Annotated in this window: 57 protein-coding genes, 3 pseudogenes and 1 riboswitch (1 of these 61 running past the window's edge); of the genes and pseudogenes, 22 read left to right on the top strand and 38 right to left on the bottom strand. The window is 35.8% G+C overall.

What is annotated here, in order from left to right:
- Positions 1 to 60 precede the first annotated feature (60 nt).
- The gene (locus COO03_RS00720; RefSeq protein ID WP_097894568.1) at positions 61 to 1,206 is read right to left on the bottom strand and encodes a DUF445 domain-containing protein; all 1,146 of its coding nucleotides are present in this window, start codon (positions 1,204 to 1,206) and stop codon (positions 61 to 63) included.
- Positions 1,207 to 1,602: 396 nt separating this feature from the next.
- Here COO03_RS00720 and COO03_RS00725 point away from each other — a divergent pair, with 396 nt between their 5' ends.
- Both COO03_RS00725 and COO03_RS00730 read left to right on the top strand, forming a co-directional pair.
- A complete protein-coding gene (locus tag COO03_RS00725; RefSeq protein WP_097894569.1) occupies positions 1,603 to 2,655 on the top strand; it encodes a YheC/YheD family protein in 1,053 nt (350 codons plus the stop codon).
- Positions 2,655 to 4,115: a YheC/YheD family endospore coat-associated protein gene (locus COO03_RS00730; RefSeq protein ID WP_141523233.1), complete on the top strand. Its 1,461-nt coding sequence runs from the start codon at positions 2,655 to 2,657 to the stop codon at positions 4,113 to 4,115. The genes COO03_RS00725 and COO03_RS00730 overlap by 1 nt, the downstream gene beginning before the upstream one ends.
- A 34-nt stretch (positions 4,116 to 4,149) precedes the next feature.
- Here COO03_RS00730 and COO03_RS00735 read toward each other — a convergent pair whose 3' ends face one another.
- Complete coding sequence (locus COO03_RS00735; protein ID WP_097894571.1) at positions 4,150 to 4,395, bottom strand: hypothetical protein; 246 nt, start codon at positions 4,393 to 4,395, stop codon at positions 4,150 to 4,152.
- A gap of 502 nt (positions 4,396 to 4,897) precedes the next feature.
- Between COO03_RS00735 and sasP the strand changes: the two genes are divergently transcribed.
- On the top strand, positions 4,898 to 5,101 hold the full coding sequence (gene sasP, locus COO03_RS00740) for a small acid-soluble spore protein, SasP family (protein WP_000013349.1): 204 nt from the start codon (positions 4,898 to 4,900) through the stop codon (positions 5,099 to 5,101).
- A 50-nt stretch (positions 5,102 to 5,151) separates the two neighbouring features.
- Here the strand turns inward: sasP and COO03_RS00745 are convergent, their stop codons facing one another.
- The 5 genes from COO03_RS00745 to COO03_RS00765 all read right to left on the bottom strand — a co-directional run bounded on the left by COO03_RS00745 (position 5,152) and on the right by COO03_RS00765 (position 11,582).
- Positions 5,152 to 5,886, bottom strand: coding sequence for an amino acid ABC transporter ATP-binding protein (locus COO03_RS00745; protein WP_097894572.1), 735 nt, complete (start codon positions 5,884 to 5,886; stop codon positions 5,152 to 5,154).
- 31 nt (positions 5,887 to 5,917) lie between these two features.
- Entirely contained in the window at positions 5,918 to 6,616 is a 699-nt protein-coding gene (locus COO03_RS00750; RefSeq protein WP_097894573.1) for an amino acid ABC transporter permease, read from the bottom strand.
- Positions 6,603 to 7,400, bottom strand: coding sequence for an amino acid ABC transporter substrate-binding protein (locus COO03_RS00755; RefSeq protein ID WP_097894639.1), 798 nt, complete (start codon positions 7,398 to 7,400; stop codon positions 6,603 to 6,605). The genes COO03_RS00750 and COO03_RS00755 overlap by 14 nt, the downstream gene beginning before the upstream one ends.
- Before the next feature lie 430 nt (positions 7,401 to 7,830).
- Positions 7,831 to 9,831 (bottom strand): ABC transporter ATP-binding protein, encoded by a 2,001-nt coding sequence (locus COO03_RS00760; protein ID WP_097894574.1) that lies wholly within the window; start codon positions 9,829 to 9,831, stop codon positions 7,831 to 7,833.
- Complete coding sequence (locus COO03_RS00765) at positions 9,828 to 11,582, bottom strand: ABC transporter ATP-binding protein (RefSeq protein ID WP_097894575.1); 1,755 nt, start codon at positions 11,580 to 11,582, stop codon at positions 9,828 to 9,830. The genes COO03_RS00760 and COO03_RS00765 overlap by 4 nt, the downstream gene beginning before the upstream one ends.
- A gap of 698 nt (positions 11,583 to 12,280) precedes the next feature.
- Between COO03_RS00765 and COO03_RS00775 the strand changes: the two genes are divergently transcribed.
- The 3 genes from COO03_RS00775 to COO03_RS00785 all read left to right on the top strand — a co-directional run bounded on the left by COO03_RS00775 (position 12,281) and on the right by COO03_RS00785 (position 17,604).
- Complete coding sequence (locus COO03_RS00775; RefSeq protein ID WP_097894576.1) at positions 12,281 to 13,720, top strand: NADP-dependent glyceraldehyde-3-phosphate dehydrogenase; 1,440 nt, start codon at positions 12,281 to 12,283, stop codon at positions 13,718 to 13,720.
- 586 nt (positions 13,721 to 14,306) lie between these two features.
- A riboswitch (Lysine riboswitch) is annotated at positions 14,307 to 14,488 on the top strand.
- 151 nt (positions 14,489 to 14,639) lie between these two features.
- Complete coding sequence (locus COO03_RS00780) at positions 14,640 to 16,064, top strand: amino acid permease (RefSeq protein WP_097894577.1); 1,425 nt, start codon at positions 14,640 to 14,642, stop codon at positions 16,062 to 16,064.
- 340 nt (positions 16,065 to 16,404) lie between these two features.
- On the top strand, positions 16,405 to 17,604 hold the full coding sequence (locus COO03_RS00785) for an ABC transporter permease (protein WP_097894578.1): 1,200 nt from the start codon (positions 16,405 to 16,407) through the stop codon (positions 17,602 to 17,604).
- Between the two features lie 615 nt (positions 17,605 to 18,219).
- Here the strand turns inward: COO03_RS00785 and COO03_RS00790 are convergent.
- Positions 18,220 to 18,420, bottom strand: a complete 201-nt coding sequence (locus COO03_RS00790; RefSeq protein WP_097894579.1) for a DUF3955 domain-containing protein — start codon at positions 18,418 to 18,420, stop codon at positions 18,220 to 18,222.
- A 537-nt stretch (positions 18,421 to 18,957) separates the two neighbouring features.
- On the opposite strand from COO03_RS00790, the gene COO03_RS00795 reads away from it, so the two are divergent.
- A complete protein-coding gene (locus COO03_RS00795) occupies positions 18,958 to 19,347 on the top strand; it encodes a hypothetical protein (RefSeq protein WP_097894580.1) in 390 nt (129 codons plus the stop codon).
- A 187-nt stretch (positions 19,348 to 19,534) separates the two neighbouring features.
- On the opposite strand, the gene COO03_RS00800 is transcribed toward COO03_RS00795, so the two are convergent.
- The gene (locus COO03_RS00800) at positions 19,535 to 19,825 is read right to left on the bottom strand and encodes a hypothetical protein (protein WP_230322442.1); all 291 of its coding nucleotides are present in this window, start codon (positions 19,823 to 19,825) and stop codon (positions 19,535 to 19,537) included.
- On the opposite strand from COO03_RS00800, the pseudogene COO03_RS00805 reads away from it, so the two are divergent.
- Positions 19,812 to 20,228 (top strand): annotated as a pseudogene (locus tag COO03_RS00805) (RDD family protein); the annotation flags it as partial. The gene COO03_RS00800 and the pseudogene COO03_RS00805 overlap by 14 nt on opposite strands.
- A gap of 108 nt (positions 20,229 to 20,336) precedes the next feature.
- Here COO03_RS00805 and COO03_RS00810 read toward each other — a convergent pair.
- Together COO03_RS00810 and COO03_RS00815 are read right to left on the bottom strand one after the other, a co-directional pair.
- Positions 20,337 to 20,933, bottom strand: coding sequence for a GNAT family N-acetyltransferase (locus COO03_RS00810; protein WP_097894583.1), 597 nt, complete (start codon positions 20,931 to 20,933; stop codon positions 20,337 to 20,339).
- Between the two features lie 324 nt (positions 20,934 to 21,257).
- Positions 21,258 to 21,617 (bottom strand): MerR family transcriptional regulator, encoded by a 360-nt coding sequence (locus COO03_RS00815; protein ID WP_097894584.1) that lies wholly within the window; start codon positions 21,615 to 21,617, stop codon positions 21,258 to 21,260.
- A gap of 138 nt (positions 21,618 to 21,755) precedes the next feature.
- Here COO03_RS00815 and COO03_RS00820 point away from each other — a divergent pair, with 138 nt between their 5' ends.
- Complete coding sequence (locus COO03_RS00820) at positions 21,756 to 22,526, top strand: SDR family NAD(P)-dependent oxidoreductase (protein ID WP_097894585.1); 771 nt, start codon at positions 21,756 to 21,758, stop codon at positions 22,524 to 22,526.
- A gap of 195 nt (positions 22,527 to 22,721) precedes the next feature.
- Here COO03_RS00820 and COO03_RS00825 read toward each other — a convergent pair whose 3' ends face one another.
- The 8 genes from COO03_RS00825 to COO03_RS00865 form a co-directional block, all read right to left on the bottom strand.
- Positions 22,722 to 23,924, bottom strand: a complete 1,203-nt coding sequence (locus COO03_RS00825) for an MFS transporter (protein ID WP_097894586.1) — start codon at positions 23,922 to 23,924, stop codon at positions 22,722 to 22,724.
- A 230-nt stretch (positions 23,925 to 24,154) separates the two neighbouring features.
- The gene (locus COO03_RS00830) at positions 24,155 to 24,733 is read right to left on the bottom strand and encodes a TetR family transcriptional regulator (protein WP_097894640.1); all 579 of its coding nucleotides are present in this window, start codon (positions 24,731 to 24,733) and stop codon (positions 24,155 to 24,157) included.
- A gap of 402 nt (positions 24,734 to 25,135) precedes the next feature.
- Positions 25,136 to 25,450 (bottom strand): DMT family transporter, encoded by a 315-nt coding sequence (locus COO03_RS00835; protein ID WP_097894587.1) that lies wholly within the window; start codon positions 25,448 to 25,450, stop codon positions 25,136 to 25,138.
- Positions 25,451 to 25,452: 2 nt separating this feature from the next.
- On the bottom strand, positions 25,453 to 25,809 hold the full coding sequence (locus COO03_RS00840; RefSeq protein WP_097894588.1) for a DMT family transporter: 357 nt from the start codon (positions 25,807 to 25,809) through the stop codon (positions 25,453 to 25,455).
- An 80-nt stretch (positions 25,810 to 25,889) separates the two neighbouring features.
- Entirely contained in the window at positions 25,890 to 26,468 is a 579-nt protein-coding gene (locus tag COO03_RS00845) for a TetR family transcriptional regulator (RefSeq protein WP_141523235.1), read from the bottom strand.
- 389 nt (positions 26,469 to 26,857) lie between these two features.
- On the bottom strand, positions 26,858 to 27,337 hold the full coding sequence (locus COO03_RS00850) for a GNAT family N-acetyltransferase (protein WP_097894590.1): 480 nt from the start codon (positions 27,335 to 27,337) through the stop codon (positions 26,858 to 26,860).
- Between the two features lie 176 nt (positions 27,338 to 27,513).
- On the bottom strand, positions 27,514 to 27,969 hold the full coding sequence (locus tag COO03_RS00860) for an N-acetyltransferase (protein WP_097894592.1): 456 nt from the start codon (positions 27,967 to 27,969) through the stop codon (positions 27,514 to 27,516).
- A 311-nt stretch (positions 27,970 to 28,280) separates the two neighbouring features.
- A complete protein-coding gene (locus COO03_RS00865; RefSeq protein WP_097894593.1) occupies positions 28,281 to 28,775 on the bottom strand; it encodes an Lrp/AsnC family transcriptional regulator in 495 nt (164 codons plus the stop codon).
- Positions 28,776 to 29,170: 395 nt separating this feature from the next.
- On the opposite strand from COO03_RS00865, the gene COO03_RS00870 reads away from it, so the two are divergent.
- Entirely contained in the window at positions 29,171 to 30,079 is a 909-nt protein-coding gene (locus COO03_RS00870) for a DMT family transporter (RefSeq protein ID WP_097894594.1), read from the top strand.
- A gap of 30 nt (positions 30,080 to 30,109) precedes the next feature.
- Here the strand turns inward: COO03_RS00870 and COO03_RS00875 are convergent, their stop codons facing one another.
- From COO03_RS00875 to COO03_RS00900, 6 genes are all read right to left on the bottom strand, one after another.
- Positions 30,110 to 31,171 (bottom strand): DUF871 domain-containing protein, encoded by a 1,062-nt coding sequence (locus COO03_RS00875; RefSeq protein WP_097894595.1) that lies wholly within the window; start codon positions 31,169 to 31,171, stop codon positions 30,110 to 30,112.
- A 53-nt stretch (positions 31,172 to 31,224) separates the two neighbouring features.
- The gene (locus COO03_RS00880) at positions 31,225 to 32,589 is read right to left on the bottom strand and encodes a PTS transporter subunit EIIC (RefSeq protein ID WP_097894596.1); all 1,365 of its coding nucleotides are present in this window, start codon (positions 32,587 to 32,589) and stop codon (positions 31,225 to 31,227) included.
- Between the two features lie 23 nt (positions 32,590 to 32,612).
- On the bottom strand, positions 32,613 to 33,497 hold the full coding sequence (gene murQ, locus COO03_RS00885) for an N-acetylmuramic acid 6-phosphate etherase (RefSeq protein ID WP_097894597.1): 885 nt from the start codon (positions 33,495 to 33,497) through the stop codon (positions 32,613 to 32,615).
- Positions 33,498 to 33,654: 157 nt separating this feature from the next.
- On the bottom strand, positions 33,655 to 34,518 hold the full coding sequence (locus tag COO03_RS00890) for a MurR/RpiR family transcriptional regulator (RefSeq protein WP_097894641.1): 864 nt from the start codon (positions 34,516 to 34,518) through the stop codon (positions 33,655 to 33,657).
- Between the two features lie 29 nt (positions 34,519 to 34,547).
- Complete coding sequence (locus COO03_RS00895; RefSeq protein ID WP_097894642.1) at positions 34,548 to 34,877, bottom strand: outer surface protein; 330 nt, start codon at positions 34,875 to 34,877, stop codon at positions 34,548 to 34,550.
- Positions 34,878 to 35,011: 134 nt separating this feature from the next.
- Complete coding sequence (locus tag COO03_RS00900) at positions 35,012 to 36,139, bottom strand: cation:proton antiporter (RefSeq protein ID WP_097894598.1); 1,128 nt, start codon at positions 36,137 to 36,139, stop codon at positions 35,012 to 35,014.
- 382 nt (positions 36,140 to 36,521) lie between these two features.
- Between COO03_RS00900 and COO03_RS00905 the strand changes: the two are divergent.
- Positions 36,522 to 37,926, top strand: a pseudogene (locus tag COO03_RS00905) (amino acid permease).
- A 211-nt stretch (positions 37,927 to 38,137) separates the two neighbouring features.
- On the opposite strand, the gene COO03_RS00915 reads toward COO03_RS00905, so the two are convergent.
- From COO03_RS00915 to COO03_RS00940, 6 genes are all read right to left on the bottom strand, one after another.
- Positions 38,138 to 38,341 carry a hypothetical protein gene (locus tag COO03_RS00915; protein ID WP_097894599.1) on the bottom strand — a complete coding sequence of 68 codons (204 nt, stop codon included), beginning with the start codon at positions 38,339 to 38,341 and terminating at the stop codon, positions 38,138 to 38,140.
- 522 nt (positions 38,342 to 38,863) lie between these two features.
- Complete coding sequence (locus tag COO03_RS00920; protein ID WP_097894600.1) at positions 38,864 to 39,469, bottom strand: DedA family protein; 606 nt, start codon at positions 39,467 to 39,469, stop codon at positions 38,864 to 38,866.
- Positions 39,470 to 39,480: 11 nt separating this feature from the next.
- A complete protein-coding gene (locus tag COO03_RS00925) occupies positions 39,481 to 39,762 on the bottom strand; it encodes a YkvA family protein (RefSeq protein WP_097894601.1) in 282 nt (93 codons plus the stop codon).
- 239 nt (positions 39,763 to 40,001) lie between these two features.
- Positions 40,002 to 40,556 carry a spore coat protein gene (locus COO03_RS00930; RefSeq protein ID WP_097894602.1) on the bottom strand — a complete coding sequence of 185 codons (555 nt, stop codon included), beginning with the start codon at positions 40,554 to 40,556 and terminating at the stop codon, positions 40,002 to 40,004.
- Between the two features lie 152 nt (positions 40,557 to 40,708).
- The gene (locus COO03_RS00935; protein WP_255287494.1) at positions 40,709 to 40,990 is read right to left on the bottom strand and encodes a DUF2935 domain-containing protein; all 282 of its coding nucleotides are present in this window, start codon (positions 40,988 to 40,990) and stop codon (positions 40,709 to 40,711) included.
- A gap of 218 nt (positions 40,991 to 41,208) precedes the next feature.
- The gene (locus COO03_RS00940) at positions 41,209 to 41,571 is read right to left on the bottom strand and encodes a VOC family protein (RefSeq protein WP_097894603.1); all 363 of its coding nucleotides are present in this window, start codon (positions 41,569 to 41,571) and stop codon (positions 41,209 to 41,211) included.
- A 113-nt stretch (positions 41,572 to 41,684) separates the two neighbouring features.
- On the opposite strand from COO03_RS00940, the gene COO03_RS00945 reads away from it, so the two are divergent.
- From COO03_RS00945 to brnQ2, 4 genes are all read left to right on the top strand, one after another.
- Complete coding sequence (locus tag COO03_RS00945; RefSeq protein ID WP_097894604.1) at positions 41,685 to 41,900, top strand: spore coat associated protein CotJA; 216 nt, start codon at positions 41,685 to 41,687, stop codon at positions 41,898 to 41,900.
- Between the two features lie 8 nt (positions 41,901 to 41,908).
- Positions 41,909 to 42,172, top strand: a complete 264-nt coding sequence (locus tag COO03_RS00950) for a spore coat protein CotJB (protein ID WP_141523289.1) — start codon at positions 41,909 to 41,911, stop codon at positions 42,170 to 42,172.
- Between the two features lie 12 nt (positions 42,173 to 42,184).
- Positions 42,185 to 42,754: a spore coat protein CotJC gene (gene cotJC, locus COO03_RS00955; protein WP_097894605.1), complete on the top strand. Its 570-nt coding sequence runs from the start codon at positions 42,185 to 42,187 to the stop codon at positions 42,752 to 42,754.
- A gap of 245 nt (positions 42,755 to 42,999) precedes the next feature.
- Positions 43,000 to 44,319, top strand: a complete 1,320-nt coding sequence (gene brnQ2 / locus COO03_RS00960; RefSeq protein WP_097894606.1) for a branched-chain amino acid transport system II carrier protein BrnQ2 — start codon at positions 43,000 to 43,002, stop codon at positions 44,317 to 44,319.
- Between the two features lie 86 nt (positions 44,320 to 44,405).
- Here the strand turns inward: brnQ2 and COO03_RS00965 are convergent.
- The 4 genes and pseudogenes from COO03_RS00965 to COO03_RS00985 all read right to left on the bottom strand — a co-directional run.
- Positions 44,406 to 44,555: pseudogene (locus COO03_RS00965) on the bottom strand (formylglycine-generating enzyme family protein); the annotation flags it as partial.
- Between the two features lie 392 nt (positions 44,556 to 44,947).
- Positions 44,948 to 45,952: an ABC transporter permease gene (locus COO03_RS00975; protein WP_097894609.1), complete on the bottom strand. Its 1,005-nt coding sequence runs from the start codon at positions 45,950 to 45,952 to the stop codon at positions 44,948 to 44,950.
- 1 nt (position 45,953) lies between these two features.
- Positions 45,954 to 46,814, bottom strand: coding sequence for an ABC transporter permease subunit (locus tag COO03_RS00980; RefSeq protein WP_097894610.1), 861 nt, complete (start codon positions 46,812 to 46,814; stop codon positions 45,954 to 45,956).
- A 110-nt stretch (positions 46,815 to 46,924) separates the two neighbouring features.
- Positions 46,925 to 47,659, bottom strand: a complete 735-nt coding sequence (locus tag COO03_RS00985) for a YwaF family protein (RefSeq protein WP_097894611.1) — start codon at positions 47,657 to 47,659, stop codon at positions 46,925 to 46,927.
- A gap of 214 nt (positions 47,660 to 47,873) precedes the next feature.
- On the opposite strand from COO03_RS00985, the gene COO03_RS00990 reads away from it, so the two are divergent.
- The 7 genes from COO03_RS00990 (at position 47,874) to COO03_RS01020 (ending at position 56,574) form a co-directional block, all read left to right on the top strand.
- Positions 47,874 to 48,977, top strand: a complete 1,104-nt coding sequence (locus COO03_RS00990; protein WP_097894612.1) for an efflux RND transporter periplasmic adaptor subunit — start codon at positions 47,874 to 47,876, stop codon at positions 48,975 to 48,977.
- Positions 48,974 to 49,648, top strand: coding sequence for an ABC transporter ATP-binding protein (locus COO03_RS00995; RefSeq protein ID WP_097894613.1), 675 nt, complete (start codon positions 48,974 to 48,976; stop codon positions 49,646 to 49,648). Before COO03_RS00990 ends, COO03_RS00995 begins: the two co-directional genes overlap by 4 nt.
- A gap of 2 nt (positions 49,649 to 49,650) precedes the next feature.
- A complete protein-coding gene (locus COO03_RS01000) occupies positions 49,651 to 50,832 on the top strand; it encodes an ABC transporter permease (RefSeq protein WP_097894614.1) in 1,182 nt (393 codons plus the stop codon).
- Between the two features lie 153 nt (positions 50,833 to 50,985).
- Positions 50,986 to 52,188, top strand: a complete 1,203-nt coding sequence (locus COO03_RS01005) for an MFS transporter (protein WP_097894615.1) — start codon at positions 50,986 to 50,988, stop codon at positions 52,186 to 52,188.
- Between the two features lie 269 nt (positions 52,189 to 52,457).
- Positions 52,458 to 54,113: a Na/Pi cotransporter family protein gene (locus tag COO03_RS01010; protein ID WP_097894616.1), complete on the top strand. Its 1,656-nt coding sequence runs from the start codon at positions 52,458 to 52,460 to the stop codon at positions 54,111 to 54,113.
- A gap of 419 nt (positions 54,114 to 54,532) precedes the next feature.
- Positions 54,533 to 55,798, top strand: a complete 1,266-nt coding sequence (locus COO03_RS01015; protein ID WP_097894617.1) for an LCP family protein — start codon at positions 54,533 to 54,535, stop codon at positions 55,796 to 55,798.
- 335 nt (positions 55,799 to 56,133) lie between these two features.
- On the top strand, positions 56,134 to 56,574 hold the full coding sequence (locus COO03_RS01020; protein ID WP_097894618.1) for a hypothetical protein: 441 nt from the start codon (positions 56,134 to 56,136) through the stop codon (positions 56,572 to 56,574).
- A 165-nt stretch (positions 56,575 to 56,739) separates the two neighbouring features.
- Here COO03_RS01020 and COO03_RS01025 read toward each other — a convergent pair whose 3' ends face one another.
- The 3 genes from COO03_RS01025 to COO03_RS01035 form a co-directional block, all read right to left on the bottom strand.
- Entirely contained in the window at positions 56,740 to 57,219 is a 480-nt protein-coding gene (locus tag COO03_RS01025) for a DsrE/DsrF/DrsH-like family protein (protein WP_097894619.1), read from the bottom strand.
- A 90-nt stretch (positions 57,220 to 57,309) separates the two neighbouring features.
- Positions 57,310 to 57,606: a rhodanese-like domain-containing protein gene (locus tag COO03_RS01030; RefSeq protein ID WP_097894620.1), complete on the bottom strand. Its 297-nt coding sequence runs from the start codon at positions 57,604 to 57,606 to the stop codon at positions 57,310 to 57,312.
- 14 nt (positions 57,607 to 57,620) lie between these two features.
- Positions 57,621 to 57,671: the end of a rhodanese-like domain-containing protein gene (locus tag COO03_RS01035; RefSeq protein ID WP_097894621.1), read on the bottom strand. It continues 318 nt past the right edge of the window; 51 of the gene's 369 nt are visible here — the last part of the coding sequence; its start codon lies off the right edge, out of view — the gene reads right to left on this strand; it ends in the stop codon at positions 57,621 to 57,623.

The following is a 57,671-nucleotide window of genomic DNA, read 5'->3' on the forward strand; positions in this document are numbered from 1 at the left end:
TGTTTTCATAGCCATAACTGAGATGGGGAAAAAGCAACATGAATCTATATAAATCATTCCTTACATAAGAAAAAGCAATATTACACCTTGAATAAGTCCAATTGTTCCTCCTAATAAAGCTCCTAAATATGTAATCATCTTTAATTCGTTCTTTGTAATGGATAGTACAAGATCTTCTAATCGTTCCGTTGAAAATGTCGCTACTTCTTGTTGTACAATTTCCGCCAAGTGTAAATTTTTTAGAATATGTTCGACATTGTTTACACCCCACGCTAAACCTTTTTGTACGAAATTCGGAATGATTGTTTGTACAATATTTTCCCGGACTGGTTCACACACCTTTTGAATGGACTGATTTAGAAATCCTCCGACCATTTCCTCTATTTTAACTGTTGATAATATTGACTTTACAACCGTTTCTTTCGCTATAAAGGACTCCAGCTCCTTTACTTCTCTTTCCTTTAATTTCTGCCACTCTTTTTGCAGAACATCACTTAAAAGCTGCTTCGTCCCTTCTTGTCCTAGAAACTTAATCACTTCCGGCTGCAGGCGATCCACTACACTTACATTTCCTAAAAACATGCCTACTAAATTTAATAATGCACCTCGAGAAGCAAAAAAGTCATCAATCATTTTTGCAAGACGCTCTTTTCCCTCTTCGCTTTCAAAAAAGACTTTCCCTCGTTCTAAAATAAATGATGCTACATTTGGAATCATTTGTTCCACTTTCTCATGAACCGAGCTAGGCAAAGCTTGTTCCCATGTATATGTATAGTATTGCGTTAAAAACATATCAACCTTTTCTGCAATGATACCTTCAATTTTTTTTGTTGCCTGCTCCTCCGCATGCTCCAATCCCCATTTTGCTAACACATCCCGTAATGACTGTTCATTCATCAACATTTTCTCTACTTCAACTTGTACCCACTTCATAAGCTCCTGCTGGAACTCTTTATTCGTTAATTTCTTCCCTATTCCTTCTGGGGTTAACAAGTGATCCACAACCATTTTTCCTAGTTGAACGGCAAGTTCATCACGGCGCTTTGGAATCAGACCTGGTGTAAATGGTACTCGAAACTTCCCAATATACACAGGTCGATGAGGGCGAAATAACATTTTTATCGCTAAATGGTTCGTATACCCGCCAATCACAGCACCTAATCCTGTTGTCGTTAACATATTCAACCAGACATTCATCACAATCAACCTTCCGTTTCTCCAAGTATATACATATCTTACTACATATGAGGACACTATCTCATCCTATCGCATTGCACATGAAAAAATAGCATATCATCATACGGACAACAGTATAATAATATAAAAACATATTTGCAATGTATATCTATCCATTTTGACTTTCCAACATATAAGTCACGGCTATGAAGAACAAAAGGTGACCGCTACTTATTTTCTCTCTTTGTTTTCACTTGGCATGGGGCAGGAAAAGGATCTGACCGCTTCTATGCATGGCCGGACTCTCTCCCCCACCTAAAAAGAAAGGTTTTATGTCGATTTTTCAATTTGTACTTATATATATCTTATAACCAGTGCTACAAAAGCTTCAACGCTTTACGTATATTACACAAAGGAGTGTTTTCGTTGGTTCTTGGACTCTTAACACCTCACTTACACCATGAGCGAACTTATTACACCGAAATCGCTAAACGAGCTCGTTTATATCACAACATCGTTGCTCAATTTACTCCGTCTTGCATCGATGCTAAAACCGAACTTGTTACAGGTCTTCTCTATGACACAGATACAGGGAATTGGGCCCAACAAACCTTCCCCATTCCTTCCTATATATATGACCGTTGTCAATTCCCAGAAGGCACGGAATTTCAACAAGCCAAGTCCATCATCCATTCACTGCACAAACGCTCTTCCACTATATTTTTAAATTGCCCACTTATTGATTCCAATGAAATCCGTGAGCATCTACTTACGAATAAAAGGCTGGCTCCTTACATGGCACACATAAAAAAAGGAAGTTCAAAAACAATTCTAAAACTGCTTCAAGAAGAAAAAGATGTGATTATAAAACCAGTAGATATACATTCTAATAGAACAACGTATCGAATTACCTATAAAGATAAAGCTTTTCATATAGAAGCATTACATGATCAAACCCGCTCACCGCTCATGTTCAAACACAAAAACGAGTTTTTATCATGGTGCAATCCATTCGTTCAATCAGATCATTACATCATTCATCCTATGTTATATCCCCCAGATCAATTAAAATACCCAGTTCACATTCGCTGTCTCTTGCAAAAAAACAAAGAAAAGACCTGGAAAGTAATCGAACAATGTATCCAAACAAGTAAACTTCCCTTACAATTCTTACTTCCTGCTATAAAGAACGCTACACTACATCCATTTGCCAAAACACACCATTTACTGTCACCTATTGGGGTTCAATTATTACAAGAAGCCTTACATGATATTACAACAGAAGTACCTAAAACACTTGATCCATTCTATCCTTCTCTTTTTGAATTAGAATTGTCTATCGTAATGGACAAAACAGGAGCTATTTGGCTTATGCATGTTGATACAAAACCGTCTTATACACCTTTTACTAAGCAGAATCAAACACTAGCCGAAGAAATTTTTCACGGTCCGCTTCGGTTTAGTCGCTTTACACCATAATGAAGAGAGGAGGAACGATATTGGAAGATCATATGTACACATTACAAATTTCAACGGATCATCCAAACGCTATAACATTACCTTATATATTTTCTAACACGCCGTCCCTTCAATCGCTATCCTTTGGAACGCGCTCTATCGCATGTAAAGATATTACAATTCATTATACGTATACTCATGAAATTACAATTGGGGAGCAACTCGCAAAAAAACTTTTGCTTCCTCCCTCAGCTACTATTCATGCCTTCATTCAAAATCAAACACTTATATTCGGTCCATTAATTGGGATTTTCACAACTTGTTTTAGTGAATCAGCTTCTGAACCTCTCGGCGATCGTTCAATTGCTTTCAGCGATTTACTCACTCCGCCATTCTCATTACGGCCATTCGTATTTTTATTTGGTGCCCAGCATATAAATTGGGAGGAAGAAACAATTGAAGGATATTTCTTTAAAGAGGGAAAGTGGCTGCAATATAACATCCCTTTTCCAAACGTTATTTATGATCGATTACCAAATCGACAAGCTGAAACTTATAAACCGATTGCAAGAGCAAAAAAGCGATTACAAGTAGAATACGCCATCCCATGGTTTAACCCAGGATTTTTTAATAAATGGGATATCCATCAACTTCTTATAAATGAAAAATCCATATCTTCCTTGTTACCTAAAACAGAAGCGTTCCAGCATTTCGAACAAGTAGAAAGGTTTTTATCATCATACAAACACGTTTATATGAAACCAACGCATGGTAGCCTTGGACGAAACATTTATCAAATTTTTTATTCGCCTACAGACAACAAATACTATTGTCGTTATCGTGAGAACGAACAAAATAAATTTCGAAAGTACGATTCCTTAGAAACGCTTATCAACCACGTTTTAAAAGGACATGATTTGAAGAAATTTATTGTTCAGCAAGGCATTTCCTTGTTACATTTCGATGGGCAACCTGTAGATTTTCGCGTTCATACAAACAAAAATCATTTTGGCACTTGGAGAGTCAGTGCCATCGCTGCAAAAATCGCTGGAAAAGGCAGCATGACAACTCATATGAATAGCGGCGGAGACGTAAAACTTCTGCAAGAAATTTTTTCCGATGCAACGGAAAGAATCCGAATTCTAAATACATTAACACATGTCGCTTTAAAACTGAGTTCCATTTTAGATCAACATATAACAGGAAATGTTGGAGAAATCGGCTTTGATATCGGTTTAGACAAATCCGAAAATCCATGGCTATTTGAAGCCAACTCAAAACCAGGTAGAAGTATATTTCAACACGAAAAATTGAAAGAACAAGACGAACAAACAAGGCAATTATTTTATGAATATGCCATCTATTTAACAGGACACTCTTTCCACCATCCTCAAAAATCAGCACAAGAAAAGAAAACAAAACTTCCATCAGTGAATTCTCTTTCCACTCCGCTGCTCGTTAACCCGCACGTAGCGGAATAAAACTTCCACCCTGCTGTAGGTGGAAGTTTTTCGCTTATACAAGTTTCACTGTTATGTCAGTTTCTGTATTACACGCTGCGCAATAGAAAACGTGGACACAATGTTGCTGAGAGTTATTCTGTGTTAAACCATCTACTTGAAGTAATAAATCTTGATCCAAATATGCGCTGTAAGTATCTAGGTAATCCACAATTTTCCCATAATCTTGGAGTAGACTCGCGCAAGTTGGACAAGAATATGTTTGAGCATCCAATGCATTACAAAGTGGACATATCGCCATCATCATTCCTCCATACATCATTTGCTTCTCGCTTTATAAACCCAAAAAGAAGTCAAATGATGTGTCACTTTCTATATATAAATCAATTAAAAAATCGACATAAAACCTCTCTTTTTAGATGGGAGAGAGCATCTATTCATGCATAGAAGTAGTCAGCGCTTTTTTCTTCCACATGCGAAGTAAAAACAGAATGAGCAAACGAGTGTAGGTTACTTTGTATTCTGCATAACAAGGATTTAGGTGTCGAAAAATGAAAATGGATTTATATAGTTACAATTAGTGTGACCTTCTTTCACAAAAATACAACGTTTACTCGTTTTTCATACCTTTCTATTTTTTACAAAATTTACAAATTATTAATCCGCATATCTTTCTAGGTAACATCCATACTATGAATACACTCCTCATAAACGATGGATTAGCGCCAAAAGGGCGATCATCTGGTTCAAATCCAGCTAATCCAACCAAAAAATTTTCTATACTCTAAGGAGGATATATTCCTATGGCAAACCAAAGTTCTTACAATCAATTAGTAGTACCAGGAGCAACAGCTGCAATCGATCAAATGAAATACGAAATCGCTCAAGAATTTGGTGTACAATTAGGAGCAGATTCTACAGCTCGTGCAAACGGTTCTGTTGGCGGAGAAATTACAAAGCGTTTAGTAGCAATGGCTGAGCAAAGCCTTGGCGGATTCCAAAAATAAATATATATGGCAAAAAAGGTCTCAGGGCATTCGCCCTGAGACCTTTCTTTCTATCCTAACATTTGTAAAAATTTCTTTGTTCGTTCTTCTTTCGGATTTGTAAATACCTCTTCTGGTGTACCTTGTTCTACAATGACACCGCCATCCATAAAGATAACACGATTCGCGATTTGATGAGCAAAGCGCATCTCATGCGTTACAATTACCATCGTCATCCCTTCTTGTGCAAGTTCCTTCATTACCTTTAAGACCTCTTGTACAAGTTCAGGATCTAATGCTGACGTTGGTTCATCAAATAATAAAACTTGTGGTTCCATCGCAAGCGCACGAGCAATTCCTACACGTTGCTGTTGACCACCTGACAGTTGAAATGGGTATAAATCCAGCTTATCACCAAGTCCAACTTTCTCAAGGAAATATGTCGCCTTTTTCTTCGCTTCTTCTTTCCCCATCTTTTTCACTGTAACAAGCCCTTCCATCACATTTTGAAGTGCTGTTAAATGAGGGAACAAGTTATGATGTTGGAACACCATTCCTGTTTGAATACGAAGATTCACAATATCAGTTTTCGTTACTTTTTTCGAGAAATCTAATTCTTTCTCTCCAATGCGAATGTTACCAGCGTTCGGTGTTTCTAATACATTTAAGCAACGTAGAAATGTCGTTTTACCAGATCCAGACGGTCCAATAATAACAACAACTTCGCCTTTCTCAACCGATAAATCTATATGTTTTAGTACGGTATTATCTCCGAAACTCTTTTGTAAATGTTGAATTGAAATCATAAAAACAAAAACTCCTTTTATGAAAGGATTATTATTTTAGAGTATAACGTTCTGAACGTTTTTCTAATATTTGCTGCACAATAGATAATAAGAAACAAATCACCCAGTAAATAAGGCCTGCTTCAAAATAAACAATTAAGAATTCATAGTTCATTGCTGCGATTTCCTGCGCTTTTCGGAACATCTCCGTTACTAAAATTAACGATGCTAATGAAGTATCCTTCACTAAACTAATAAATGTATTTGAAAGCGGCGGAATTGATACGCGTGTTGCTTGTGGTAAAATGATGCGTTTTAACGCTTGCGGATATGTCATTCCAATTGTATACGCTGCTTCCCATTGCCCTTTCGGAATCGATAAAATGGATGCGCGAATAATTTCAGATGCATATGCACCAACATTTAATGAAAATCCAATAATAGCTGCTGTATATGGGTCAATCTCAATTTTTAGAGTTGGAAGCCCATAGAAAATAATAAACAATTGTACAAGAAGTGGTGTTCCGCGAATAATAGATACATAGATACGAGCGATCCATTGTAAAACGCGACTACTTGAAATACGCGCTAGCGCCGTCAATGTCGCTAATATAAGGCCGATTGCAAATGTGATAAGCGTTAATGGAATCGTTGCGAACAGAGCACCCTCCAAGAGAGGCTTGAAGGATGTCTGCATAATATCTCCCCATGTAGATAATCGATCTGCAATAAGTGCACTACTTAGATACATCTTCACCGAACCATTTTTTCGCTATTTTGTCATACGTACCATCTTTTTTCATATCTTCTAACGCTTTATCTACTTCTTGTACTAACTTATCGCTTCCTTTACGGAATAAGAACCCACTTTGTGATGCCTCTTTTTCTGTAGCTGCAATTTTAATGTTTGCATCTTTTTTCGTTTGTAAATAGTTTAATACTGATAATTTGTCATTAATTGTGAAATCAACGCGTCCTGTACTAATTAATTCCACTGCTTGACTAAAGCCTTCTACTCCTTTAATCTCCGCACCATTTTTCTTTGCAAGGTCAGCATAGTTACTTGTTAAAGACTGCGCTGCTGTTAAACCTTTTACATCAGTAAAGGTAGCTGGCTTATCTTTATCCTTTGCAACGACAAGAGCTGCCGAAGAAGAAATATACGGTTTAGAGAAATCATATTTCTTTTGACGATCTTCACGAATTCCAACTTCATTTGCAACCATATCAAAACGGTTTGCATCTAGTCCAGCAAGTAAGCTGTCCCATTGCGTTTCTTTAAATACTGGTTTCACGCCTAGACGTTTTGCAACTTCTTCTGTTAACTCAACGTCAAATCCAGTTAATTTTCCACTTCCATCGTGGAATGTAAACGGCGGGTATGTACCTTCTGTACCAACAACGATTTCACCGCTTTGTTTTATTTTTTGTAATGCATCTTGACTAGCTGTATCTTTTTTTTCTGCTTTACCACAGCCTGCTACAATACCAACTGTTAATGTAGCTACTGCAAGCACTGAAAATAATTTCTTCATCATGTTACTCCTCCAAGTATTCTGATAGGAATTTAAGAACTATATTGATTGTATGCAATCTCGGACAATTTTTCAATGAAAATGTTCGTCATTAGTGTATCCTTTTTCTTCATAATCAAACAGGATGATACAAAATCATTACGTACAAAAAATAAGTAGCATTTTTTAATATAGCACTTATGAAGGAAAAGGTAAAACAATACTTCTTGTCTGTAGCAAAAAAGAACTTGCTGCCTTAGCAAGTTCTTTCAAGTATCTAATACACAATACCCAATCATCGTACACAATAATAAAAAGAAAGTAATATTAAACGTCACTGATAATTCTTCCATCCCTATTCCCCCTTTCCTCCAACATATCATATGGACAAGGAAAGGGATGGGAGCATTTGTAAACATTACTTTAAAATTTTCTGAACATTCTATGAATGTTAAGCACTTTGGCTTCCTTCCATCTGCGTTTTATACATGTCATAATAGCGTCCCTTTTTCCTCATTAATTCATCATGAGACCCTTTTTCAAGAATCGTACCTCGGTCGAGTACAATAATTTGATCTGCACTCTTAATCGTTGAAAGACGATGGGCAATAATAAACGTTGTTCTTCCTTTCTTCACAACTTCTAATGCTCCCTGAATCATCGCTTCTGTCTCGGTATCAATACTTGAAGTCGCTTCATCTAAAATTAAAATGGCCGGATCAAACGCTAACGCACGTGCAAATGATATGAGCTGACGCTCTCCTGTTGAAAGTGTGCTTCCCTTTTCTGTAATTTCTTCATTTATATTGTTCGCAAAGCGCTCAGCCCCTACATCATGCAGCGCTTTTATAATTTTAGCTTTTGAAATGTTTGGATTTTCTAAACTTACATTTGAGGCAACTGTCCCGCTAAATAAAAATGGATCCTGCAAGACAATTCCCATATGCTCACGAATTGCCTGCTTTGGAATATGCTTTACATCATGCCCGTCAATCGTAAGTCTTCCTTTTTGAAACTCGTAAAACTGAAAAAGCACATTCATAATCGAACTTTTTCCAGATCCAGTATGACCAACGAGTGCAACTGTCTCCCCTGTTTTCGCCTCAAAAGAAATATTTTTTAATACTTCGTCTTTTCCGTTATAAGAGAATGAAACATTATCAAACCGAACATTCCCACTAAGACGTGGTATACGCTCTTCTTGCAATGCCTCTCCCTTTTCATCTAGCAATTCAAATACACGCTCTGATGCAACTCGCGCTTGTTCTAAATTTGCTAGTTGGTTCACCATGTTCGTAATAGGCGAAAAGAGCCTTGTTAAATAATCGACAAAAGCATACAGTACCCCTAAAGAAATAAAGCCTGCGCCGCTTAATGAAGCACCGCCAAAATACCAAATCACTCCTGTAAAAGCAATGTTTCGTAAGACCCCTACTAAATTATGCGATGTTGCCGAATTTAAATTTAAAATCTTATTTTGATATTTAAAGTAATCTCCGTTTAATTCCTCAAATTCTCGCTTTGTTTCACGTTCTTGACGAAACGCCTGAATAATTGGCATCCCTTGAATGGATTCATTTACTGTTCCATTAATATCTGATAAACGAGAACGCATTTTATGATTGTATCCGGAAGCATATTTCCTATATAAAATAGCCCAAACGATTAAAATTGGTATAATAAGCAAACAAAACAATGCTAATTTCACATCGAGTAAAAATAAAGCAACAAAAATCCCAATAATATAAATGAAACTAGAGGCAAATGTTGCAAGCACCGTGACGTATAAATCACGAATTGCCTCTGTATCATTCGTTACTCGCGATACAATTTTCCCCGCTGGCAAATGGTCAAAGTAACGAATCGGCAATGTTTGAATATGAGAGAAAACATCTTCACGCATAATTTGAATAATTTTATTCGATGCTTTCTGTAAGAAAAACTGCTTTCCATATGCAAATAAAGATACGACTACTAATAACGCAAAATAACCTCCACCAAGCAGTAGTAATCGTTTTATTTCTGGCTTATAAAATGCATATATTTCTTGCGTTGTTAACCGCTTCGCTTTATACACTTGCGCAGCTTTCCCGCCTTGAATTGTAATCATATCTCCCTTTACAGAACGCGTTCCTTCAAGATTGATCTTATGAGGCACAAAGTAATATTGGAAGCCAGCTTGAATAACCCGAACTTCTTTCCCCTTTGTCTCTCCTTTTTCAAAGCGATCGCTTCGCTTATACCAAGTGCCGTTATACTTAACAGCATCTTCTCCTTCCGCCGTTTCATACCAAGGTTTCTCTATTCCAACAATATGATCATCTATCATCGTTTTCGCTACAAACGGACCTGCCAGTTCTGCAATAACGAAAATAAATAGCATAGCAAGTGCTGTAAAGATCGGCCCTTTTACCTTCATTGCATATTGAAATAATCTTTTTGGGGTGCTCATACGTTCACCTCACCTTCTACATTTTCACCTTGCTGTCTTTCAAACTGCTCTCTATACCAGCCTGCATTTTGAACAAGTTCTTCATGTGTTCCTTCTTCGATAACCTCACCGTTATCCATAACAAGAATCCAGTCCGCATGTTGTACGGCTGATAAGCGGTGCGTTGTTATAATTGTTGTTTTTCCGCTTCTTTCCGTGCGGATATTTTCAATAATTGCTGCTTCAGTACGAGCATCAACAGCCGATAAAGAGTCATCTAAAATTAAAATTTCTGGATTTTGAATGACAGCTCTTGCGATTGAAATACGTTGTTTTTGTCCACCAGATAAGGAAACACCCTTTTCTCCAACAAGCGTCTCTAGTCCATCTGGCAAAAACTCTAGATCCTTTTTGAACGCCGCAATTTCAATTGCCTTTTGAAGCTCTTCTTCACTTGCTTCTCTATTCCCAAATAGAATATTTTCCTTTGCTGTTTTTGAAAATAAAATATGTTCTTGTGGTACATATCCAATCCAGCTTAGTACGTTTTCAGCCGGAATTTTATCAAGCGCAACATCTGAAACTGTAATTTCTCCTTCTCCAAGTGGATACTGACGAAGAAGTTGACGAACAAGGGTTGTTTTCCCGCTTCCTGTTTTCCCGACAATCCCAAGCGTCTCTCCTTGCTTTAATGAAAAAGAAACATTTTTTAAATTTGACTCAGCGGATCCAGGATACGCAAAAGAAACATCATCAAAATCAATATATTCCGGTTTCTGTACAGGCTTTGGCTGTTTCGCATTTTTCACATCTGGTTCATAAGCCAACGTTTCATTTACACGATCTAGTGAAGCATTCCCGCGCTGCATTACATTGATTAATTCACCAATTGCAAACATCGGCCAAATCATCATTCCTAAATATACGTTAAAGGAAACAAGCTCTCCTAGCGTAATTTTTGATTGGAATACAAGAAAGGCTCCATACACTAAGCCAATTAAATAACTAAGGCCAACAAGCATTTTAACTGTCGGTTGAAATAATGCATCGATTCTTGCTACTTTCATATTTTTCTCGTATACATCATCTCCTAAATGATGAAACCTTTCTTCATCGGCGTTCTCTTGTACATACGCCCGAATTACACGTACGCCAGCAATCGATTCAAGTACTTTATCGTTCATATCTCCGAAAGCATCTTGCGCAACCGTAAATCGTTCATGTAACTTCTTCCCATATATATTCATCGCATACGCCATAATCGGCAGCGGGATAAGCGCAGCAAATGTAAGTTGCCAACTAATTGAAAAACCCATCATACAAACAATGGTGAGCATGTATAAACTGGAATCAACTAATGTCAAAATTCCAAAACCAGCAGTCATAGCAATCGCTTTTAAATCATTTGTCGCTCTTGCCATTAAATCGCCCGTACGATTTTTATGATAAAAGGTCGGTGTCATCTTAAGTAAGTGCCCCATAAACTTTGAACGCATTGTTTTTTCAAGTACAAACGCACCGCCAAATAATTGACGCTGCCATATAAAGGTGAGCACATATCCGCCTATTGTTGCCCCAAATAAAATCCAAATATATTGCATAATTACTCCGCTTGTTAAAGATCCCGTTTTAATACGATCAATTGTTAAGCCTAGTACTTTCGGAGGGACTATTTCAATTATATTTACAATTAAAAGTGCTCCAATTGCGATACTATACCTTTTCCAATGTTCTTTAAAAAACCATGTTAACTTTTGTAATACTGAAAACAATATAACCTCTCCCTTCTCGTTCTCGTTTGACTCCCATTTCTTTATCCGCTATCTAAAGTCATCTCGTTTACATTTCGAAAACCATACAATTTCATCACATTTTTTCACCTTCCAAAGTTTTTTATTGAAACCATACAAAGTATGGAAACAAGCAAAGATAGAGACAAAAAAACGCATACCGCCGCTTGACGATATGCGAAAAACGCATAAAAGCGTACGTTACGATATACGCAACGTACGCTTTTTGTAAGACAAAAAGAGTCTACCTCTCCGTACGGGTTGCGTAATGATATGAATGTTTTTCACCGTATAACACAGCTGAATCCATCATATTTACGATTACAATCATCACGCGCACCCCCTTCATTTATTTTCCATTTTTAATTTTATAACTTTATAGACTTTTCTGTCAATTATTTTTTTCATTATTGTATGAAATAAACTTTTATCACAAAAAATGAAAGAGATACAATCAAGTTGCAATACACTAATCTAACCTAAAAAATTGTCTATTGATACGATGCGAATTACCCTATATTTCACTTGTAAATACGGTTAACCATCGTAAGAAAGGGCATACAAAATAAAAATCATATGAGAAATCATTGTCATAAAAATTTCATTTGAAAAATATTTTCGAACGCCCTACAATCACCATATACTCACTCTTACAAGTTGCTATTTTGGGAGGACAAATCATGACAACTAGCAATACGTACAAATTTTATTTAAACGGAGAATGGAGAGAAAGCTCTTCTGGACAAACAATCGATATTCCATCCCCGTATTTACATGAAGTAATTGGTAAAGTCCAAGCAATTACTCGCGAAGAAGTAGATGAGGCAATTGCATCCGCAAAAGAAGCTCAAAAATCATGGGCTGAATTGTCTCTTCAAGATCGCGCAAAATATTTATATACATGGGCTGATGAGCTTGTAAATATGCAAGATGAAATTGCCGATATTATTATGAAAGAAGTCGGTAAAGGTTATAAAGATGCGAAAAAAGAAGTTGTTCGTACAGCAGACTTAATCCGTTACACAGTAGACGAAGCACTTCATATGCACGGTGAAAGCATGATGGGTGATAGCTTCCCTGGCGGATCTAAATCTAAACTTGCGATTATTCAACGCGCACCACTTGGTGTCATTTTAGCAATTGCACCATTTAACTACCCTGTAAACTTATCTGCTGCAAAACTTGCACCAGCTCTTATTATGGGTAACGCTGTTATCTTCAAACCAGCAACACAAGGCGCAATTAGTGGTATTAAAATGGTGGAAGCACTTCATAAAGCAGGACTTCCGAAAGGACTTGTAAACGTAGCAACAGGACGCGGTTCTGTAATTGGTGACTACTTAGTAGAGCATTCTGGCATCAATATGGTATCGTTCACAGGTGGTACACATACAGGTACTCACTTAGCGAAAAAAGCAGCTATGATCCCGCTTGTATTAGAACTTGGCGGTAAAGACCCTGGTATCGTACGTGAAGATGCCGATTTACAAGAAGCGGCAAAACATATCGTGAGCGGTGCATTCTCATACTCTGGTCAACGTTGTACAGCAATTAAGCGCGTGCTTGTACATGAAAATGTAGCGGACGAGCTTGTTAGCTTACTAAAAGATCAAGTGGCTGCACTATCTGTTGGTTCTCCAGAACAAGATAGTACAATCGTCCCATTAATCGATGATAAATCCGCTGATTTCGTTCAAGGATTAATTGATGATGCTGCTGAAAAAGGTGCAACAATCGTTATCGGTAACAAACGTGAGCGTAACTTAATTTACCCAACATTAATCGACCACGTAACAAAAGAAATGAAAGTTGCTTGGGAAGAGCCATTCGGTCCAATCCTTCCAATCATCCGTGTTTCTTCTGACGAAGAGGCGATTGAAATTGCGAATAAGTCAGAGTTCGGTCTGCAAGCGAGTGTCTTCACAAAAGATATTAATAAAGCATTTGCAATTGCTAACAAAATTGACACTGGTTCCGTTCAAATTAACGGACGCACAGAGCGCGGCCCTGACCACTTCCCATTCATCGGTGTAAAAGGTTCTGGTCTGGGAGCACAAGGTATTCGTAAGAGCCTTGAATCTATGACACGTGAAAAGGTAACTGTATTAAACTTAATGTAACATTTTAGAAGCTAATCTACGGCTGTAGATTAGCTTCTATACAAATTGAAAAAACGGGCAAAAACCATTCTTTTTAGGTGGGAAGAGAGCGTTAGGCCATGCATAGAAGCGGTCAGTGCCTTTTTTGGGCCCATGCCAAGTGAGAACGAAAAGAGAAAGCAAGTGGAGATTTTCTTTTATTTTCATAGCCACGATTTAGGTGCTTGAAAATAAAGTTGGATATATATTCTTGCATTCACCTATTCACTTATCTCATATGCTTCAGGACTACTATTCATTAACCAATCCATTACATGATCAAAACGTTATCGTTTTACCAATGCCACTTTCACCTTCCAAACAAATTAACGTCATATCGCACCTCCGTATACTTAACAATACTTCACTTTTTTATTAAGTACGATTTCACTATTCCGTCTCATTAGTTTCACACACAGATGAACAGACCCTATTTCTAAAAAACCATCCTTCTTTTAATGACAAATTGTTCACCATAATCTGATTATTACTATATCCATTGACGTATAAAAACACATTTGTTACCCTTAGGTATGTTAATTTAATATATAAATCCTCATTCGTATCTCGGTGAGGTAGAGGTTGCAATCATTAAGAGTATCATTTCAGGAGATGTAGTGGCATCGATGAATGAATGAGAAAGGAATGGTTGCCGAAGTAAGAACTGTCCACTGTACATTCTTGCTGGGTCTGTATTGAATAAGTGCAGAACTGTCACAAACAACTTGTTTGTGGAGAGCTATCGAGAGGTATGTCGTGGGTTTCCTATAAGATAGAAAGCACGTAGCGACAATTACACGTGCTTTTTTTGTTTTGTATGGAGTTTCCCATTCTTCCCTTGTTGGAAGACATACATATCTCCTCGCTTGACTTGGTTATACTAACTTTGGAGGTATTTTCTATGCAACAAAAAAAATGGGGCTTTTGGGTACTAACAGCATTTGTTGTCGGCAATATGGTTGGCGCTGGTATTTTCATGGTGCCAAGTACATTAGCACAAACAGCTAGCCCTCTTGGTGTTACTTTAGCTTGGTTAACAACAGGGTTCGGTGTTTTAATGCTAGCTCTTGTTTTCGGTAATTTAGCAATTCGTCGTCCTGATTTAACGACAGGACCACAAAGTCATGCATATGCTTTATTTTCATCACCAAAAAAGAAAAAAATGGCTGGATTCAGTATGGTTTGGGGCTACTGGGTCGCAAACTGGGCCAGTAATGTTGCCATTATTACATCTTTTGCAGGTTACTTATCACTCTTCTTCCCAATTATGAAAGATACACGTCTCTTATTTTCAATCGGCTCTTTCAATGTAGAAGTGGGAAAACTGATTACATTCTCTATCTGTTCTTGCTTACTATGGGGAACACATATGATTTTAACAAATGGTGTAAACGGAGCTGGAAAATTAAACTTCCTAGCAACAACAACGAAAGTAACTGGATTCCTTCTATTTATTGTTGTTACTTTGTTTGCATTTCAAGCTTCAAAATTTGGACAATGGTACACACCAATCATTGATAAAGAAGGCGTGTCACACGGACTGCTTTCACAAGTGAATTTAGCTGCTCTTACAACACTTTGGGCATTTATCGGTATTGAATCAGCCGTTCTTTTATCAAACCGTGCTAAATCTCCAAAAACGGTAAAACATGCAACTGTAGCTGGCTTATTCATAACTGTTGCCATTTATTTAGGAATTACGATTTTAACAATGGGTGTTCTTCACATTGATAAATTACAAGCTTCGGAACGTCCGTTAGCTGATGCATTAAATGCCGCAATGGGTCACGGCGGCGGGAAATTAATGGCACTTCTTGCTCTTACTTCCCTATTCGGCTCAATCTTAGGCTGGATTTTACTAAGTTCAGAAGTACCATATCAAGCAGCAAAAGAAGGCTTCTTCCCTTCCTTCTTTGCAAAAACAAACAAAAAGGGAAGCCCGATTCATTCACTAAGACTGACAAACATTATGTCACAAGTATTCTTGTTCTCAACGTTATCAGGAACAATCGCTGAAGCCTATACATTCGTGATCACTGTATCAACGTTAGCTTATTTAATTCCATATCTTGTCTCACCAATCTTCCAATTAAAACTCGTCGTAACTGGTGAAACGTATGAAAATGAACGTGGTTCAAGAATTATGGATGGAACGATTGCTGTCATTGCCATTTGCTATTCACTGTGGGTGATTAAAACTGGGGCGTCTGATTTAAAAACATTCCTTCTTGGGATTGGATTATTTGTAATCGGCTTTGCCTTCTATCCATTAATGAATCGTGATCAGAAAAAAAATAACAAAAATAAAAACGGGCAAGTTGCTTAAAGCAATTTGCTCGTTTTTATTTAAATCCAAATTCAAAAATTGACTAAAACCCTTTCTTTTTAGGTGGGAGAGAGAATCCGGCCATGCATAGAAGCGGTCAGATCCTTTTTTTGCCCCATGCCAAGTGAAAACAAAGGGAGAAAAAAAGAGGAAGTCTTCTTTTGTTTTCGAAGCAACAACTTGTATGCTGAAAAATATTTATGTATACATACCAATTCAAAAATTAACTAAACTCTTGTTTTTTAAGCGGAGGATGAAAAAACTCCACTGATTAAAGTTTCACTTTATATATTTTGGTATAAACGAGAAACCTTTATAATGGAAAATAGAGGTGAAAAACATGTCAATTGAAACACTATGGAACGCCCGTTTTCAAAAACATCTTCAAAACGTTATCATGTACTTTGCGCGCATGATTAGCGGTCTACTATACAGTTTTATCTTTATCTCCTGTATTGGTGCATATTATTACGCAAAGTTTCTTAAAACAGCTCCTTCTAAAGGAATCTCATTATTCATCATTACAGCTCTGCTTACAATCATTATCACGAGATGCCGAGTTCGTACGTTTATTCAAAAGCCGGATGTTGTGTATTTACTAGCACTGGAAGAGAAATTAGCGTCATACTTTAAACAGTCTCTTCTATATAATTATGTCATTCAGCTTTTTCCATTACTATTCATGTTTCTAATTCTCACACCGCTAGCAATGCAAACGCTGCATACAAACATTCCTTTTTTATGTACAATCTTTTTTATACTCATGCTCATCAAAGGCTGGAATATATACATACATTGGATATGGCGTGATCAACATAACGGCCAACTCTGGTTTATCGTTCGATTAACTTGTAATACTCTTATTATTTACATGCTCTTTCAGTCCGTATCCATCGTTCTATTAGGTGCAATGCTATTATTCCTTACTTTTATACTTATGTATACAATAAAACAACCAACAAAACGAATTGGATGGGAATATATCATTCAGCAAGAAGAAAAAATGGACATGCACTTTTACCAATTTGCAAACTTTTTCACCGATGTCCCGCAGCTAAAAAAACAAGTAAAACAAAGAAAGTGGCTCACAAGTTGGATAGAACCTATATTACATAAAAAACAAGCTACCTTCTTCTATTTAAATACTTTATCATTTCTACGTGCTAATGATTATTTTGGTATATATATAAGGTTGACCATCATCGGTTCCTTCACTTTATATTTCATATCGAATGTATATGTAAAAGGCGCTATTACTTGCTGCCTCTTATATATGAGCTCTATGCAACTTCGTTCTTTATGGAAATATTTTCCAGGAAATAATATCGTAACATTGTATCCTATCCCAATCGATGAAAGAATACGTCAATTTCTTACTCTTGTATTTTCATTAGCAAGCGTTCAGTTAACAATATTTACAGTTATCCTGCTTGTTTGTATCCCAGATCTCTTACACGTTTTTACCATCGTTTTAATCGGGATACTTTTTATTAAATTTATTATTGTACCAAAAACAAAGAAAAGAATTTCTACTTCATAGCGTGCAACTTTCATCAATGACATTTTACGAAACAAATCATATCTATATAAATACAAATTGAAAAATCGACATAAAACCTTTCTTTTTAGATGGGAGAGAGAATCCGACCATGCATAGAAGCGGTCAGATCCTTTTNNTGAAAACAAAGAGAGCAAACGAGTGCAGGTCACTTTTTGTTCTTCATGGCCGTGACTTATATGCTGGAAAATCAAAATGGATATATGTAGTTGTTATCTAAACCATAAAAATAGAGGGTAATACACATTGATGAATGCATATCACCCTCTTATATGTTTCTAAAAAATACTCGCTTTTTTTACATTAGGGGTCCTGCCGCATGCCCATCAACTTAAGAAATTAATTGTTCCCCAAAACGAAAAAAATAAACTAAATTCTCATGGACACCTATGAAAAGATGAATTTTTCGTTTTGGGGACACTTCAAAATGTTAGCTTGATGGACATAGGATGCCGCCAACAAAACGCGGATTGTATACGATATCCGTGTTTTGTCGGCAGGACACCATAAAGAAAAGACACCCTAAGGTGCCTTCCTCCGAGTTGAACCACTCTACTTTTACTAATATATGAGTATTGGACTTCCAGTCAAATGTTATTATTGGTTTATCGGTTTTCTGAACCCTATAAATATGCTACTAATTAAACCTACTGCTATAAATAAAAAGCCTATTGGTATTAAATAAAATGCTTCGACAAGAGTACCATCTGGTGCAACTGTAGATCCGATGATAGTATAGCTAACTATACACCCTATTCCTATGAGTAAAGATATTAAAGTTAAAATATATTTTTTCATTTTAAACCCTCCATATTTAAATGATTTCTTTATGAACGATAACAATATTACTCATTAAATATACTATTGTTATACATTCGTTACTATTTAAATACATGACAAAAAACTTACAAATGTGTAAGGAAACGAATTGTTTATACCGTGTAATGTTGGCGCTATCTCTTTACTAAAGATAAAAATAATACATACTTATTCCCTGCACATTGTGTGGGGATTTTTTTCATAAAGGAGTACAGCCCATGCCCATCAGCTTAAGGATATAAACTACTCCAAAAAGTAAAAAAACGCCATCCTTTCTGTATATTTCTACAAAAAGAATAGCGTTTTTTTCGTTTTATGGATACAATTTCTCTTTAGCTTGATGGTGATGAGGAGCCGCCCCATATACACCTTGTTCGTAATTTACATATCATGGTATAATTTCAAGAGGTTGACAGCCATTCATCTATGTTTCACGCTAAAGGGTTGGGAATGACAATTTATTCCCCTGCTGACGACTGACGAAGTCGAAAAATTTTGGGGGGTTGGGGTGATTTTATGAAAAAGATAATTGTATTAAGTTTTATTCTATTTTCCGGTATCACGTTATCTGGATGTTCAACTATAGCAGAAAAATCTTTAGAAGAAACTGGAAACGGAAGTATTAAATTATTAACACCAACGATTACAACAAAAGATAATCAATTAGAATTTATGACTGAGGGAATTGATGAAAATAAAGTGACCTTTATTTTTGTTGCCAATAAAAAAGTATTTGAACAAAAAATAAAAAATGATGAATCCTACAAACTTAACATTAAGGGTATCAAAGATGCTCATAGGACCAACTACAAGCCAAAAGTTCAACTTTTGCAAACTAAAGATGATACTGAAAATGGAGACATGGTAAACTTTAAACAAGTTAGATATACAGTTGAAAAGGATTAGTTTTATGGTTATTTAATTTCAATTTGATGAACAAAATACCAATTCATTTGTGAATTGGTATTTTCACTTTGTTGAAAAAAGACTAGTAAATTACTAGTCTTTTTTATGTAACCCCTTCATTTATAAAATAATATTAATGCTCTTTCTGTTATGAAAAATACACAAAAAAAGAGGGAAATTAAATACCTTAATTCTTCCACTCTTTATGACAATCAGGACATTGCCATTTTAAGATTCTATCAAGTGCAATATGTGTGATTCCTATTTTTCTAGTGAAATGAGTTGCGTTATAGGATTTTTGCGATTCTTTAGGAATCGGATCTCCTTGCAAGTCAGCATTACAATAAGGGCAAAATTCTTTGCTGTTATTTACGTCGTTCTTTGTCATACTCTTTGTTAAAGGTTTTATCGTATTTTGCTTGTCTTCTAGCATCTCTTTTAATCGCACCTTCTTCTCTAGCTGATTTAAGTCTAGCATTAAATCTTATGCTCATCCATATGAACTCTTTGTTATTGCATGTACAGTCTTTATTTATTTCATTGTTATTCCATATTTCACGAACGGAAAAACACTTGGAAAAGCAATACTTCGCATTCAGATACAAGGAAAAAACAAACGAATTACTTTTAAAGAATTATTCGTTCGCTATGGGCTTTTTTATTTTGGTCTAGGTGGAATCAATTACATTCTCTCTAGTAGCTTTATTTTAAACAGTACAAATCAATTAGTTTTAATTGTAACGGGATTATTTACGTTCACAATTAATGCTATTTTTATCATCCATGTTCTATTGCATATATTTAGTCGTGATAAACTCCTTTTCTATGAACATATGAGTCGTACAAGAAATGGAATTACCTTAAAAAAAGCTGAAAAATAATAGAGATACACCCATTCTCTTTCGTGAAACAATTAGAAGCTAAAATAGGTTTTAATTACTAAAATATTATGTACAAAAGATAAGCAGCTTGAAATTACAAGCTGCTTATTAATTATTTACATTTTCTATTTTTGGTTTATGGATAGAGCTAAACTCTTCTTTTAGAATAGAGTACATTTTCACATCTTGATGTTTTCCCTTTACGAACATCCCTTTTCTAATTATCCCTTCAAAAGACATTCCTGCCTTTTCCATTACTCGCGCTGAACCGATATTTTCTACAAAACATTTTGCTTGAATACGAACCAGATCCATATTGTTAAAGCCAAATTTAATAACTTCATTTGCAGCTTCTGTTACGATACCCTTTCCCCAATAATCCTGAGAAAGAACATATCCGATTTCAGCAACATTGTGTTTTACTTGCCACGAGACAAAATCAATAGTTCCGATAAATTTTCCGTTTTCTTTATATTCTATTCCCCAAGGGGAAATTTTCTTATTCTCGTATTGCGTTAGTATAAATTCAACAAACCCTTTAGTGTCAGATAATGTATTATGAGTTTCCCAAGTAACATACTTAGATACGTCTTCATTAGAACCGTACGAATACATATCTTCAACATCTTCTAAAGTTATTTTTCTTAATATCAGACGCTCTGTTTCTAGTGTAGGTAAATTGCCGAATACTTTTTCACTCTCCATAAAACCACCTCTATCATTGTTAGTTATTACCATTATATATAAAATTTTCATAAATAAAGAAAAATACATAGCAGACGGTGTACTATATTTGATCCAAAATAATTTTGTCACTGGAACTAATTTACATATTGTGGACATACATTAATGTACTTGGTAAGGGATTTCCTCTTGTTCAAAAACCTAAGATTAAGCAAGTACCCCCAAACGAAAAAATGCGCCTAATTCTCATCAGTAACTACATTAAGGTGAATTTTTATTTTGTTTTTTTAATATCGATTTGATAGCACTCGGATAAGGCAAGCTCCCCTCTTTCTATCGTTTACGCTACTTATTTTTTAACAAATCTTTATATGCAATAATCTTCTTCTCAAGCATCTTCTCGGTGATTACTAAGTTTTCGATTTGAGCTTGAATAGATTTCTGATGATCTTCTAAAAGTTTTAAGCGTGTTTTAGTTGTGTGTTCTCCTTCTGTATATAATCGGGCGTATTCTCTTATTTGTGCTATTGGCATTTGGGTTTGTTTTAACTTCATCACAAACTGTAACCATCTAATATGCGATTCATCGTATAATCTGTTTCCATTTGCATTACGATTTGCAACTAATATTTTTTCCTTTTCATAATATCGTAATGTATGTGTGCTCACTCCTAATAATTTAGCTACCTCACTAATCGTGTACATAATAACCTCCGCATCTAATTCAGTACTATACATTTATTAAGATTATAAAAAAGATTTGACTTAGAGTACACTCTAACTAATACAATCTAATCGTAGTACATTTACTAATAAAATGGTTTAAATTCAGGGGGAATGTATATGAAATATACTGTTATTACTGGAGCTAGTTCTGGAATTGGTTATGAAGCCGCTCTAGCTTTTGCAGCTCGTGGGAAAAACTTAATACTTGTAGCTCGAAGAAAAGAAGAATTAGAGGAACTAAAATTAAAAATCACCAAAATAAATCCTGATTCAGATGTTGTAATTCGAAAAACTGATTTATCCGTTACTGAAAATGTTTATAAACTTTACGAAAGCCTTCAAGGTTTTCAGATTGAAACATGGATTAACAACGCAGGCTTTGGTAATTTCGACTCAATTGCTGAACAAAATTTAAACAAAATAGAGACAATGCTGCATTTAAATATTGAAGCACTAACAATACTGTCATCTCTTTTTGTTCGCGATTATTCAATGGTTGATGGAACACAACTTATCAACGTTTCATCGGGCGGTGGATATACTATTATTGCAAATGCTATTACTTACTGTGCGACTAAATTCTATGTGAGTGCATTTACAGAAGGACTTGCTCATGAACTTAAAGAACAAGGTGCAAAATTACAAGCAAAAGTTTTAGCTCCTGGTGCAACTGAAACAGAATTTGCAAAACGTTCTCTTGATATCGAAGAGTTTCAATATGATGGTGCTGTACCAAAGTTTCACACCGCAAAGCAGATGGCAGAATTTATGCTCGAACTTTATGATAATGATAAAGTTGTAGGGATTGTAGATGGATCTACGTATAAGTATGAACTTAAAGATCCTATTTTTAATTTTGGAGTAAGAAAAAATAGTTCAAATTCCTAATTGAACTACCCCCACCTTCAGTTCCATCTAAATATCGTCTCACTGCTTGTATTTTGTCTTTCGAAGAAAATTTAGCCATAAAAAAGTGCACCTCCAATTGTTAGACTGTGTCTAACAATTGGAGGTGCACTTCATTCTAAGGGGCTTTTTGCTTATTTTAGATTATATTTCAAAATTCATTTTACTTGCTTTTCCTTATTTCGCTAAGCTTTCTGCCAACTGGTTTTCTTTCCACAAGACTGTAATACCGAGACCAATAGTCAGAATAACAGCAGAGAAAAGGTAAGGATAGTGGATATTTACATCGAATAAAATCCCTCCCATAGCCGGTCCGACAATATTTCCTAAACTCGTATAAGTTGAGTTCATGCCAGCAACAAACCCTTGCTCTTTACCAGCTGCTTTTGATAAAAATGTCGTTAATGCCGGACGAAGCAAATCAAATGCAAGAAAGACAAAAGAAGTTACAAGCAGTACGACCCAAAAACTAGAGATTAAGGTTGAAACTACTGCTAATATCGCTCCTGTAATTAAACATATTTGAATTAACATTTTTTCGCCTAGTATATCTACTAACTTTCCAAACATAAATACCTGCACAATAACACCAAAGATTGAGCTGATTGTAATAATAGTGGCAATATCCTTCGGTGTGAACCCGAATTTATGATCAGAAAACAGGCTAAAAACAGTTTCATATGCTGATAAACCAAAAGCAAGCACAAACACAATAATAAATGCGATAAAGTAAAGCGGATTTAATGACTTTTTAAAATCTCCAATAAAGCTTGTTTGCTTTGTATGAGCCGAAATTTCTGCAAGTTCTTTTGTTGTTAACGGCTCTTTCAGAATAAATATGGAAGAAATACACGCTAGAAAAGCAATAACTGCCGCAAAAAAGAAAGGTACACGTATACCATATTCTGCAACAAAGCCGCCGATGCCGGGACCAATAATAAAACCAGTACTGATGGCAGCAGAAAGATATCCCATCGCTTTTGGCCGTTCCTGAACGGATGTAATATCTGCAACATATGCCGTAACACCAGGCATAATAAAGGCCGCACTAATTCCCCCTAGCATCCTTGATAGATATAGCATTGATACATCCGTTCCTAAACCAAAAATAAGTTCTGAAGTACCAAAGAGAAATAAGCCAATTATGATAATTTTCTTTCTGCCATAACGGTCCACCCAGCGTCCTGTGAGTGGTGACATAAGTAGCTGGGCTACTGCAAAGACGGCAACAAGATAACCCATCGTTTTTCCTGATAAGTGCATCATATTCATAAATGACGGCATAACCGGAATGATGAGACCAATTCCGAGAAACGCAATGAATATATTACTTAGAAGAATAATTAATACTGCCTTTTGTTCTTTTATTGATTTCTTCATTTCTTAACACCTCTTCCTGTATAAATCATTGATGTAAAATCCCTCTCAAAAATAATCCCCAAGAGCTTTTTTATTTATCCTTCAATTCTTCAAGCTCTACATATATCCGAATTGGCTAATGAAGCTAATGAATGATGAGATTGATTCATGCTGCCATATAATGACTGACTATCATTCATTATATGGTAGCATGAACCCATCTCTTTACTAGTATGGATTCACCTAACTGCTTATTCCCGAATGTCCAATGCATGTGTTAAAAAGTCTAGTACTTCAGCTTTCTGAAGATCGGCCTGATCATCCTTTTTATGATCATATAAATAAACCTGTTCCGCTGCAGATTCAACAAGAGCAATAAATAACTTTGCCGTTCTTTCAGCGTGAATGGAATTACGAATTGCACCTGCATCTTTTGCTTCATTTAAGAATTGACTTAGCCACATATAAAGGGGTTGATATACCGTTTCCCATTCTTTTATATGCTCAGTTGATGCAAGACCAGCATACATTAATGCTTGTATTTCACGGTATTCCGCTATAAAGTCAAAAACCGCATCTATCACTTGCATAACTTTCTTTGAAAAAGGTTCATTATTTTGTACTCGTTCTTTTACCGTATGTATCATCTTTTCAACCATCACTTCTGCTATTGCAGGCATAACAGATAATTTAGAAGGAAAATACAGATAAAAAGTTCCTTGAGCAATACCAGCCAATTTTACGATATCAGAGATCTTTGTTTTTTCAACGCCTTTTTCCTGAAACACTTCAATAGCTGCATAGACAATTTTCTCTTTTTTATTCATGATCTGAGTCCTTTCACACGCGTATTGAATGACCGTCACTCATTCTATATGAAAAATTATTGTACTGTCAACAATGGAGTGCAAGTTAACGAGAATCTTTCTAACCTACTTATTTTTCAAATGCCCATTAGCAACTTCCATATTTCTGGACAATAAAAGAGATAGATACTCTACATAATCCTATCTTTATTTTCCCCATATATATCCATTTTAATTTTCCAGCATCGCAGCTATGAAGAACAAAAAGTGACCGCTACTATACATCGGCGAATCCTCTTTCCTCCCAAAAAGAAAGGGGTTATGTCGGGTTTCAATTTGAATTTATATAGAAAAACCCCCTAATAGAACATTAGGGGCTTACATCACAATATATTCTTCCTCATTTGTAATAAACTTTTTCTATCTTTAAGAAAGAGCCTTTAATCCTGTCACTCCGCATACAATAAGAGCCACACTCATCATACGTGCCTTACTTTTTGATTCTCCAAATAGGAACATATTTAACAAAACAGCTCCGGCTGTTCCTATACCAATCCAAACCGCATAAGCTACACTTACCTGTAAAAATAGAAACGATGTATATAAAAATGCGAAAGATAGACCAAATCCACCGATGTAAAGAGCTCCATTTCTTACTGTTTTATCCTTACTATACATTTTAAGACCTACTACACCAACTATTTCACAAATTGCGGCACAAAGGACAAAAATCCATCCCATCCTTAAGCAGCTCCTTTCATAACTTCTTCTTCTCCTACTTCTTTGTTATCAGCTAACTTCAAGCCAATAACGCCAGCTACTATCATAACTATGAAAAATAATTTTCCTAGACTAAAACTTCCACCAAAAAGGAAAACGTCCATTAAGAAAGTTCCCACAGTTCCTACTCCGGCAAAAACGGCATACACTGTTCCTGTCGCAAGATTTTCACACGCTTTAGAAAGCATATGAAAATCAACAAAAATAATCCCTACAATGATTGCCCAATGCCACCATTCGTGAGCGGTATTAAAACCAAAAACCCAAAAAACTTCAAAAATACATGTTAATATTACATATAACCAAGCTTTGTTTTTCATATATTTCCACCTCTTATGACTGACTGTCATTCATTTTTAGCCTCAATTTATCTATCTTGCTATAACCAACGAATGAACATTTATTTTCTTATATCTAATGCATGCGTTAAAAAATCCAAAACTTCAGCCTTTTGTAAATCAGCTTGTTCTTCTTTTACATGATCATATAAATACGTTTGTTCTGCTGCCGATTCAACTAAAGCGATAAAAAGTTTGGAAGTTCTTTCAACATGAATAGAATTCCGTATGACATTAGCATTCTTAGCTTCTTCTAAAAAGCGCTTTATCCAAATGTAAAGAGGCTGATATAGACTCTCCCATTTTTTTATATGTTCGGTTGATGCTAAACCAACATATATTAATGCCTGTATTTCGTGGTGTTCCTTTGTAAAATCAAAAATTGCATCTACAATTTGCGAAAATGTATCTAAGAAAGAAGTGCTAGCTTGTACTTTTTCTTCAACTGCACATATCATCTTCTCAACCATAATTTCTGCAATAGCAGGCACTACAGATAGTTTTGAAGAAAAATATAAATAGAAAGTTCCTTGAGCAATACCAGCTGATTTCACAATATCCGAAATCTTTGTTTTTTCAATCCCTTTTTCCCTAAAACATTCGATAGCAGCGTATACAATTTTTTCTTTTTTACTCATTATCTACATCCTTCCACGAAACAAAATGACTGAATGTCATTCATTTATATTGTATGTGAATGATTTATAAAATGTCAATCATCTATTTTTATTTTTTATAATTGCTCTTGTTCATACATATATTTAAAAATTTCATAAAGTGAAACTTTAATCAGTGGAGTTTTCTTCATCCCCACTGATTATTAGCCCTCACCAATTGGGCTTTTACGGGCAGTTTATCTCCACCTTACTTCTTTAGAAAAGCGGAAGCGGCTCGCTCAGAATCGCAGGACGCCCGCGCCCCCGACAGAGAGGCGCTTTTTGCCTCGTCCGAGGAGGCGAAACGACCGGAGATTCTAGCCGCTAGAGTTGGACAATGCTTTCACCGAATTTTGAGGTGGGAGTATTACTTCCTACAAATAGCTGGATAAATAAAGGCTCATAATAATAAGTTCGCCTTTTTTTCCTATTTTGCGTACACCTTCGTCAATAAAGCCACACTTTTTATATAGCGACTGTGCAGTAATGTTGTTCACATTTACCGCTAATACAATTTCACTAATATGTGGGTATTTTTTGCGAACAAATTCAGGCAGTAACAACAATGATTGTTTCGCATACCCTTTTCCTTGATAATAATAATCCGTTGAAAATGCTCGTAATAAGATAGCTTTGGGATTTTCAGAGTAAGGTTTTACACCTTCATTTTCATGAAGAACGAAGAATGTCACAAGCTCATTATTTACAAAAAACAATATAGAATGTCTATCAGCATCGGCTTTTGATAATTCTACACATTTCTTTGGTATACCTGTAAATTGTAACTGTTCCTCAGTTAATACATAGCTTTCTACTTGCTTTTCAAATCGTTCTTCATACTCAAATAATTCCATAATGCCCCCCAATTAATTCTACCCTTTTGCTGAATAGCTCTATCCCAAACATTATACCTTTATATGGAAAAAGTTGATACCCTCGTCGTTGAGAATATTGACTTTCATTTTTAAATACCTTTATTGCCCAAGAACACCTAGTAGATAGAAGATAGGAGGCTTTTTTCACCTATACCTCATGTAACATACCTAACCATCGCAACTTCATCGCAACAATCAAATTTCGGACAATGCCGACAATCAACCCACACTTTTTCAGGCAGCGATTCCTTATCAACAAAATCAAATCCACACTTTTGAAAAAACGTAGTTTGATACGTTAAAGAAATAACCCTTCTTACCTTTATTTTAGAAGCCTCACTTATTACATGATTGACTAGCATACGTCCTATCCCTTTACCTGTATATGTATCCGGTACGACTAATGATCTTATTTCGGCCAGATCTTCACCTAAAACATGTAAACCAGCAACCCCAAAAATTTCCTCTCCCTCTTTCACAACATACAAACACTGTAAGTACTGGTAAAGGGACAAAAGTGAACGCGGCAGAACGACTCCCTTTTTCGAATATGTTTCTATTAAGTTATATATTTCTTTCACATCACTTGTAATTGCATTTGAAATTTGCATGATTTATCTCCTTACATGAAATATTTATAACTTTAAATGTATATTAATTCATAAATTTATATAATAATACACCCATCCATCCGAACACGTCAATTATTATTCTGAATTTTACATATACTTATTCCCCCAAAAAACAAGTCCTATATAAATCTATTTTGCTTTTTCAATATACAACTCGATGCTATGAAAATAAAAGAAGACCTCCTCTCATTTTCTCCCTTTGTGTTCACATGGAATGGGACTAAAAAAGGCCCTGACCACTTCTACGCATGATCGGACCCTCTCTCCCATGTAAAAAATGGTTTTATATTTCACTCAGTACTTTGTTTCGAATCCCGTATTGGTAATACTGTAGAATATTTAATTTCACGCAGCGCTAAGCTTGTCTGTATCCGTGTAATTCCCAGCTTATTCAGCTTCCTAATGAAACGCTCCAGTTCCTTTCGATCACGGTTCGCAACTTTTAATAAATAATCGTACTCCCCTGTTAAACAATGACATTCTAATACTTCGGGCATAGATTCTAGTTCTCTTTCTAACACTTCAAGCTTTTCAGATTGGTGGATATTTGTACTCATAAAAATAAAACATAATAAATCAAATCCAAGTTTTTCTTGGTTCAAAATTGCAACTTGCTTATCAATAAAGCCCTCACTTTCTAGCCTCTTGATGCGCGCGTGCATAGCAGGTGGCGACAAATTGACGCGACGAGCAAGTTCTGCATTGCTTACCTGCGATTCCTTTTGCAGAATATCTAAAATTTGGACGTCTAAATCATCTAACACTTTAATAACAGATGATTCCATAAAACCTCTCCTTTTCTTTGCTGACGATTCTTCGAAAAAATGCATAATACCTCTTATGAAATTGAATAAAATTCTGTAATTATACTAACTGAAACAATATTATTTCTAATTTTATTCATTATACAAAATAATATATTAGATAACTAAGAAAAATGCTAAAATTATTTACAATTCATATTATGTAAATCCATTTGAATTTTCAATACATAAGTCGATGCTATGAAAAACAAAAGGAGACCTGTACTCGTTTTCTCCTTTTGTTTTCACTTGGCATGGGATAGGAAAAGGATCTGACCGCTTCTATGCATCGGCGGATCCTCTCTCCCCCCAAAAAGAAAGGGGTTATGCCAGGGTTTAAATTTAGATTTATATACTAATAAAAGGGGTTCCAAACTATGCCTTATTTTTATGTCTTTTTATTATTGTTAACAAGCTTATTATGGGGAGGAAACTTTGTCGTTGGAAAATCACTTGTCAATCATGCTTCTCCAATGACGCTGACAAGTTTAAGATGGATCATTGCGATTGTTTGTCTATTCCCAATTGTTTGGTTTAAGGAAAAGAAAATTTTCCCGCCGCGTGCTGCCATCCTTCCTTTACTACTCATGGGGATTACTGGCGTTGTTCTCTTTAATATTTTTCAGTTTTTAGCATTAGAACAAACATCAGCAACGAATGTAGGTCTTATTTCTACATTGAATGCTATTTCAATCGCACTGTTTTCATCTTTATTCTTAAAAGAAAAAGTAAATGTACTTCAAATTCTTTCTATGATTCTTTCCTTTTTTGGCGTTATTCTCGTCCTTTCAAAAGGAAATATCGCACTTTTATTTTCGTTACATTTTAATAGCGGAGATTTATGGATGATTGCTGCAGTTTGTATTTGGGGCATCTATTCTGTTTGCAGCAAATGGGCAACTAAAACAACAACACCGATGATGGCAACCTTATACTCAGGAATTTTCGGTGTGATCCTATTGCTTCCATTTAACGTATCTACCTTTACTGTTTCTAATATCAATGCTTCCTTTATTACTTCCTTACTATACACAGGGCTCATTTCAACTGTAGTCTGTATGGTATTTTGGAATATTGGTGTTCAAAAGTTAGGAGCTACTACATCAGGAATCTTCCTAAACTTCAATCCAATTTTCACCGCCATTTTAGCCTTCCTTTTCTTAGGTGAAGAATTAACATGGATTCAAATTTTAGGTACGATCGTCGTTGTGACTGGCTGTTACTTATTTTCTCATTTTAAAACGGTTGTCACTCAAGCACGTACATCATTTGTACAAAATCACTAAAAAAATCGCCGTTATTCTACGGCGATTTTTTTATCCCTCTTGAATAAGCTGAAATTTCTGTCCTGCTCCTACATAAAATAATAACGGCACATCCTCTTCTACAATCATTCCCATTACATTCACTTTTTCATTTTCCGGTAAATCATTGATCGTTATCTGTATTTCTCCTGCATATCTACCGTACAATTCGTTATCAATTGTAATGCTGCCTATTTTTCTTTGAATGGTATTTATAGGTGGTAACATAACCGTATTTCCTTCTCTTGATTCCACAGAACGAATGACATCACGCGCTGGATCAAGCCGGTTCGTATGTACGTTCTCCACTTTTTCTAGCGCTTCTCCTTCATTAATAAGTGGTTTATAACGTATTGGAATCACTCCTTTCCGCGCACTAGAAATTTCTTTTACACTTTGCATACTCCCGCTTATATCCCCGATCAATACTTTATCGACAAAACAGTCTTGAACGAGTTCCAAATATGCTTCAAGGGGGCGCATATATCGATGCTTTTCTAACGTTGGCAGCCCTCCATATAACGGTCCTCTTTTTTCATCATCACCCGGAATAAAAGCCATCGTTTTTATTCCGCACGTATGTAAATATTGATTTTGTTTTTGTAAAAAGGATTTCGAAAGTCCCGTTTCAGGGCGTGGATAAAAATTATGCCATGCTTCTACACAATCTACTTTTACATTTTCCTGAAGTAGTTCCTTCCAAAAGGATTCCGTAATAGTGCTCGCATTTAACGCAATTTTCATTTTGTGTGATATACGTGCAATTTGCTTTGGATCTATACCGTAGTCTATGCGTAAGCCCGTAATCCCCCACGCTACTAACTGTTCCACATTTTCATATGTAATTCCTAAATACTCTAAAGATTTTGGAGAAACATCCACCATGAGTTCCATCTCATATTTTCCCGCTTGCTTCCCAAGTATTTGTATTAACTCTTTATAAGTTGTAGGATCGTCTTCTGGAATATGAAGAGAAGTAAAAATAGACGTAAAGCCGTATTCGCTTACCGTTTTCAACCATTTTTCTTGCTCCTCTACTCGATCTTTTGAAAGATATATGGAAACTCCTATCATAGTAATCTCTCCTTCTACTTATCATGAAAAAAAGAGAAAGGTATTCCCTTTCTCTATATGTTCTCTGCCATTTCCTCTTTAAACCCGAAGAAATACGTAAAGATAAAACCAGATACATAAGCAATGACAAGACCAAGAAAATATAATAAATATTTATTGTCAGCGATTAACGGAATTAACGATAACCCTGATACACCAATTCCAAGTGAAGCCGTTTTCATAACTGCTTGAAATGCACCGCCAACAGCAGCTCCTAAACAGGCAGTAAGAAACGGTTTTCCAAGTGGCAAAGTCACACCATATAATAAAGGTTCACCAATTCCTAAAAATCCAACTGGCAATCCACCTTTAATAACATTGCGAAGGCGTTTATTTTTTGTTTTCACATAAATCGCAATCGCTGCCCCTACTTGCCCAGCTCCTGCCATCGCTAATACCGGTAACAATGGCGTAGCATGTGTTTGATTAATAAATTCCATATGAATCGGTGTTAAACCGTGATGTAACCCTACCATAACGAGTGGTAAAAATGTTCCCGCAAGCACTGCTCCTGCAACCGCTCCGCCAACATCTAAAATGGCATTAATACCGCTTGTAATTCCATCAGTTAATACACCAGCTACTGGCTGAACTACTAACATCGTTACTAAACTCACAACTAATACCGTAATAAGTGGTGTCACAATAATATCAACTGCATTTGGCACTGCTTTTCGAACTTGTCTTTCCACTACAACCATAAGCCATGCTGCAAAGATGACAGCGAATAAGCCACCACGCCCTGGTACCAGTGCTTCACCAAATAGTTTCACATTAGCCATAGCTGGGTTGAAAATTAGGACGCCGGCAATTGCTCCAAGAACTGGTGTCCCGCCAAATTCTTTCGCTGTATTCCAGCCGACTAAAATACCTAAAAACGTAAATATACCGCCGCCGATTAAAAGTAACATTTGCAGCCATGTTGCATTTGGATCTGCACCTGCATTTTTTGCAAAGTTCGCAACCCCATTTATAATTCCTGATGCAACAAGTCCAGGGATTAATGGAATAAAAATGCTCCCTATTTTTCGTAAAAAGTTTTTCACTGGTGTATTATTTTTCTTCTTCATTGCTGATTTCATTTCTTGACCAAGGTCTTCAAGATGGTAATCAGCAACATCGCCAATTCGTAAGCCCGTTAAAGTTTCCATTTCTGCAGCTACTTTATTCACAGTCCCCGGACCAACTACGACTTGTAACGTTTCATCTTCAATAACGCCCATTACACCCTCGACTTTTTTCAAAAGTTCCATGTTCACTTTACTTTCATCATGAAGTGTTAGACGTAATCTTGTCATACAATGTGCGATACCACGAATATTTTTTACTCCCCCAAGTTGCTCTGTAATTTCATTCGCCATCCGCTGTTCTTTCTTCATTTTAGAATCCCCCTCCCCATTCTTTATAGCGCCTTTTTCACAAACCCTTCCCCATCTGTTAATTTTTCAAGTGCTTCCCCATATTCACACTGCAGTAATATCATGACAATCGCAGCCTTCACATTATGATTTGCTTTTTCATAATATACCGCCGCTTCCTTATACTCTACTCCTGTTGCTTCCATAATAATTCGTTTAGAACGTTCAACTAACTTTTCATTTGTCGATTGAACATCAACCATTAAATTTTTATAAACTTTCCCTACTCCAATCATAGAGGACGTTGAAATCATATTTAGTACTAATTTCTGTGCAGTTCCAGCCTTTAAGCGTGTAGACCCTGTTAGCACTTCGGCGCCTGTTTCTACTTCCACGCTAATTTTTGCAAATTTACTAATTTCTGCTCTCGTATTACAAGAGATGCTAGCTGTATTTGCTCCAACAGAATTTGCATATTTCAATCCACCAATCACATAAGGGGTTCTGCCACTTGCCGCAATTCCAATGACAGTATCCTTATCATTTAATTGAATACTTTTTAAATCTAGTACAGCCAAATCTTCTCGATCTTCGGCACCTTCCATCGCTTTAGTAAGCGCTTTCATTCCTCCTGCTATAAATCCTTGAACCTGTTTCTCATCCGTCCCAAATGTAGGCGGACACTCAGCAGCGTCCAAAATTCCTAAACGTCCGCTTGTACCAGCTCCAATATAAATTAATCGGCCGCCATTTTTGAAAGACAAAATAACATCTTGCACAATGTTTTCAATTTGTTCAATCTCTTTTTCTACTGCTATAGCAACTTTCTGATCTTCTTGATTCATAGTTTGTAAAATTTCTTTTATACTCATCTCATCTAAATTCATCGTATTTTCATTTCGATGTTCTGTAGATAAATTTTCTAACATAATTTCACCTTCTTTGAAATTTAATTTCATACTTCCATTATAACTTTGAGAAATTTAAAATCAATGTCTCTTTATTATTTTATGAAATTTAATTTCTTTTTATAACAAATTTGTGTCTATACATGCAAAAAAAAGATGAGCTCCCCCATCTTTTTCCTTACTTTAATTTGCGTAATCGTACTGCTTCTGCTCTCGTTTCCATAAATTGATCCAAAACTTGATTGCCAATCTGATTAAATGTAATGACATACAAAGCATCAATCATATTTAATTGCGTCATTCTTGACGCAATACTTGCTATACGATAATCCTGCTCTACATCTGGCATACAAAGACGGATACATGATTCTTTATATAGCTGAGATGATTGATCTAACTTTGTAATCGCAATAACAGTTGCCCCTCGTTTCTTCGCATACCGCGCGAGTTCCAGTACATCCTTCGTACGACCAGAAGTTGAAATCGCGACAAATATATCTCCTTCTCTTAAATTTGTCACGAGCGGCAACATCATATGAAAATCGGGGAGCATGATTGCTGTAAAGCCAAGACGAGTAAATTTATATGCTCCATCCATTGCTGGTGCAGAGGAACCGCCCACTCCATAAAATAATATTTTTCCTGCATGCAAAATTGCGTCGGCTGCTTTTTCTAATTCCTTTTTATCAATTGCCGTAACGCTTGCCTCAATTGCAGCTTTATTTACATATGTAACTTTATTGAATAAATCAAACGGACTATCTTCTGTATTCATCACCGAAAAATCATTAATATTATAATCAGCAATTGTTAATTCCCTAACAAGTGCTAACTTAAATGCTTTAAAACTTCCTATACCAATCGTTTTACAAAAGCGCACGACACTTGCTTCACTGGATCCCGCATTGCTAGATACTTCTTTTGTTGTTAAATTTGGAACAATCTCTGCGTTCTCCATTATGTACCTGGCAACCTTTTTTTCAGCTGGTGAAAATTGATCCATATAATTTTCAATTTTAAATAGTAATGTTGAAGCTTTCACCATCCAACCTCCATTTCTTGCGGTTGCTTTTATTTTTCATATCTTAATTCCATATCTTTTGAATCACAAAGATAAAAGACATCTTCACCGGGAGGATGAAAAACATTTACAGTTCGATCCCCTTTTTGATAGACCGTTCTTTCTCCTTCCGACCACTTCTTTTCCCATCCATTTATCCAAATTGCAAAGTCAGGTAACAAGGAAGTGTATCTATACCCTTCCGAATCATCCCCTGCAACATAAGAAGAAAAAACAGAAACAGGGAAGTCTTTCACTTTTGATTCTTTCCACAATGTAAAGGGTAGGCACATTACGAGAATTACAACGACACATATAACTTTTTTCCATGTAATCTTCATATATTGCTCTCCTTTTCGTCCTATCACATACATAGATTTTAACATAATTACTCCTACTAATATCGCTTTTTAATATTATATAGGTGTCTCATATAACAACAAAACAGAAGCTGTCAGGCTCCTGTTTTTTGTCGTTATACAAAATACTTCTTCAATAATGGTGGCGTAATAATGGTTGTCAATATAACAACAATTACAATGGCTGTAAAATTCTCTTTCGCTAATAAATTCGCAGTTAGCCCATTTGCTGCAATAATAAGTGCAACTTCCCCGCGCGATACCATACCAGCCCCTATACTAATTGAAGATTTCAAATTAAATCCCGTTAACCTTGCTCCTAAACCAGACCCCACTAACTTTGTGAGAATCGCAATGATGGTCATGATCACAATAAACCACATTTGACTCCCAATCCCGTGAAAGGTGATCTCCATCCCAATACTAACAAAAAAGACTGGTACGAAAATGGCATAAGCAATCGGTTCAATTTTATGTTCCACTTCATGCTTATATTCTGTTTGAGAAATTGCAATTCCCGCCGCAAAAGCTCCGATAATACCAGCAATCCCCATTTTTTCACTATAGTAAGCAAAGGAAAAGCAAATAATAAGCGCTGCACTAATTAACGCCTCTGACACACGGAGCGGCACCAACATTCTCATAATCCACGGAACAACTTTCCAACCAATGAAAACAATACTTACGAAAAAGATGATTTTCTTAGCAATGACAAGTGTAATACTCACATCTTGCGTACCTAGAAAACTCATAACAAAAGCTAACAAAATAACAACGATAACATCATCGAACACAGCTGCTCCGAGAATCGTCGTACTTTCTCGCGTGTTCATTTTTCCTAAATCCCGCAATGTTTGTACAGAAATACTCACCGATGTTGCACAAAGTAATAACCCTAAAAAAATGGCATTTGATTGTACCATCCCAAAAGCGAGACCCGCTAAATATCCACCAAAGAAAGGAAAAATAATTCCTCCCATCGCTACTGCAAATGAAGATTTTAAATTACGATTTAATTCTTCTAAATCCGTTTCTAACCCTGCCATAAACATGAGCAGCAAAACACCAATCGCACTTAGTTCATCGATCAGTTCAGAACTATCAATAATTCCAAAGACAGCAGGGCCAATAATAATTCCAATCATTAATTTGCCTAATACCGATGGTTGTCCAAGTCTAACACTAATATCGCCCGCTAACTTCGTACAAAGTAAAATAACGACCAGTTCAAAATAAAACAGCATAACATCTTCTCCTGCTTTACAAAATACGTATATTTTTAATAATAGTCTCTCCTTACAAACAAGATTTTATTTGTTACATTTTCATTCGACAAAATATTATGAATTATAATAAAATTACTACAGCCATTCTATATTTGTCATAAAGCGAAACTTTAATTAGTGGGTTTTCTCCATCCCCCGCTGATTATTGATTTTCACCAATCGAGCTTTTACGGACAGTTTATTTCCCATATAGCTTCTAATTTTGAGGCAGGAGCGTTACTGTCCGCAAATCGCGAGAGAAAAATACACAACTGTACCTCTATTTACGTATGAACTATTTTCCAGTGGGCTCGCATTCTATTCGCAGTTGTGAAGATTGAAGTATGAGAGGAGAGTCCAAGTGAAGTCATTATTACGAAAGAAACCACTTACTACTGAATCACCTAGGCAATTACAAAGAACATTAACTGCACTAGATTTAACTTTTTTAGGAATCGGTGCTGTTATCGGGACAGGAATCTTCGTCTTAACAGGAATTGTGGCAGCTAAGCATTCTGGCCCGGGCATTATGCTATCTTTTCTTATCGCCGCATTTACTTGTGCTTGCGTCGCCTTCTGTTACGCCGAATTCGCTTCTTCTATCCCTATTTCAGGAAGTGTTTATACGTATGCGTATATGACGGTCGGAGAAATCGTTGCCTTCATTGTAGGCTGGTGTTTAATGCTAGAATACTTACTGGCAGTCGCGGCTGTCGCTGTAGGATGGTCAGGGTATTTACAATCGTTACTTCAAGGATTTAATATTCATCTTCCCGCCATCATCGCCTCAGCCCCTGGCATGGGAAAAGGCGGATTAATCGATTTACCAGCTGTATGTATTTTACTTTTTATCACACTATTACTTAGCTTTGGTATACGTGAAAGTGCTCGTATTAATAATATTATGGTGTTAATCAAATTAGCGGTTATCATTGCTTTCATTGTAGCAGGTGCGAAATACGTAAAACCTGAAAACTGGACACCGTTTTTACCATTTGGATACGATGGTATCATTACTGGTGCAGCAACAGTATTTTTTGCTTTTCTAGGATTTGACGCAATCGCGACAGCAGCTGAAGAAACCAAAAAACCGCAGCGAGATTTACCAATTGGAATCATTGGTTCTCTTCTTATTTGTACCGTATTGTATATGCTTGTGTCCTTTGTTTTAACGGGGATGGTTCCTTACACACAATTAGATGTTTCTGATCCCGTTGCTTTTGCGCTGCATTTCGTTGGTGAAGACACAATTGCTAGTTTATTAGCTGTCGGTGCAATGACAGGAATGACAACTGTTCTTTTAGTCGTTATTGTATGGGCAAGTCCGTGTTTCTTATGCAATGAGCCGTGATGGTCTACTTCCAAAAGCATTAGCTCGCGTCAGTAAAAAGGCGAAAATCCCTTTATTAAACACATGGATTACTGGGATATTAGCCGCTTTATTAGCAGGATTACTCGACCTACACCTGCTCGCAAATTTAGTGAACATCGGTACACTAACTGCCTTTACTTTTGTTTGTTTTGCTGTACTTATTTTACGTAAAACACATCCTGATTTAAAAAGAGGCTTCCGTGCACCATTTGTCCCGATATTACCAATCGTTGCGATTTGCTGTTGTTTATATTTAATGGCTAACCTTTCAGCAACAACATGGATGGGCTTCGCTGTTTGGCTTGTCATTGGGCTATGTGTATATTTCTTCTACTCTAGACGTAATAGCCACCTACTTACAGACAAAAATAACGATACGAAAAAAGAAGCATAAGAAAACAGCTCGCTTTAGTAGCGAGCTGTTTTCATTCTCTCATATGCTTTTTCGTTAACGTCTGTAGAATGAGAAATGCACCGATGCAAGCCGTAAACCATGCTCAATCTCCTAACGGTGAAGAATAGTTGATGATACCAACCATAACAACGATCACCATTACAACCAACTGATACACAAGCTTCCACTTTCGCATATCTATCCTCCTCGGCTATTTTGTATCTTTCTTTTTCTTTTTCCACGCGGTTACACTATCAAAGAAAAAGTTAATAAATAACGTTCCTAATCCTGCTAATAAAAAAGTCAGTAAAAATAGCATCCATTTGCTTTTATCTTTGAATACGTAATATCCAACAAGGAGCACAACCACGATCCATACATATTCCAAAATTCTCTTTAGCTTTTTCTCTTCCAAATCATTCGCTCCCTTACCCTAGCTTTCTATTATTAGTATAACAAAAAAGAAGCTTGTCATCACAAGTTGTTGTTTATTTACACTCTTTTCAACAAGTTGCTTCGCATATTCAATACGCCACTACAATTCATGCCTTACTATATAAATCCATTTTCATTTTTTGACATCTATATATATCCATTTTGATTTTCCCGCATATAAGTCGCAGCTATGAAGAACAAAAAGTGACCTGCACTTGTTTTCTCTCTTTGTTTTCACTTGGCATGGGGCAGAAAAAGGCTCTGACCGCTTCTATGCATGGCCGGATTCTCTCTCCCACCTAAAAAGAAAGGTTTTATGTCGATTTTTCAATTTGTACTTATATAGATCTGCTGTGCAGAATAAAAAGTAACCTACACCCGTTTGCTCTTTCTGTTTGTACTTCGCATGGGGCAGAAACAGGCCCTGACCGTTCCTATGCATGAATAGATGCTCCCTCCCATCTAAAAAGAGGGGGTTTTTTGTCGGTTTTTCAACTCGTATTTATACAGACTGCGTTTTATTTCTTTTTTTCATAATTTTATAGATTACAATCCCGATTACAGCAAAACAAACGATTCCTAATATCGGCAACATATACGGTTCAAGAACTTCGCCCGCTTTTTTCCAGTGAGGCCCTAACTTCATTCCTACATATATGTATAACGCCGTTAATGGTAGCATTGCCATAAATGTATATATACTAAATTGCCAAATATTCATTTTCGCCATACCGCACGGAACTGAAATAAGCGTCCGAATTCCAGGGATAAATCGTCCAGCAAAAGCCACAACAGGTCCATATTTCTCAAAGAAATGATCCGCTTTTTGAATCTGTTCTTCTTTTATGAAAAAGTATTTTCCATATCTCATTAACAATGGGCGACCTCCATAATAACCAAGTGCATACAAAGTTAATGGTCCTGTCGTTCCCCCAATTGTTCCAGCCAATACCGCTAACCAAAAATTCATATCTCCTTCATACACCCAGTAGCCAACAAGCGGTAAAACGATTTCGGCTGGAATAAACTCAAATGTTAGAGCTGCAATAACTCCAAAATAAGAAAATTGCTTTAAATATTCAATGATATCCAAAATAAGCTGCTCCATATTTTTAACCTCTATCCTTTATTTAAGTCATATTTTTCTTGTAAATGCGGCGGCGCCATTTTTACAATGCGTTGCAAAATAAATATTGCGACAGCAACATCATCTAACACGCCAAAAGCAAACAGAAAATCAGGAATGAGATCAAATGGAAATACAACATATCCAATTAAAAAACCAATGGATAATATCTTTTTCTGCACAGGGACTTCTTTTGAGGTAAAAAAGTCATATAAAAATGGAATGAAACGTCGAAAATGAAGCATAAATCGAAATCTGCTTATAAATTTTTTCATTTATCATCTCTCCTTTTTTGTATACAAAAAGGACCTTTACCAAATATGATAAAGGTCCTAAAAAAGACAATAAGGGGCCTTTACCATTGGTGGTAAAGGTCTCACTAACAACAAAAACGTTGCCAATAAAGCCGAGGGTTTCTCCCTGTAATGACGACTTTATTGTAATAAGTTACTCCCCTTTATATACACAATTTTATAAAATCACCTTAAAATATTTGACGAAACTTGTCAACTTTTTATTCTGGTAATGACTGATACATGCTTGCTATTGCCTTTATTTCAGAGTCTGGTGCCGGAGATAACTGGTAATATCCTCTCTTCACCATATGCTGCCAAATGTCATAAGCATGACGACTACTGTTTAAAAAAGCATTTTCTAACAAAGTTCTTAAATGTGGATTGGCACATTCTAATAAAGAACCTGCATAGTTAAATGCAGCAGATTTTTGAGTAAGTAGATATCCAATCGCAATTGCTCGATCAGAAGGAGGTTGTCCAGTCATACTTGGTGTAACTGGCAAATACTCTTTTGAAGGTGCTTGTATATAAGAGGATAGTACTGGATTTAGTTTAGCTAATTGACATTTTGAGACATTTGGAATCGAATCGTTTTGTACAAATTCTAGTTTCAAATTATAATCCTGTACGTGAAAGGGCAAATGTTGTTGTAATAGTTGTTTTAAATCCGGATCTTGTGCTTGTTTTATATATGTAGACATTGTATTAATCGTATTGTAACAACCCATAATCATTTCACTTAAATCACGTAACTCATGTGTCGCTAATTGCATGTATGAATCCTCCTTCTTTAAGCGTCTGTTTAGTTTCTCCCAAAATGTAAAAAATAAAAGAAATGTACATGAATTTTCTTAACACCATATACCTATCCACCTTCTTTTTATAAACGAACAAAAAGCCACATAATGCGGCTTTTTACCTGCTCCTATAGAGGGTTACATTTTGGTATCTCTAATCCAGATGATTGGGCTAATTTTAGTAAATAATAACATTCCTCTCTTGCCATATGGTCTGCCATTCTTGCAGATAATGAGCTTAATATTTGCTCAGATAGTTCTAATTCATGCAGAAAATGTGAAAATAAATTCAGTTCCAATGAAACATCTTTCGTAAATTTCTTCAAAGCCGGAAAATGTTTCAGTTCTGTACGTAAATATCCCGTCATTTCCACAGCTTTTAAATAAAACTGCTCAAAATCCATTTTCATTTTTCGACATCTAAATCTCTGCTATGCAGGATAAAAAGTAACCTACACTTGTTTGCTCTTTCTGTTTTTACTTCGCACGGGGCAGAAACAGGTCCTGACCGCTTACCGCTTCTATGCATGACCAGATCCTCTCTCCCACCTAAAAAGAGGGGTTTTATGCTGTTATATATCACATGAATAGACAGTAACACCCTCATTGATTATCGTTTTCTTTAAGCTCATTTACTTTCAATTTGAAGTTTATGCTGATCTGGATCATGAACAATAATCGCTTCTCCTTCATCACAATGCTCTTCACGAAATGAGATTCGATAGAATTCCAGCTTTTTCTTTACCTTTTCTATATCAGAAATCGAAAAGGTAATCCTTTTACATGAAGGTAAATCTTCCGTAACCTCTCCCCTTTGATTTTTGTTTACTACAAAACAAATCCTTGTCGAACCAATGTCATACCATACACCCGTAACATCTAATTGCGGTCTTTGTGAACTAGGATATAATCCTAGAATGCCTTCATAAAAATATAATGTTTCTTTTAAATTTCTTACTTCTAATACAATAGAGTTTGTAATATGCTTCACATGCATTTCCCCCCTGTACCTATTAGTTTTTCTATATGTGTCATAAAAGGTGATTATGTCTGAATACAGTATATAGTGATGAAGTTTTTAGTTTTATATAAGGAGGTTCTGTCATGAATAAGTATATGAAATCGTATACACCATACCATGGTCCAAAAGATCCTTGTCCTCCTATCGGGAAAAAATACTATTCTACCCCTCCTAATCTATATTTAGGATTTCAACCGCCAAATTTACCACAGTTCTCCCCAAAAGAAGCTTTAAGAAAAGGTACTTTATGGCCTGTCTTTTATGATTATTACGAAAATCCATACAAAAAAGGGCGGTGAACATAATCGTGGCTCAATCATTACCAGAAGAGTATTATCAATGGATGGAAGAACTGCAAGAACTCGATTTTGTACTAGTTGAACTAACACTATATTTAGATACACACCCTGATGATGTTACATCTATTAATCAATTTAATGATTTTTCTTATAAACGACGATTGTTACGGCAAAAAATCGAAGAGAAATATGGACCCCTTCAGCAATTTGGGAATAGCTATTCTAAGGCTCCGTGGGAATGGAGTAAAGGTCCGTGGCCATGGCAAATTTAAAGGAGAAGAACTATGTGGATATATGAAAAAAAATTGCAATATCCTGTAAAAGTAAGTATGTGCAATCCAGCACTCGCAAAATTGTTAATTGAACAATACGGCGGTGCAGATGGAGAGTTAGCTGCCGCACTTCGCTATTTAAATCAACGTTATAGCATTCCTGATAAAGTAATTGGTTTACTTACAGACATCGGTACCGAAGAATTTGCCCACCTTGAAATGATAGCGACAATGGTCTACAAACTAACAAAAGATGCGACGCCTGAGCAAATGAAAGCAGCCGGACTTGATCCTCATTATGCCGACCATGATAGCGCCCTACATTATCATAATGCAGCTGGTACACCATTTACAGTCACATATATACAAGCAAAAGGTGATCCTATTGCTGATTTATATGAAGACATTGCTGCTGAAGAAAAAGCAAGAGCGACATATCAATGGCTCATCAATTTATCAGACGATCCTGATATAAATGATAGTTTACGTTTTTTACGAGAACGTGAAATCGTTCATTCCCAACGTTTCCGCGAGGCGGTCGAAATTCTAAAAGAAGAACGTGATCGCAAAATTTATTTTTAATTCCACTACATACACATATCATATCGGTATGTGTATTTTTTATCCTCATTGCCTCCCTTTCTTTCAAGAGTAACATCCTCTCTATTCAAACTATAAATAGTATAATTATTCGATTTGACGCATTAATTTCTATTTTTTCAAAATTCCCTATTGCTTTATGGTCATCAGACCTTTAAAATAAAAACAGTTACTTGACAAATTGTTTGAATTTTCGACAAAATACTTCTTAGGAGGATTTTCTATATATGCGTAACACTTTAAAACCATCGCAAATTCTTTCCATTAGTTTATTGCTATTTGCGGTTTTTTTCGGCGCTGGTAATATGATTTTCCCGCCACTTCTCGGGCTTTCTTCAGGAGAAAATATGTGGGTTTCTATTTCAGGGTTTATTATTACAGATGTAGGTTTATCCCTATTAGCAATAGTTGCTGTTGCTCTTGCAGGTGGTAGCTTTAAGAATTTAGCGAGCCGTGTTCATCCAAAATTCGCAGCAGTACTAGCCATTATTATTTATCTTTCAATCGGTCCGCTATTTGTTATTCCACGAACGGGATCTGTTTCTTATGAAGTTGGGATCGCACCACTTTTCCACGATCATTGGTATTCTATGTTAATTTTTACTTTTATTTTCTTTACGATCGTCTACTTTTTATCATTAAATCCATCTAAATTAGTTGATCATATCGGAAAAATATTAACACCGATTTTACTTGGAATTATTGCTGTTATGGCAACGAAAGCAATCCTTTCACCTACGGGATCATTTGTAAATCCTGTCGGCGATTATAAAGAAATTCCATTTTTCAAGGGATTTTTAGAAGGATTCTTAACACTAGATGCAATTGGTGCTCTCGTTTTATCAACAATCGTCGTAAATGCAATTCGCCAAAACGGTGTACAAGAAAAGGCATCCATTGCTAAATACACAATTATTTGTGGAAGTATTGCCGCTTTTTTCTTAACAATTGTCTATTTCTTACTTGGATATATCGGTGCATCAAATGGAAGCCTAGGGCAATTTGAAAACGGCGGCCAACTATTAGCAACTGTTATGTATCAATTATTTGGGACAAGCGGTAACATCATGCTAGGCATTGCCATTGTATTCGCTTGTTTAACAACAGCAATCGGTGTTGTTAGTGCTTTCGCAAACTATTTCACAACTATATTAACAAATGTTTCTTATAAGAAACTTGTATTATCTGTTTGTATCTTTAGCTTTATCATTTCAAACTTAGGTTTAAGTTTACTAATTAAAATCACATTACCTGTGTTAATTATTCTTTATCCAATTACAATCATTTTAATTTTTGTATCATTCATCGATAAATACACGAAGCGTAAACCTTCTGTATACATCGGTGCCATGATTGCCGCATTTATTATTAGCTGTATTCATGCACTTGATAATGTGGGAATGATCCCAACTGCCATTGCATCCATCGTAAGTACCATTCCTCTTTACAAATTAGGAATCGGCTGGATTATTCCGGCAATTGTTGGCGGTATCGTAGGATACTTTATTCCTCAGACGCAAACAGCAGGTGAAGTTTCTACTAAATAAAAAAGAAGCAAGCATTTATACAGAAATGCTTGCTTCTTTTATTTTCTATCACTTAATACGGCTAGTTGAGCGCTTGTTTGTAGCAGTTACAAAGACCGGACAAGACGGAACCCAAGGTCATCTATGCAAAATGACGGATGGCTACAACGACACGAATCCCCACAGCCTCTGGCCTCCTCAGCCCAGCTACCTCCTCGAAAAATTCGGTAGGAGCCATACACTTTCATCATATAAATCCATTTTAATTTCTCGACATCTAAATCCCTGTTATGCAGAATAAAAAGTANNTACACTCGTTTGCTCTTTCTGTTTTTACTTCGCACTGGGCAGAAAAAGGCCCTGACCGCTTCTATGCATGGCCAGATGCTCTCTCCTACCCAAAAAGAGGGGGTTTTTAATTGATGTATATATAAGAACAACATTTTTTAGATTATATGATTTATAATTTTTCAACATCTAAATCCCTGCTATGCAGAATAAAAAGTAACCTACACTCGTTTACTCTTTCTGTTTTTACTTCGCATGGGGCAGAAACAGGCCCTGACCGCTTCTATGCATGGCCAGATCCTCTCTCCCACCCAAAAAGAGGGGGTTTATATATAGCTTAGATCCTAATTTCCTAGGCTCTTTACATTGTATGCTTAAATGTAAACAATTCTTCTTTCGAATGCGAAACGTGCTGTACCTCTTCGACATCCTCTTTCTTTTTATTTTCTCCTAACCTTACTTTCGCTATGGCATCTTCTATACTTCTTGCTATCATATTTCCTGAAAAAATAGTAAGGCCAAAAAAAGTAATTGGTACAAGCGGAATCCATGGATGCACTGTTAAAGAACGGAAATATACACCAATTAAACCTGACCATTCATGTGTATAGGAGTCTATTTCTTTGACCAATCCACCAAATTGTACCGTCCCGCCAAAAAATACTTCAAGCAATCCTAAATGAAGAAAAATAATAAGCGTTTGAATAAACTGCTGCATTAATACAAGTACAAACGTCATATATAAATGTGGAAACACATGTTTAACCACAATATGTCGTTTACTTCCTCCTAGTATACGGGCAGCATCAATAAATTCTTCCCTTTGTAATTTCCGAACCTCATTCGCAACGTAAAGAGAAATGGTTGGAATCGCAAGTACAACAAGCAATATGACTTGAAATGAAGCTCTCTCAAAAAAAGTTGATGTTTCTTGCCCATTTGCAAATCTATTCGCAAACTGCAGTAAAAAATAAGCGATCATTACTGTTGGAATCACTGTAAAGCTATCAAAAAAGGCTTCAATCTTTGTGAATCCCCTTTTTATATATGTCCCTAATACTACACCAAAAAATACCCCTATTATCATACGCATGACTGCGATAAAAGCAGATATACCAATAGTCCATTTTGCTCCCTCAATAACTAGGTTTAACAGATCATAACCTTTTCGATCTGTTCCAAGTAAAAATTGCGATGAGGGCGGAAATGGTGGAACTTCTGGATTTCCTTGTGCATCATATTGCAAAGATACTTCACGAATATGTCCATCATTCCATATCGTATTTCCTATACTTACAACAACTAATCCGATAAGAAATAAACTACTCAGCCAAAATCGTTTATCACGCTTTACATATTTCCACATCTTATTGCCTCTCTTTCATCGCATCTGGAACGAAATAATGAAATGATTTAAATAGGATGAAGATTGGAATATAAATAAGTAATACACTTATTGTAAAAACCTCAATCGCTTGATACCCTTTAATGAATATAAAAATGCCATGCGTATTAAAAATCCATTCTATAATATACAAATTTGATAACATAAACCAAATGTTCGTTTTTGCAAAGAATAGCGTACTAAGCAATACATTTCGTAACACATGATGATTTAAAATATGAAAACGATCCAATCCTTTTGCCTTTGCAAATAAAACATAATCTTTTTCTAATTCTGTTTCAAAACGAAGCAGTAATAACTTCACAAACATAATAGTAGTTGGGACACTTAAACAAATAATGGGCAAACCCCGAATTGAGTCTGTTCCTAGTGCAGCGATTTTTACAGGTAAAAACCCTGTCTTTTGAAAAATCCATACAACAAAAATTTGTGATCCAAGAATAAGAAGAATGTCTGGAATAGACTCAAGAAAAAGAAGAAATGATTTTATACGACGTTGTATGCGCGGACGACTTCTAATTATGATGTAAACGATGCAAAAAGCTATAAATAGCGAAATAAAAAATGAAGCTAAAAAAATAGTCATGGTTTCTTTATAATGAACAAATAGTTGCGGAAATAAAGGTTTATTACCTGCATATGTTAAGCTTGAAACATCTATCAATTTCACAAACAACATCTTTAAAGCCTGTACATACCCCGAAAAGTCAATATGTAATCCTTCAAATAGCTTTGGTAGAGCGCCTAAACAAATAATTCCTACAATTGAAAGCATAAATTGTATAATAACCTCTATACCATTTGAAATAACCTTTCTTGCCATCTTCCCCCTTCTCTCTATACAAGATTCCATTCTATTTATTTATACTCCGCTCTATTTTATAAACAATTTTCAGAATTGTAAATATTTTCTACAAAAAAAGAATTGCTAGATTATGATCCTAGCGATTCTTTATGCATACGATTTTCGTTTCCGGAAAATGGTATATATAAAAGTAAGCATCCAATAAACGCAATGATTTCTAATGAAATAATGTAGTATGGGTGAGGGCCTAACAGATCCAGTAATGAAGCCGTTTCTGGTTTATGTGCTAAAAACATATAGTTTCCCCCTGTTTTATAATTTACGAACGAAACAATCGGAACCAATATATTTAAAAACAACATCGTACGCTTAATGGATTGAAAAGTTGGTCTGTATCCTTCCACCCATGTCATAAATAATGGTGCCCAGATGAGTAATACATGTGCGATGAAAAATTCTATGAAGCGAAAATGCGGAAAAGCATACTGTAAGTTTGGTGTCAAAATCGCTTGTGATGCCCCAATAATTCCTGTAAAAAAGACAATTTCATATAACTTATAGCTTTTCGTTACAATCATAATTGTTGCTAATAGTAAACTAATCGTACATAACTCAAATGGTAATGAGGTACTTAATTGAAAAATCCCCGCTTTTATTTGCCATACATCCAGCCCAATTTCGCTACCAATAAATAAAAAAGCAATTGTATATCGAATCATCACATTCCATTGCTCTTGGCGAAGTAAATCCTGATATTGATACAGACAATAAATTCCTACACCGATAATAAGAAGTATAATAACATGTTGTTTTGAGTATGGAACAAACGGATCTAATGGAGCCGCTCGAAAATAAGCTTCCATGTTCCTCCCTCCTTTCCTTCATACAATATTATTGTAAGAAAGAAAAGGTTCGTCAACCAATTTGCTCTCTTCTTAAATCCCCTCTGCCTAATTTATCTCAATATGTATACCTTACAAAATTGTAAGATTATTGTAAGCTAAAACGATTTGTCACATTCTTTCACTCTTCTATACTTAAAACAGATACAAAAACGAGCGAAAAGGTGATAAATAAATGAAGAAGAAAAATAAAGTGTTAATTACTAGTGTAGTAGCAATTGGAATTGCGGCAGGTTCATACTTTGCTTTTGCTGGCGGCGGATCTAACGTAGCTATGGCATATAGCGGTTATAAAGTAACAGAAAAACAAATTGAAAATGCACAAAAATTCGGTGGTGAAGTTATTCCAAATGGAATTGAAACAATTCCATTTGATCCATCAAAAGGCACGTATGAACTAGCTGTAAAAAAAGGAGATGAAGTCAAAAAAGGACAACTTCTCTTTAAATACAATGATCCTACTATGAAGCTAGGTGTTACCGAAGCAGAAATGCAAAAGAATTTAGCCGATAAAGAGGTAACATTATTAAAGAAACAAATTGATACAGCAAAACAAAAATTACAAAAAAATAAAGATGCTGGTGCACCACAGGAAATGTTAAAAGCATCAGAAACCGATATCCAGCAACTTGAAGCTCAGCTTGAAATGAAAAAATTTGAGGTTGAAAAAGCAACGCAAATGATTCAAGCAAACAAAGAAAAACTAAATACACTTTCTGTAACAAGTCCAGCTGACGGCACAATTGAAGATATTGTAAAGAATGCTGATGCAAAAACAGGTATGAGTGGTATTACGCTTCGTACTGCTGGCCCTCTAAAAGTAAAAGGACAATTATCAGAATACGAACTAGCTCATGTAAAAGTTGGGCAAGAAGTGACCGTTACATCTAAAACAGTCCCAGGGAAAAATTGGTCAGGTACAGTGACAGAAATCGGCACAACTCCAGTAAAAACTATGGATGAAAATAAAACAACCTCTAACTATCAATTTACCGTTACATTAAATAATAGTGAGGGATTGCAAAATGGATTCCATGTATATGTAACAAGCAAGTCCGGTCAAGCAACTGGTACAGTGATTCCAAAAAGCAGTATTGTGAAAAAAGGAGATAAAAATGTTGTATTCATCGTGAAAGATGGGAAAGCAAAAGAACAACCAGTAACTGTTGAATTCGAAACAGATAGCGAAGCAAAAGTTTCTGGTGTGAACAAAGGAGAACAGATCATCTCTAAACCAGAAAAAGATTTAAAAGATGGCATGGAGGTTACTGTTCAATGATTGACTTAAGAGGCATCACGAAATCCTTTCAAAACGGTGAAGAAACAGTTCAAATATTGCATGGCATCGATGTAACGCTTAACCAAGGTGAATTTACTTCCATTATGGGACCATCTGGTTCTGGTAAATCCACATTAATGAATATCATCGGTTGTTTAGATAAGCCAACAGCAGGTACTTATTCATTAGCTGGACAGAACATTTCAAATATGTCTGAAACGGAACTAGCTCATATTCGTAATAAAGAAATCGGATTTGTATTCCAAAACTTCATGCTGCTCCCTCGTCTTACAGCATTACAAAATGTAGAATTACCTTTAATTTATGCTGGAGTAGATAAAAAAGAACGTCGCGAACGTGCGCTAGCAGCATTAACAAAAGTAAGTTTAGCAGACCGTGCCACGCATTTGCCAAATGAATTATCTGGCGGACAAAAACAGCGTGTTGCTGTTGCGCGTGCAATCGTGAATAATCCAAAATTCATTTTAGCTGATGAACCAACTGGTGCACTCGATACAAAAACAAGTCAACAAATTATGGACCTCTTTTACGAATTAAACAAACAAGGCTCGACAATCATTATGATTACCCATGATCGTGAAATTGGGGAAGCGGCAGCACGCCAAATTGTAATTCGTGACGGAAATATCGTCCAAGATTGGAGAGGTTAATTTTGAACTTAAGTGAAAATATACGTATGGCCATTTCCTCTATCTTCGCTCATAAAATGCGTTCCGTTTTAACGATGCTGGGGATTATTATTGGGGTTAGTGCTATTATTACCATTATCTCAATCGGAGACGGAACAAATGCAAAGTTCCGTGAACAAATAGGAAAAGAAAAGAAAGATCAGTTTTCGATAAATTACAGAACAGAAGATTATTCGGATATGGATGGAAAAATATCTGCAAGTATGTATGACAATATCTCAAAAATTTCTGGTGTTCAAGAAGTGTATCCAGACGTTAGGGGAAAAGAAAAAGTATATGCAGGAAAAAAGGAATTGGATCTTGATGTAATTGGTGCGAAAGGAGATTATTTTGAGGATACATCTAGATTTCAACTTGAACACGGCCGATTTTTAACAGCTGCCGATTTAGATAAACCAGAACATACAATTGTATTAAATAAAGGGGCATTCAATAAATTGTTCTCTTCATGGGAGCCAAACTTATATATAGATATGAAAGGTACACCTTACAAAGTAGTCGGTGTATATTCCACCAAAGCAATGATGGGTGGCGTGGAATTTAAAGAAGGTATCATCTCCGCAGAAAACTGGCCTATTCTATTTGGTAAAAACAACTATGATGGTATGACAGTAAAAATTGCTCCTGGTCAAGATAAGCAAGCTGTACAAGATGCAGTCGTAAAATCATTAAATGATGCGAAAAAACCAGAGCACACTGGAAAATTCAAAGTACCAGATCCACAAGAAGCATTAAAAGAGATTGATAACTTTACTGGTATCTTAAAAGGTGTATTCGGTGGTATTGCCGCTATTTCACTACTTGTTGGTGGTATCGGCGTTATGAATATCATGCTTGTATCAGTAACAGAGCGTACACGTGAAATCGGAGTCCGTAAAGCACTCGGTGCAACGCGCGGAAAAGTATTAACGCAATTCCTAATTGAATCTTGTATTTTAACAGCATTAGGCGGATCCATTGGATTTATGCTCGGTATTTTCTTCGCCTGGATTGTTGCTATGTTTGCTGGATGGCCACTTGTTGTCTCAGTAAAACTAGGGCTTATCTCTGTCGCACTTTCTATGCTAATCGGTATTCTATTTGGTTTACTGCCAGCTAATAAAGCTGCGAAGCTCGATCCAATCGAATGTTTACGATATGAATAAACAAAAACAGCCACCCGTTTATNNATAAACGGGTGGCTGTTTTTATTTCACCCTAAAATTGTTATACAATTCCAATTCAACTTTCTTGACTGTTACATTGACCACTACATATACTCGAAAGAACAGAGAAAAAATTATATAGGGGATGAATATATGGGAGAAGCAATACTCGTAAAACGAGAACCATTATGGACAAAAGAGTTTGTTGCGCTCATTCTAGCAAACTTATGTATGTTTTTAGGCTTTCAAATGTTAATTCCAACTTTACCTGTTTACGTGAAAGAAATTGGTGGCACGAGTTCAAATATTGGGTTTGTTGTTGGCGTGTTTACTGTTGCAGCACTTTTTATTCGACCATTAACAGGAAATGCACTACAGAAGTTTAATAAAAAAATCATTTTAATGACCGGAACTGCTGTTTGTTTACTTGCTATGGGCAGTTATCTTTTTGCTTCAACTGTCTTCCTTCTACTTGCCGTCCGTATTTTACACGGAACAGGTTTCGGTATCACAACTACGACATATGGTACAATCGTCTCTGACTTAATTCCGCCTGCCCGCCGTGGTGAAGGAATGGGATACTTCGGTCTCTCTGGAACAATGGCCATGGCACTTGGTCCTCTCATCGGATTATGGCTTATGCAAACTTATAACTTTACCGTTCTTTTTCTATGTGCCCTATCTTGCACAGTTATTTCGTTAATATTAACAAAGCTACTGAAAATCAAAGTAACGAAGCTACCACCTTCCCAAACGCCTGAAACGTTTTTAGATGGCTTCATTGAGAAAAAAGCTTTACTTCCTTCATTATTAATATTATGTATTACACTTATGTATGGTGGTATCGGCAGTTTCATCACGTTATTCGCTACACAAGTCGGAATCACTGATATTAGTCTTTTCTTCTTATTTAATGCACTTGCAATCGCTGTAACTCGTCCATTTTCCGGAAAATTATATGATGCAAAAGGTCATACATTTGTTATTATTCCCGGTGTTCTTTTAACATTTTCAGGAATTATCCTTTTATCCTATACAACAACAATACCAAGTTTAATTATCGCTGCTAGCTGTTATGGCAGTGGATTCGGGGCGATTCAACCTGCCTTGCAAGCATGGATGATTGACCGGGTATCCCCGCACAGACGCGGCGTTGCTACGGCAACATTCTTCTCTGCATTCGATCTTGGAATCGGTGCTGGAGCAATCATATTTGGATTTATTGCCCACTTTACAGATTATGCAACCGTATATCGTTATTCCTCTGTGTTATTGATTGCTTTCCTTTTTATTTACATTACAAATATACGAAAGCAAAAACAGATGGACAAAAAACATGAAAAAGCTGCTGGATGATTCAGCAGCTTTTCTTATTGTTCTTCCTTCTTTTCCTTCACTATTTTTTAAACATCATTTATTTTTTCTACTATTAAATAAAATGTTTCTTTTTCACAAAATATACTACATAACCCATTAAAACCAATTAAATCCAGGGGTTTCTTTAAATAAATGTAAACTTTTTATCGTTTTGTAAATTTAGTGTAAATTCTATAAGGAATTCGTTTACAGCTACTCAAAGTTCAGTTAATAATTACACAGTACATGAAATTTAAGGAGTGGAATGTGTGGAATTTAATGTTCAAGACATGATCTTCCAGTTTATTGGTGGATTAGGTATTTTCTTATTCGGGATTAAATATATGGGAGATGGACTGCAACAAGCAGCCGGAGATCGTCTTCGCGATATTCTCGATCGCTTCACAACCAACCCACTTATGGGTGTACTAGCTGGTATGTTAGTTACCGTACTTATTCAATCTAGTTCAGGAACAACAGCTTTAACAGTCGGACTTGTCAGTGCTGGATTTATGACACTAAGACAAGCAATTGGTGTTATTATGGGTGCAAACATTGGAACGACCGTTACAGCATTTATTATCGGAATTAAAGTTGGAGAATATGCTCTTCCAATTATGGCAGTTGGAGCAATTCTATTATTCTTCTTTAAAAATAAAAAAGTACAATCTGTAGGACAAGTTGTATTCGGATTTGGTATGTTATTCTTCGGTTTAGAATTAATGAGCACAGGTATGAAGCCATTACGTTCTCTAGAATCATTCCAAGAATTAACAGTTAGTATGAGCGATAGCCCTTTTCTAGGCGTTATTGTAGGTACAGTATTTACTTTAATTGTACAAAGTTCAAGTGCAACAATTGGGATCTTACAAGAATTATTCGGTCAAGGTGCAATCGATTTACAAGCTGCACTTCCTGTATTATTTGGTGACAATATCGGAACAACAATTACTGCTGTATTAGCAGCAATCGGTACTTCTATTGCAGCAAGACGAGCGGCATTAGTTCACGTTATCTTTAACGTCGTTGGTACGATCATCTTTACTATTCTATTAGTACCGTTTACAAATTTGATTCAATATTTGCAGGACGCATTACATTTAAATCCAGAAATGACAATTGCTTTTGCACATGGAACATTCAATGTAACAAATACAATCATTCAGTTCCCATTTATTGCAGCACTAGCGTGGATTGTAACAAAAATCATTCGCGGAGAAGATGCTGCGATTGATTTTAAACCGAAGCACTTAAATCCAATCTTTATTGAACAATCTCCTGCCATCGCCTTAACAGAAGCACAAAAAGAGATTATTCGTATGGCAGAGTTCTCACTACAAGGCTTAAAAGAAGCAAATCAATTTTTAAATACGAAAGAAAAGAAACATGCTGATATGGCAACTCAATTAGAGGGCGCTATTAACAATTTAGATAAAAGAATTACTGAGTATTTAGTATTACTTTCTGAAAAACCACTTTCACCAGCGGATTCCGAAAAACATTCTGCCTTAGCATCTGTTGTCGGAGATATTGAACGCGTTGGAGACCATGTAGAAAACGTTGTAGAGCTTGTAGACTCCCAAATTTCTAATCGCGTCAAACTATCAGATGAAGCAATGGCGGAACTAAATGAAATGCTTGAATTAACAATTTCAACATTACAAGATGCAATTGGCGCCTTAACAAACTTTGATACTAAACTGGCACAAACAGTCATTACAAAAGAACGTAAAATTGATCAAATGGAGCGCGTATTGCGTAAACGCCACGTCATTCGTCTAAATGAACGTAGCTGCTCAGGAGATGCAAGCATTATCTTTGTTGATATGGTGAGCAACTTAGAGCGTATCGGTGATCATGCTGTAAATATTGCAGATGGCGTTTTAGGTGAACAAGGAAAATTCGCATTAAAACAAACATTATAATAGAAAAGAGACGCTTTTATAAGGCGTCTTTTTTCTATTGACGTAAGCTATTTAAACGTCTTCTTATATAATTTTTCGATATCTAAATCCCTGCTATGCAGAATAAAAAGTAATCTACACTCGTTTGCTCTTTCTGTTTTTACTTCGCATGTGGTAGAAAAAGGCTTTGACCGCTTCTATTCATGGCCAAAAGGAGGGATTTTATGTCTGTTTTTTAATTGATGTATAACATATTTCAACAAATTATACTTCTCTATTATTTTTATTTTCATTTCTAGTAAAACAAATTATACTTGGTTTACGTCTCAAAAACACAATTAATAAATCTGACTTTTTATATAATAAATTGAAATTTGGCGAAATGTAAATGATTTGTAATGTTCTTTTTCGCCAAATTTCATTATAATTAGTTGATATGAGTGTCGTATTTCAATCCAAATGAAGGAGTATATGAAATGGATCAAAACCGATCTTTGCAAGAAAATACACGAAGTACAAAGAAAAAAGTAAAGAAAAAAACAAAAATTATTATAAGTGTCCTTGTATTAGTTTTACTAATAGGAGGCGGTTATACTTGGTTTTTAGTAAATAAAGCATCTTCTGCTGTTCGAAATGCCGCTCACGATTTAGAGCGCGGTGATAAATCAGATTTACGTGATAAAGCAGTAAAACCTATTTCTAATAACGTATCTGTACTAATAATGGGCGTTGATGAAAGCGATACCCGCGGTAAAGAATACGGTGCTGCGATACGGACAGATGCACTGTTACTTGCAACTTTTAATAAAGATAGTAAAACTGTAAAACTTTTAAGTATTCCACGAGACACATATACTTATATTCCAATAGAAAAGAAAAGCGATAAAATTACACATGCACATGCATATGGCTCTGCTAAAAACGGAAAAAATGGTGGACCACAGGCAAGTATTGATGCAGTTGAAAAATTAATGAATGTACCTGTAGACTACTTTGTAAAATTCAACTTCAAATCATTTATAAAAATTGTTGACGATTTAGGTGGTATTGAAGTAGATGTACCTATTGAATTTACAGAACAAGATAGCAGCGATAATGCCGAGGCTATCCATCTGGAAAAAGGCGTACAAAAGTTAAATGGTGAAGAAGCTCTTGCACTTGCTAGAACACGCCATATTGACAGTGATGCAATGCGCGGACAACGTCAACAACTTGTTATTGAAGCGATTCTGAAAAAGTTAACAAGCCTTGACTCTGTAACAAAAGTAGGTAATATTATCGACGATATTAACGGACAATTCGTTACAAACTTAACATTTGATGATATGTTATCATTCTATAAATACGGTGCAGACTCTTCAATTGAAAAATTACAAATTGAAGGTTCGGACTGTTACATGGCAAAAGGTGACGATACATGCAGTCGTTCTGCTGGTGATGGACGTACGTATTACTACATGCCAGATGAAAAAGAATTAACCAACTTAACAAATCAGCTGCGTACTCATCTTGGACTACCTGAATATAAAAAAGTTGACTCAGACAAGAAAAAAACAGGTTCGGAAAAAACAGATTCAGAAAAAACAAGTTCAGAAAAAACACAACACTCTAAATCTGATAGCCAAAACAAAAATAAATCGGATAATAAAAAACAGAACGATAGCAGTAACAAAGAAGATACAGAAACAAACTCTAGTGATAATTAATGAGAAACCCAGTTCTATGGAGGTAGAACTGGGTTTCTTATTTATATATACATCAATTAAAAAACCAACATAGAATCTCTCTTTTTAGATGGGAGAGAGCATCTGGCCATGCATAGAAGCGGTCAGGACCTTTTTCTGCCACATGCGAAGTAAAAACAGAAAGAGCAAACGAGTGTAGGTTACTTTTTATTCTGTATAGCTGGGATTTGAATAACGAAAAATTAAAATGGATTTATATATAAGGAAAATTCTAACTTTTTAAACTATCATTTTTAATATCTTTAAATTATAATAAATTATAGAAATCAATTCCAATTAACAGGAGGCACTTACATATGAAAGCCGCAGTAAAACACAACATTTCAGACTTTAAAGATTACCTAAAATCCAATGATATATATATGGAAGAAAATGTAGATGAAAATGATGGTTCTGTATTTTTCGCAGTCAACTTAGAGACAGAAAGCGGTGCACAAATCCGTCTTATTGCTGCTTTCCATAGCGATCATCCTACCGTGGACGTATATTGCTTCAATGTCGCACAATTATCTGAGTCTACATCTAAAAATGACGTTTTACATATAATCAACGAGCTAAACATGGCCTACAGATTCGCAAAATTTACACTTAATAATAGAGACGCTATCGATATTTCCACTTCTCTCGTCTTTTCCGAGCCGCATTTTAACCCTGCTCTTGTCTTTGAGCATACTAGAATGCTCTACAAATTGGCTAATGATGAATATGAAAAATTAATGAAGGTCATTTGGTCTTAACGTTTACAGGTAATAAAAACTGAACTGCCCCAAATTGTTAGACACAACCTAACAATTTGGGGCAGTTTTTTGGTTAAATATCAATTGAAAGACAAATTAGAAGTAGTGTTAGCTTATCTTGAAGGAACAGTACCTCACAAACTGAAGTAACACTGACGCTCATGTTTATATAAACAAATTCACATTTCCTTCAGAAGCATCTGCTAAATACGCTGCTACTCCTGCAAACTCCGCATCTTCCATAATTTCTTCCTCTTTTAGCCCCAATAAATCCACTGTCATTTGACAAGCTACAAGTTTAATCCCTTGTTCTTTTGCCATATCAATTAACTCTGGAAGTGACATTGCATTATGCTTTTTTATAACCTGTTTCATCATTTTAGGTCCCATGCCTGCAAAATTCATTTTTGATAAGCCCATCTTATCTGCACCACGCGGCATCATCTTTCCAAACAATTTTTCTAAAAAATTTTTCTTTACTTCTATATGTTCATCTTTCCGAAGTGCATTCAATCCCCAAAATGTATGAAAAATGGTTACTTCCTGATCATACGCTGCTGCGCCATTTGCAATAATATAAGCTGCCATCGCCTTGTCATAATCTCCACTAAACAAAACGATCGTTGTTTTTTTCTTTTGTGTCATGTTGGCTCCCTCCGCGCCAATTACCCACCAGGGTATTTGGTAAGGTAAAAAAACTATTTATTTATACAAGTAATCTCCACCATCATGAATTTATTCTGTCTTACCTTCCCACACTAACATACCACCTGTCATATTTATTACTTGAAAGCCGTGGTTTTCTAAAAATTGAACAGCTCTTGAACTTCTACCGCCAGAAAGACATACCATAATATATTCTTTGTTTTTATCTAATTCATGCATGCGAAATTCTAATAACCTAAGTGGAATATGAAGAGCTCCTAGAATTTTCCCTTCTGCTACCTCTTCTACTTCACGGACATCAATAATGTTCAATACTTCATCATTCATAAGTTTATGTTCGACTTCTTTTGCTGTAATTTCTTTCATTTGTAATTACCTCCTTAGCTCCAAGCGTTCATACCACCTGAGACATTTGTAATATGTTGAAACCC

This window comes from Bacillus sp. AFS098217 (assembly GCF_002551815.1).
Lineage (GTDB): Bacteria > Bacillota > Bacilli > Bacillales > Bacillaceae_G > Bacillus_A.

What these genes read in the sequence shown, in the direction of transcription:
- cotJC (WP_097894605.1), top strand. Translation starts at nt 42,185, where the DNA reads ATGTGGATATATGAAAAAAAATTGCAATATCCTGTAAAAGTAAGTATG.
- COO03_RS00900 (WP_097894598.1), bottom strand. Translation starts at nt 36,139, where the DNA reads ATGCTGTTTTATTTTGAACTGGTCGTTATTTTACTTTGTACGAAGTTA.
- COO03_RS00745 (WP_097894572.1), bottom strand. Translation starts at nt 5,886, where the DNA reads ATGATTTCAATTCAACATTTACAAAAGAGTTTCGGAGATAATACCGTA.
- COO03_RS00820 (WP_097894585.1), top strand. Translation starts at nt 21,756, where the DNA reads ATGAAATATACTGTTATTACTGGAGCTAGTTCTGGAATTGGTTATGAA.
- COO03_RS00990 (WP_097894612.1), top strand. Translation starts at nt 47,874, where the DNA reads ATGAAGAAGAAAAATAAAGTGTTAATTACTAGTGTAGTAGCAATTGGA.
- COO03_RS00775 (WP_097894576.1), top strand. Translation starts at nt 12,281, where the DNA reads ATGACAACTAGCAATACGTACAAATTTTATTTAAACGGAGAATGGAGA.
- COO03_RS00865 (WP_097894593.1), bottom strand. Translation starts at nt 28,775, where the DNA reads ATGGAATCATCTGTTATTAAAGTGTTAGATGATTTAGACGTCCAAATT.
- COO03_RS00895 (WP_097894642.1), bottom strand. Translation starts at nt 34,877, where the DNA reads ATGAAGATTACATGGAAAAAAGTTATATGTGTCGTTGTAATTCTCGTA.
- COO03_RS00980 (WP_097894610.1), bottom strand. Translation starts at nt 46,814, where the DNA reads ATGGCAAGAAAGGTTATTTCAAATGGTATAGAGGTTATTATACAATTT.
- COO03_RS00795 (WP_097894580.1), top strand. Translation starts at nt 18,958, where the DNA reads ATGAAAAAGATAATTGTATTAAGTTTTATTCTATTTTCCGGTATCACG.
- murQ (WP_097894597.1), bottom strand. Translation starts at nt 33,497, where the DNA reads ATGTTAGAAAATTTATCTACAGAACATCGAAATGAAAATACGATGAAT.
- COO03_RS00860 (WP_097894592.1), bottom strand. Translation starts at nt 27,969, where the DNA reads ATGCAAATTTCAAATGCAATTACAAGTGATGTGAAAGAAATATATAAC.
- COO03_RS00880 (WP_097894596.1), bottom strand. Translation starts at nt 32,589, where the DNA reads ATGAAGAAAGAACAGCGGATGGCGAATGAAATTACAGAGCAACTTGGG.
- COO03_RS00825 (WP_097894586.1), bottom strand. Translation starts at nt 23,924, where the DNA reads ATGAAGAAATCAATAAAAGAACAAAAGGCAGTATTAATTATTCTTCTA.
- COO03_RS00840 (WP_097894588.1), bottom strand. Translation starts at nt 25,809, where the DNA reads ATGAAAAACAAAGCTTGGTTATATGTAATATTAACATGTATTTTTGAA.
- COO03_RS00985 (WP_097894611.1), bottom strand. Translation starts at nt 47,659, where the DNA reads ATGGAAGCTTATTTTCGAGCGGCTCCATTAGATCCGTTTGTTCCATAC.
- COO03_RS00790 (WP_097894579.1), bottom strand. Translation starts at nt 18,420, where the DNA reads ATGAAAAAATATATTTTAACTTTAATATCTTTACTCATAGGAATAGGG.
- COO03_RS00755 (WP_097894639.1), bottom strand. Translation starts at nt 7,400, where the DNA reads ATGAAGAAATTATTTTCAGTGCTTGCAGTAGCTACATTAACAGTTGGT.
- COO03_RS00780 (WP_097894577.1), top strand. Translation starts at nt 14,640, where the DNA reads ATGCAACAAAAAAAATGGGGCTTTTGGGTACTAACAGCATTTGTTGTC.
- COO03_RS01020 (WP_097894618.1), top strand. Translation starts at nt 56,134, where the DNA reads ATGAAAGCCGCAGTAAAACACAACATTTCAGACTTTAAAGATTACCTA.
- COO03_RS00835 (WP_097894587.1), bottom strand. Translation starts at nt 25,450, where the DNA reads ATGGGATGGATTTTTGTCCTTTGTGCCGCAATTTGTGAAATAGTTGGT.
- brnQ2 (WP_097894606.1), top strand. Translation starts at nt 43,000, where the DNA reads ATGCGTAACACTTTAAAACCATCGCAAATTCTTTCCATTAGTTTATTG.
- COO03_RS00785 (WP_097894578.1), top strand. Translation starts at nt 16,405, where the DNA reads ATGTCAATTGAAACACTATGGAACGCCCGTTTTCAAAAACATCTTCAA.
- COO03_RS00850 (WP_097894590.1), bottom strand. Translation starts at nt 27,337, where the DNA reads ATGGAATTATTTGAGTATGAAGAACGATTTGAAAAGCAAGTAGAAAGC.
- COO03_RS00870 (WP_097894594.1), top strand. Translation starts at nt 29,171, where the DNA reads ATGCCTTATTTTTATGTCTTTTTATTATTGTTAACAAGCTTATTATGG.
- COO03_RS00815 (WP_097894584.1), bottom strand. Translation starts at nt 21,617, where the DNA reads ATGTACACGATTAGTGAGGTAGCTAAATTATTAGGAGTGAGCACACAT.
- COO03_RS01030 (WP_097894620.1), bottom strand. Translation starts at nt 57,606, where the DNA reads ATGAAAGAAATTACAGCAAAAGAAGTCGAACATAAACTTATGAATGAT.
- COO03_RS00800 (WP_230322442.1), bottom strand. Translation starts at nt 19,825, where the DNA reads ATGCTAGACTTAAATCAGCTAGAGAAGAAGGTGCGATTAAAAGAGATG.
- sasP (WP_000013349.1), top strand. Translation starts at nt 4,898, where the DNA reads ATGGCAAACCAAAGTTCTTACAATCAATTAGTAGTACCAGGAGCAACA.
- COO03_RS00730 (WP_141523233.1), top strand. Translation starts at nt 2,655, where the DNA reads ATGAAGAGAGGAGGAACGATATTGGAAGATCATATGTACACATTACAA.
- COO03_RS00945 (WP_097894604.1), top strand. Translation starts at nt 41,685, where the DNA reads ATGAATAAGTATATGAAATCGTATACACCATACCATGGTCCAAAAGAT.
- COO03_RS00920 (WP_097894600.1), bottom strand. Translation starts at nt 39,469, where the DNA reads ATGGAGCAGCTTATTTTGGATATCATTGAATATTTAAAGCAATTTTCT.
- COO03_RS00930 (WP_097894602.1), bottom strand. Translation starts at nt 40,556, where the DNA reads ATGCAATTAGCGACACATGAGTTACGTGATTTAAGTGAAATGATTATG.
- COO03_RS01025 (WP_097894619.1), bottom strand. Translation starts at nt 57,219, where the DNA reads ATGACACAAAAGAAAAAAACAACGATCGTTTTGTTTAGTGGAGATTAT.
- COO03_RS00925 (WP_097894601.1), bottom strand. Translation starts at nt 39,762, where the DNA reads ATGAAAAAATTTATAAGCAGATTTCGATTTATGCTTCATTTTCGACGT.
- COO03_RS00935 (WP_255287494.1), bottom strand. Translation starts at nt 40,990, where the DNA reads ATGAAAATGGATTTTGAGCAGTTTTATTTAAAAGCTGTGGAAATGACG.
- COO03_RS00875 (WP_097894595.1), bottom strand. Translation starts at nt 31,171, where the DNA reads ATGATAGGAGTTTCCATATATCTTTCAAAAGATCGAGTAGAGGAGCAA.
- COO03_RS00995 (WP_097894613.1), top strand. Translation starts at nt 48,974, where the DNA reads ATGATTGACTTAAGAGGCATCACGAAATCCTTTCAAAACGGTGAAGAA.
- COO03_RS00810 (WP_097894583.1), bottom strand. Translation starts at nt 20,933, where the DNA reads ATGGAGAGTGAAAAAGTATTCGGCAATTTACCTACACTAGAAACAGAG.
- COO03_RS00975 (WP_097894609.1), bottom strand. Translation starts at nt 45,952, where the DNA reads ATGTGGAAATATGTAAAGCGTGATAAACGATTTTGGCTGAGTAGTTTA.
- COO03_RS00750 (WP_097894573.1), bottom strand. Translation starts at nt 6,616, where the DNA reads ATGTATCTAAGTAGTGCACTTATTGCAGATCGATTATCTACATGGGGA.
- COO03_RS00735 (WP_097894571.1), bottom strand. Translation starts at nt 4,395, where the DNA reads ATGGCGATATGTCCACTTTGTAATGCATTGGATGCTCAAACATATTCT.
- COO03_RS01005 (WP_097894615.1), top strand. Translation starts at nt 50,986, where the DNA reads ATGGGAGAAGCAATACTCGTAAAACGAGAACCATTATGGACAAAAGAG.
- COO03_RS00760 (WP_097894574.1), bottom strand. Translation starts at nt 9,831, where the DNA reads ATGAGCACCCCAAAAAGATTATTTCAATATGCAATGAAGGTAAAAGGG.